This window comes from Roseateles noduli (assembly GCF_050626985.1).
GTDB classification, from domain to species: Bacteria; Pseudomonadota; Gammaproteobacteria; order Burkholderiales; family Burkholderiaceae_C; genus Roseateles; species Roseateles noduli_A.
This window is the reverse complement of record NZ_CP192463.1, coordinates 6,164,808-6,220,114: the sequence shown is the minus strand read 5'-3', so window position 1 is coordinate 6,220,114 and position 55,307 is coordinate 6,164,808. Positions and strand designations below refer to the sequence as shown.

At 67.6% G+C, this 55,307-nt stretch carries 54 protein-coding genes (1 of these 54 only partly in view); 19 read left to right on the top strand and 35 right to left on the bottom strand.

Features of this window, described 5'->3' with window-relative positions:
- From ACQ4L4_RS27145 to ACQ4L4_RS27135, 3 genes are all read left to right on the top strand, one after another.
- Positions 1 to 2,639, top strand: partial view of an Rne/Rng family ribonuclease gene (locus ACQ4L4_RS27145; RefSeq protein ID WP_431101895.1) — the 3' portion only. Its footprint begins 511 nt before the window's first position; the window shows 2,639 of its 3,150 coding nt (coding positions 512–3,150); its start codon lies off the left edge, out of view; the stop codon is at positions 2,637 to 2,639.
- A 234-nt stretch (positions 2,640 to 2,873) separates the two neighbouring features.
- On the top strand, positions 2,874 to 4,397 hold the full coding sequence (locus ACQ4L4_RS27140) for an oligopeptide:H+ symporter (protein WP_431105023.1): 1,524 nt from the start codon (positions 2,874 to 2,876) through the stop codon (positions 4,395 to 4,397).
- 67 nt (positions 4,398 to 4,464) lie between these two features.
- A complete protein-coding gene (locus tag ACQ4L4_RS27135) occupies positions 4,465 to 5,424 on the top strand; it encodes a hypothetical protein (RefSeq protein ID WP_431101894.1) in 960 nt (319 codons plus the stop codon).
- Between the two features lie 83 nt (positions 5,425 to 5,507).
- Here ACQ4L4_RS27135 and ACQ4L4_RS27130 read toward each other — a convergent pair whose 3' ends face one another.
- Together ACQ4L4_RS27130 and ACQ4L4_RS27125 are read right to left on the bottom strand one after the other, a co-directional pair.
- Positions 5,508 to 5,771 (bottom strand): hypothetical protein, encoded by a 264-nt coding sequence (locus ACQ4L4_RS27130; protein WP_431101893.1) that lies wholly within the window; start codon positions 5,769 to 5,771, stop codon positions 5,508 to 5,510.
- A 156-nt stretch (positions 5,772 to 5,927) separates the two neighbouring features.
- A complete protein-coding gene (locus ACQ4L4_RS27125; protein ID WP_431101892.1) occupies positions 5,928 to 6,899 on the bottom strand; it encodes a LysR family transcriptional regulator in 972 nt (323 codons plus the stop codon).
- Positions 6,900 to 7,051: 152 nt separating this feature from the next.
- Between ACQ4L4_RS27125 and ACQ4L4_RS27120 the strand changes: the two genes are divergently transcribed.
- Positions 7,052 to 8,269, top strand: coding sequence for an MFS transporter (locus ACQ4L4_RS27120; RefSeq protein ID WP_431101891.1), 1,218 nt, complete (start codon positions 7,052 to 7,054; stop codon positions 8,267 to 8,269).
- A gap of 21 nt (positions 8,270 to 8,290) precedes the next feature.
- On the opposite strand, the gene ACQ4L4_RS27115 is transcribed toward ACQ4L4_RS27120, so the two are convergent.
- The 4 genes from ACQ4L4_RS27115 to ACQ4L4_RS27100 are packed head-to-tail and all read right to left on the bottom strand — an operon-like array spanning position 8,291 to position 10,316.
- Positions 8,291 to 8,629: a nuclear transport factor 2 family protein gene (locus ACQ4L4_RS27115; RefSeq protein WP_431101890.1), complete on the bottom strand. Its 339-nt coding sequence runs from the start codon at positions 8,627 to 8,629 to the stop codon at positions 8,291 to 8,293.
- A gap of 50 nt (positions 8,630 to 8,679) precedes the next feature.
- Positions 8,680 to 9,258 carry a putative glycolipid-binding domain-containing protein gene (locus ACQ4L4_RS27110; RefSeq protein ID WP_431101889.1) on the bottom strand — a complete coding sequence of 193 codons (579 nt, stop codon included), beginning with the start codon at positions 9,256 to 9,258 and terminating at the stop codon, positions 8,680 to 8,682.
- 1 nt (position 9,259) lies between these two features.
- Positions 9,260 to 9,658, bottom strand: coding sequence for a VOC family protein (locus tag ACQ4L4_RS27105; RefSeq protein ID WP_431101888.1), 399 nt, complete (start codon positions 9,656 to 9,658; stop codon positions 9,260 to 9,262).
- Between the two features lie 13 nt (positions 9,659 to 9,671).
- Positions 9,672 to 10,316, bottom strand: a complete 645-nt coding sequence (locus ACQ4L4_RS27100; RefSeq protein WP_431101887.1) for a LysE family translocator — start codon at positions 10,314 to 10,316, stop codon at positions 9,672 to 9,674.
- Between the two features lie 99 nt (positions 10,317 to 10,415).
- Between ACQ4L4_RS27100 and ACQ4L4_RS27095 the strand changes: the two genes are divergently transcribed.
- Entirely contained in the window at positions 10,416 to 10,829 is a 414-nt protein-coding gene (locus ACQ4L4_RS27095) for a VOC family protein (protein WP_431101886.1), read from the top strand.
- 50 nt (positions 10,830 to 10,879) lie between these two features.
- Complete coding sequence (locus tag ACQ4L4_RS27090; protein ID WP_431101885.1) at positions 10,880 to 11,683, top strand: redoxin family protein; 804 nt, start codon at positions 10,880 to 10,882, stop codon at positions 11,681 to 11,683.
- A gap of 39 nt (positions 11,684 to 11,722) precedes the next feature.
- Here the strand turns inward: ACQ4L4_RS27090 and ACQ4L4_RS27085 are convergent, their stop codons facing one another.
- On the bottom strand, positions 11,723 to 12,337 hold the full coding sequence (locus ACQ4L4_RS27085) for a demethoxyubiquinone hydroxylase family protein (protein WP_431101884.1): 615 nt from the start codon (positions 12,335 to 12,337) through the stop codon (positions 11,723 to 11,725).
- A 21-nt stretch (positions 12,338 to 12,358) separates the two neighbouring features.
- On the opposite strand from ACQ4L4_RS27085, the gene ACQ4L4_RS27080 reads away from it, so the two are divergent.
- Positions 12,359 to 13,003, top strand: a complete 645-nt coding sequence (locus ACQ4L4_RS27080; protein ID WP_431101883.1) for a DJ-1/PfpI family protein — start codon at positions 12,359 to 12,361, stop codon at positions 13,001 to 13,003.
- A 94-nt stretch (positions 13,004 to 13,097) separates the two neighbouring features.
- On the opposite strand, the gene ACQ4L4_RS27075 is transcribed toward ACQ4L4_RS27080, so the two are convergent.
- From ACQ4L4_RS27075 to ACQ4L4_RS27055, 5 genes are read right to left on the bottom strand one after another with little or no spacing between them, the layout of a single operon-like run.
- Positions 13,098 to 14,321, bottom strand: a complete 1,224-nt coding sequence (locus tag ACQ4L4_RS27075) for a VWA domain-containing protein (protein ID WP_431101882.1) — start codon at positions 14,319 to 14,321, stop codon at positions 13,098 to 13,100.
- Positions 14,318 to 16,852 (bottom strand): DUF5682 family protein, encoded by a 2,535-nt coding sequence (locus ACQ4L4_RS27070; RefSeq protein ID WP_431101881.1) that lies wholly within the window; start codon positions 16,850 to 16,852, stop codon positions 14,318 to 14,320. Before ACQ4L4_RS27070 ends, ACQ4L4_RS27075 begins: the two co-directional genes overlap by 4 nt.
- A 33-nt stretch (positions 16,853 to 16,885) precedes the next feature.
- A complete protein-coding gene (locus tag ACQ4L4_RS27065; RefSeq protein WP_431101880.1) occupies positions 16,886 to 17,992 on the bottom strand; it encodes an ATP-binding protein in 1,107 nt (368 codons plus the stop codon).
- A complete protein-coding gene (locus ACQ4L4_RS27060; RefSeq protein ID WP_431101879.1) occupies positions 17,989 to 19,614 on the bottom strand; it encodes a DUF5691 domain-containing protein in 1,626 nt (541 codons plus the stop codon). Before ACQ4L4_RS27060 ends, ACQ4L4_RS27065 begins: the two co-directional genes overlap by 4 nt.
- Complete coding sequence (locus ACQ4L4_RS27055; protein WP_431101878.1) at positions 19,611 to 21,023, bottom strand: SWIM zinc finger family protein; 1,413 nt, start codon at positions 21,021 to 21,023, stop codon at positions 19,611 to 19,613. Before ACQ4L4_RS27055 ends, ACQ4L4_RS27060 begins: the two co-directional genes overlap by 4 nt.
- A gap of 148 nt (positions 21,024 to 21,171) precedes the next feature.
- Here ACQ4L4_RS27055 and ACQ4L4_RS27050 point away from each other — a divergent pair, with 148 nt between their 5' ends.
- The 3 genes from ACQ4L4_RS27050 (at position 21,172) to ACQ4L4_RS27040 (ending at position 23,849) form a co-directional block, all read left to right on the top strand.
- Positions 21,172 to 22,992, top strand: coding sequence for an AAA family ATPase (locus tag ACQ4L4_RS27050; protein ID WP_431101877.1), 1,821 nt, complete (start codon positions 21,172 to 21,174; stop codon positions 22,990 to 22,992).
- Between the two features lie 8 nt (positions 22,993 to 23,000).
- Positions 23,001 to 23,471: a hypothetical protein gene (locus ACQ4L4_RS27045; RefSeq protein WP_431101876.1), complete on the top strand. Its 471-nt coding sequence runs from the start codon at positions 23,001 to 23,003 to the stop codon at positions 23,469 to 23,471.
- 81 nt (positions 23,472 to 23,552) lie between these two features.
- On the top strand, positions 23,553 to 23,849 hold the full coding sequence (locus ACQ4L4_RS27040) for a hypothetical protein (protein WP_431101875.1): 297 nt from the start codon (positions 23,553 to 23,555) through the stop codon (positions 23,847 to 23,849).
- 45 nt (positions 23,850 to 23,894) lie between these two features.
- On the opposite strand, the gene ACQ4L4_RS27035 is transcribed toward ACQ4L4_RS27040, so the two are convergent.
- From ACQ4L4_RS27035 to ACQ4L4_RS26935, 21 genes are all read right to left on the bottom strand, one after another.
- Positions 23,895 to 24,314 carry a lysozyme inhibitor LprI family protein gene (locus tag ACQ4L4_RS27035; RefSeq protein ID WP_431101874.1) on the bottom strand — a complete coding sequence of 140 codons (420 nt, stop codon included), beginning with the start codon at positions 24,312 to 24,314 and terminating at the stop codon, positions 23,895 to 23,897.
- On the bottom strand, positions 24,311 to 24,805 hold the full coding sequence (locus tag ACQ4L4_RS27030) for a DUF7684 family protein (RefSeq protein WP_431101873.1): 495 nt from the start codon (positions 24,803 to 24,805) through the stop codon (positions 24,311 to 24,313). The genes ACQ4L4_RS27035 and ACQ4L4_RS27030 overlap by 4 nt, the downstream gene beginning before the upstream one ends.
- Positions 24,806 to 24,912: 107 nt before the next feature.
- Entirely contained in the window at positions 24,913 to 25,998 is a 1,086-nt protein-coding gene (gene nagZ, locus ACQ4L4_RS27025; protein WP_431101872.1) for a beta-N-acetylhexosaminidase, read from the bottom strand.
- Between the two features lie 73 nt (positions 25,999 to 26,071).
- Positions 26,072 to 26,467 carry a holo-ACP synthase gene (acpS, locus tag ACQ4L4_RS27020; protein WP_088406275.1) on the bottom strand — a complete coding sequence of 132 codons (396 nt, stop codon included), beginning with the start codon at positions 26,465 to 26,467 and terminating at the stop codon, positions 26,072 to 26,074.
- A gap of 92 nt (positions 26,468 to 26,559) precedes the next feature.
- Complete coding sequence (locus tag ACQ4L4_RS27015) at positions 26,560 to 27,342, bottom strand: pyridoxine 5'-phosphate synthase (protein ID WP_431101871.1); 783 nt, start codon at positions 27,340 to 27,342, stop codon at positions 26,560 to 26,562.
- Entirely contained in the window at positions 27,339 to 28,124 is a 786-nt protein-coding gene (gene recO, locus ACQ4L4_RS27010; protein ID WP_431101870.1) for a DNA repair protein RecO, read from the bottom strand. The genes ACQ4L4_RS27015 and recO overlap by 4 nt, the downstream gene beginning before the upstream one ends.
- Before the next feature lie 5 nt (positions 28,125 to 28,129).
- A complete protein-coding gene (era, locus tag ACQ4L4_RS27005) occupies positions 28,130 to 29,023 on the bottom strand; it encodes a GTPase Era (RefSeq protein ID WP_377161555.1) in 894 nt (297 codons plus the stop codon).
- Between the two features lie 274 nt (positions 29,024 to 29,297).
- A complete protein-coding gene (gene rnc, locus ACQ4L4_RS27000; RefSeq protein ID WP_377157381.1) occupies positions 29,298 to 30,005 on the bottom strand; it encodes a ribonuclease III in 708 nt (235 codons plus the stop codon).
- A gap of 33 nt (positions 30,006 to 30,038) precedes the next feature.
- Entirely contained in the window at positions 30,039 to 30,395 is a 357-nt protein-coding gene (locus tag ACQ4L4_RS26995) for a DUF4845 domain-containing protein (protein ID WP_431101869.1), read from the bottom strand.
- 94 nt (positions 30,396 to 30,489) lie between these two features.
- Positions 30,490 to 31,461, bottom strand: a complete 972-nt coding sequence (gene lepB / locus ACQ4L4_RS26990; protein WP_377157385.1) for a signal peptidase I — start codon at positions 31,459 to 31,461, stop codon at positions 30,490 to 30,492.
- 17 nt (positions 31,462 to 31,478) lie between these two features.
- Positions 31,479 to 33,287 (bottom strand): translation elongation factor 4, encoded by a 1,809-nt coding sequence (lepA, locus tag ACQ4L4_RS26985; RefSeq protein ID WP_377157387.1) that lies wholly within the window; start codon positions 33,285 to 33,287, stop codon positions 31,479 to 31,481.
- A 553-nt stretch (positions 33,288 to 33,840) separates the two neighbouring features.
- Positions 33,841 to 35,385, bottom strand: a complete 1,545-nt coding sequence (locus tag ACQ4L4_RS26980) for a DegQ family serine endoprotease (protein ID WP_431101868.1) — start codon at positions 35,383 to 35,385, stop codon at positions 33,841 to 33,843.
- 70 nt (positions 35,386 to 35,455) lie between these two features.
- On the bottom strand, positions 35,456 to 35,923 hold the full coding sequence (locus ACQ4L4_RS26975; RefSeq protein WP_431101867.1) for a hypothetical protein: 468 nt from the start codon (positions 35,921 to 35,923) through the stop codon (positions 35,456 to 35,458).
- A gap of 60 nt (positions 35,924 to 35,983) precedes the next feature.
- Positions 35,984 to 37,231, bottom strand: coding sequence for a beta-ketoacyl-ACP synthase II (fabF, locus tag ACQ4L4_RS26970; RefSeq protein WP_431101866.1), 1,248 nt, complete (start codon positions 37,229 to 37,231; stop codon positions 35,984 to 35,986).
- A gap of 9 nt (positions 37,232 to 37,240) precedes the next feature.
- Positions 37,241 to 37,480, bottom strand: coding sequence for an acyl carrier protein (gene acpP, locus ACQ4L4_RS26965; protein WP_058936430.1), 240 nt, complete (start codon positions 37,478 to 37,480; stop codon positions 37,241 to 37,243).
- Positions 37,481 to 37,666: 186 nt separating this feature from the next.
- On the bottom strand, positions 37,667 to 38,416 hold the full coding sequence (fabG, locus tag ACQ4L4_RS26960; protein WP_431101865.1) for a 3-oxoacyl-ACP reductase FabG: 750 nt from the start codon (positions 38,414 to 38,416) through the stop codon (positions 37,667 to 37,669).
- A gap of 41 nt (positions 38,417 to 38,457) precedes the next feature.
- Positions 38,458 to 39,399, bottom strand: a complete 942-nt coding sequence (fabD, locus tag ACQ4L4_RS26955) for an ACP S-malonyltransferase (protein ID WP_431101864.1) — start codon at positions 39,397 to 39,399, stop codon at positions 38,458 to 38,460.
- 125 nt (positions 39,400 to 39,524) lie between these two features.
- On the bottom strand, positions 39,525 to 40,514 hold the full coding sequence (locus tag ACQ4L4_RS26950; protein WP_431101863.1) for a beta-ketoacyl-ACP synthase III: 990 nt from the start codon (positions 40,512 to 40,514) through the stop codon (positions 39,525 to 39,527).
- Positions 40,511 to 41,644: a phosphate acyltransferase PlsX gene (gene plsX, locus ACQ4L4_RS26945; RefSeq protein WP_431101862.1), complete on the bottom strand. Its 1,134-nt coding sequence runs from the start codon at positions 41,642 to 41,644 to the stop codon at positions 40,511 to 40,513. The genes ACQ4L4_RS26950 and plsX overlap by 4 nt, the downstream gene beginning before the upstream one ends.
- Before the next feature lie 196 nt (positions 41,645 to 41,840).
- Positions 41,841 to 42,026, bottom strand: coding sequence for a 50S ribosomal protein L32 (gene rpmF, locus ACQ4L4_RS26940; RefSeq protein ID WP_067065736.1), 186 nt, complete (start codon positions 42,024 to 42,026; stop codon positions 41,841 to 41,843).
- A gap of 287 nt (positions 42,027 to 42,313) precedes the next feature.
- A complete protein-coding gene (locus ACQ4L4_RS26935) occupies positions 42,314 to 42,877 on the bottom strand; it encodes a YceD family protein (protein ID WP_431101861.1) in 564 nt (187 codons plus the stop codon).
- Positions 42,878 to 42,927: 50 nt separating this feature from the next.
- On the opposite strand from ACQ4L4_RS26935, the gene ACQ4L4_RS26930 reads away from it, so the two are divergent.
- Both ACQ4L4_RS26930 and ACQ4L4_RS26925 read left to right on the top strand, forming a co-directional pair.
- Positions 42,928 to 43,539, top strand: a complete 612-nt coding sequence (locus ACQ4L4_RS26930) for a Maf family nucleotide pyrophosphatase (RefSeq protein ID WP_431101860.1) — start codon at positions 42,928 to 42,930, stop codon at positions 43,537 to 43,539.
- A 48-nt stretch (positions 43,540 to 43,587) separates the two neighbouring features.
- A complete protein-coding gene (locus tag ACQ4L4_RS26925) occupies positions 43,588 to 44,379 on the top strand; it encodes an SAM-dependent methyltransferase (protein WP_431101859.1) in 792 nt (263 codons plus the stop codon).
- Between the two features lie 56 nt (positions 44,380 to 44,435).
- Here ACQ4L4_RS26925 and ACQ4L4_RS26920 read toward each other — a convergent pair whose 3' ends face one another.
- Together ACQ4L4_RS26920 and ACQ4L4_RS26915 are read right to left on the bottom strand one after the other, a co-directional pair.
- Positions 44,436 to 46,004 (bottom strand): DEAD/DEAH box helicase, encoded by a 1,569-nt coding sequence (locus ACQ4L4_RS26920; RefSeq protein ID WP_431101858.1) that lies wholly within the window; start codon positions 46,002 to 46,004, stop codon positions 44,436 to 44,438.
- 74 nt (positions 46,005 to 46,078) lie between these two features.
- The gene (locus ACQ4L4_RS26915; RefSeq protein WP_431101857.1) at positions 46,079 to 47,203 is read right to left on the bottom strand and encodes an MraY family glycosyltransferase; all 1,125 of its coding nucleotides are present in this window, start codon (positions 47,201 to 47,203) and stop codon (positions 46,079 to 46,081) included.
- Between the two features lie 142 nt (positions 47,204 to 47,345).
- On the opposite strand from ACQ4L4_RS26915, the gene ACQ4L4_RS26910 reads away from it, so the two are divergent.
- The 7 genes from ACQ4L4_RS26910 (at position 47,346) to rfbH (ending at position 55,302) form a co-directional block, all read left to right on the top strand.
- Complete coding sequence (locus tag ACQ4L4_RS26910; protein ID WP_431101856.1) at positions 47,346 to 49,391, top strand: SLBB domain-containing protein; 2,046 nt, start codon at positions 47,346 to 47,348, stop codon at positions 49,389 to 49,391.
- 64 nt (positions 49,392 to 49,455) lie between these two features.
- The gene (locus ACQ4L4_RS26905; protein WP_431101855.1) at positions 49,456 to 50,574 is read left to right on the top strand and encodes a Wzz/FepE/Etk N-terminal domain-containing protein; all 1,119 of its coding nucleotides are present in this window, start codon (positions 49,456 to 49,458) and stop codon (positions 50,572 to 50,574) included.
- 102 nt (positions 50,575 to 50,676) lie between these two features.
- The gene (locus ACQ4L4_RS26900; RefSeq protein WP_431101854.1) at positions 50,677 to 51,033 is read left to right on the top strand and encodes a MarR family EPS-associated transcriptional regulator; all 357 of its coding nucleotides are present in this window, start codon (positions 50,677 to 50,679) and stop codon (positions 51,031 to 51,033) included.
- 21 nt (positions 51,034 to 51,054) lie between these two features.
- Positions 51,055 to 52,056, top strand: a complete 1,002-nt coding sequence (locus tag ACQ4L4_RS26895) for an FAD-binding oxidoreductase (protein ID WP_431101853.1) — start codon at positions 51,055 to 51,057, stop codon at positions 52,054 to 52,056.
- A gap of 51 nt (positions 52,057 to 52,107) precedes the next feature.
- Entirely contained in the window at positions 52,108 to 52,881 is a 774-nt protein-coding gene (gene rfbF, locus ACQ4L4_RS26890; protein WP_431101852.1) for a glucose-1-phosphate cytidylyltransferase, read from the top strand.
- Positions 52,882 to 52,888: 7 nt separating this feature from the next.
- A complete protein-coding gene (gene rfbG, locus ACQ4L4_RS26885; protein ID WP_431101851.1) occupies positions 52,889 to 53,953 on the top strand; it encodes a CDP-glucose 4,6-dehydratase in 1,065 nt (354 codons plus the stop codon).
- Positions 53,950 to 55,302, top strand: a complete 1,353-nt coding sequence (gene rfbH, locus ACQ4L4_RS26880) for a lipopolysaccharide biosynthesis protein RfbH (RefSeq protein ID WP_431101850.1) — start codon at positions 53,950 to 53,952, stop codon at positions 55,300 to 55,302. Before rfbG ends, rfbH begins: the two co-directional genes overlap by 4 nt.
- Positions 55,303 to 55,307: the final 5 nt, after the last annotated feature.

Genomic DNA, 55,307 nt, shown 5'->3' with positions numbered 1-55,307 from the left:
GCATCGGCCGTTCCGCCGCCGAGCTGCAGTGGGACCTGAACTACATGCTCAAGCTCTGGACCGCCATCGACGAAGCGTCGGGCGGCAAGGGCGCCTTCCTGATCTATCAGGAGTCGTCGCTGGTGATCCGCGCGATCCGCGACTACTTCACCGCCGACATCGGCGAGATCCTGATCGACACGGACGACATCTTCGAACAGGCCCACCAGTTCATGTCGCACGTGATGCCGGAGACGGCACACAAGGTCAAGCGCTACCGTGACGACGCGCCGCTGTTCAGCCGCTTCCAGATCGAGCACCAGATCGAGACGGCCTTCAGCCGCACGGTGAACCTGCCCTCGGGCGGCGCCATCGTGATCGACCACACCGAGGCGCTGGTCTCGGTGGACGTGAACTCCGCGCGCGCCACCCGCGGCGGCGACATCGAGGAAACCGCCACCCGCACCAACCTGGAAGCCGCCGACGAGATCGCGCGCCAGATGCGTCTGCGGGACCTGGGCGGCCTGATCGTCGTGGACTTCATCGACATGGAGGAGTCCAAGAACCGCCGCGAGGTCGAACAGCGCCTGCGCGACGCGCTGCGCCAGGACCGGGCCCGCGTGCAATTCAGCTCGATCAGCAAGTTCGGCCTGCTGGAACTGAGCCGCCAGCGCCTGCGCCCGGCGCTGAGCGAAGGCAGCCACATCACCTGCCCGCGCTGCAACGGCACCGGCCACATCCGCGACACGGAATCTTCCGCGCTGCAGATCCTGCGCATGGTCCAGGAAGAGTCCATGAAGGACAACACCGCCGCCGTGCACGTGCAGGTGCCGGTGGAAGTGACCTCGTTCCTGCTCAACGAGAAGCGCACCGAGATCACCAAGATCGAGCTGAAGCAGCGCGTGACCGTGCTGCTGGTGCCCAACCGTCACCTCGACACGCCGAACTACAAGCTCGAGCGCCTGCGCCACGACGATCCCCGCCTGGAGAACCTGCAGGCGAGCTACACGATGATCGAGGAGCAGCAGGAAGAGGAAAGCATCACCCGCCGCGGCGCCGAGAAGAAGAACAAGCAGGAGCCGCTGATCAAGGGCATCCTGCCGGAGCAGCCGGCCCCGATGCCGGTCGCGCCCGCGCCCAAGGCCGTCGAGCCGGTGGCTGCCGCCCCGGTGGCGGCGCCTGCCGCCGCAGCCGCGCCCGTGGTCGCCGGTGGTGGCTTCTTCGGCTGGATCAAGAGCCTGTTCGGTGGCGAGCCTGCGCCCGCACCGGCGCCGGCCCCCGCGGCCAAGTCGGCCGAACCCGCCAAGAAGGAACGTGGCGAGCGCGGTGAGCGTGGCGAACGTGGTGGTGATCGCGACCGCAACGGCGGCCGTGGCGGTGATCGCAACCGCCGTGGCGAACGCGGCGAGCGTGGTGAACGCGCTGGCGGTGAACGCGGCGAGCGCGGTGAACAGAAGGCCCGCGACGGCAAGCCGCGCGGCGAAGGCAAGCCGCAGCAGGAAGGTCGCGCCGAGCGTCCGGAACGCGGCGATCGCGCCGAGCGTGGTGATCGCGGCGAGCGTGGTGAACGTGGCGGCGACCGTGGCGAGCGCGGCGGTGACCGTCCGCGCCGCAACGAGCGCGCCGACAAGCCGGAACAGGCCGTCGAAGGCGCGCCGCGTCAGGAACGCACCGAACGCGGTGATCGTCCTGAGCGTGGCGACCGTCCGGAACGCGCCGAGCGCGGTGACCGGGGCGAGCGCGGCGAAGGCCGCCGCCGCCGCGAGGAACGCCCCGCCGACGTGAACCAGGAGCAACTCGCCACGCTGGCCGGCACCGAAGCGGCCAACGTCGAGTCGCCGATCGCCTTCGCCGACACGCAACCGCTGGAGACGCCGCTGGGCGAAGCCGGCGACGAGCGTCAAGGCCGTCGTCGTCGTCGTCGCGGCAACCGTGATCGCGGTGATGGCGTCGAGGGCGCGGAGCAGGTCGAAGGCGCGCTGGTCGAAGGCCAGGCCCCGACCGGCGAGACCTCGTTCGCTGATGGCGCCGAGTCCGCCGCCGCCCCGGTGGTCGAGGGCGACGCCCCGGCCGGCGAGGAAGGCGCGGAAGGCGGCGCGGAAGGCCAGGGCCGCCGTCGTGGCCGTGGTCGCGACCGTTATCGCCGTGACCGCCGCGAAGGCGAAGGTGAAGGCGCGCCGGTCGATGGCGTGAACGCCGCGGGCGACGTCGCTCCGACGCCGGCAGTCGCCGCGCTGGACGGCATCGTGCTGGATGCCGGCGCCGCGCCGCGTCAGCTGGAACTGGGCGACGAGCCGAAGCAGGCACCGGTGCAAGCGCCGGTGGCCGCTGTCGCGCCGACGCCGGCGCCGGTCCAGGCCCCTGCCCCGACGCCGGTCGCTGCGCCTGCCATCGCGGCAGCCGCGCCGGCCCCGGCCTCGGTGCCTCGTTTCGAGCTGCCGATGACCGAGCTCAGCGCTGTCGCCGAAGGCGCCGGCCTGGTCTGGGTCAACAGCGACGCCGACAAGATCGCCGCCGCGAAGGCTGCGATGGCTGCCGAGCCGGCCGCCGCGCCGCTGGGCCGCGAGCCCGCGCCGGTGGTGGTGGTCGACGAAGGCCCGCTGGTGCTGGTCGAGACCCGCAAGGATCTGAACCAGATCAAGCTGCCTTTCGAAGCGTAAAGCAACGACGATCGCGCCTGATGAAGGCCGGTTGATCGACTGAAGATCGCGGCGGGCACCCACCGGTGTTCGCCGCCAAGCCGCCGAGGCCCTGCCCGGCGGCTTTCCTTTTGGGGCGTCACGAGCGCCTCGCGACATGACGGAGACAGACTCTTGAACACCTCCTCCACCATCGCCGCCCCTGGGGGCGACACGGCAGGCGCGGCAGACTCGGCGGCGAAGGCCAAGCCGAAGATGCCGCCGCAGATCCCGTACATCATCGCCAACGAGGGCTGCGAGCGCTTCAGCTTCTACGGGATGCGCAACATCCTGACGGTGTTCCTGATGACCAGCCTGCTGCTGGCGATCCCGGAGCCGCTGCGCAAGGGTGAGGCCAAGGAGGTGTTCCACACCTTCGTCATCGGCGTCTATTTCTTCCCGCTGCTGGGCGGCTGGCTGTCGGACCGCTTCTTCGGCAAGTACAACACCATCTTCTGGCTGAGCCTGGTGTACTGCGCCGGCCATGCCTGTCTGGCGATCTTCGAGAACAACCTGCGCGGCTTCTACTTCGGCCTGTTCCTGATCGCGCTGGGCTCGGGCGGCATCAAGCCGCTGGTGAGCTCGTTCATCGGCGACCAGTTCGACAAGAGCAACCGCACGCTGGCGCAGAAGGTCTTCGACGCCTTCTACTGGATCATCAACTTCGGCTCGTTCTTCGCGTCGCTGCTGATGCCGATCTTCCTGGACAAGTTCGGCGCGAGCGTCGCGTTCGGCATTCCGGGCGCGCTGATGTTCCTCGCGACGGTGATCTTCTGGAGCGGCCGCCGCAAGTACACGCACGTGCCGGCCGGCGAGTCGCACCGCGACCCGCACGGCTTCCTGAAGGTCGTGCGCACGGCGCTGCTGTCGCAGGCGCCCGGCCAGGGCCGCGGCGGGCTGTTCGTCGCGGGGCTGGGCGTGGTGCTGGCCATCGGCGCGCTGGTGCTGACGCCCAACCTCGGCTTCGTGATCGCGTTCTGCTCGGCGCTGGTGCTGGTGATGGGCTTCGGCGGCGTCGGCGCGTGGATGCAGCTGGAGCGCGCCCGCGCGGTGCACCCGGCCGAGGCCGTCGAGGGCGTGCGCACCGTGCTGCGCCTGCTGGTGCTGTTCGCGCTGGTCACGCCGTTCTGGTCCCTGTTCGACCAGAAGGCCTCGACCTGGGTGCTGCAGGCCGACCAGATGGCCAAGCCCGAATGGTTCAAGTCCTCGATGATGCAGGCGCTGAATCCGGCGCTGGTCATGATCCTGATCCCGTTCAACAACCTGGTGCTGTATCCGCTGCTGTCGAAGCTGGGCCTGAAGGTCACCGCGCTGCGCCGCATGGGCGCGGGCATCGCGTTCGCGGGCCTCGCCTGGATCGTGGTCGGCGGCCTGCAGCTGTGGATCGACGGCGGCCACGCGGTCGACATCACCTGGCAGGTGCTGCCCTACGCGCTGCTCACGCTGGGCGAGGTGCTGGTGTCGGCGACCGGTCTGGAGTTCGCCTACAGTCAGGCGCCGCTGGCGATGAAGGGCGTGATCACGAGCTTCTGGAACCTGTCGGTGACGATCGGCAACCTGTGGGTGCTGCTGGCCAACTCCAGCGTCAAGGGCGCGGCGGTGACGGCCTACATCCAGTCGACGGGCACCAGCGTCACGGCCTTCCAGATGTTCTTCTTCGCCGGCTTCGCGCTGCTCGCGGCGCTGCTCTTCGCGCTGTATGCGCGCGGGTACCGGATGCAGGACAACTACCGGGGCTGACGGTCCACCGCCCCGGCAGATTCACGACGATTCAAGCAGACTCAAGCAGATCCAGGGAGACACGCACATGGCTCGAATCCTTTCCCTCGTCGCCGCGCTGGCGGTGCAGGCCGCGGTGGCGGTGCCCGCCGCGATGGCGCAGGACAGCGTCAAGCTCAACATGGTGCCGCTGCCGTCGTCGCGGCAGCAGGTCGACATCGCCATGGACATGAAGATGAACATGTCGATGCAGTTGCCGCCGAACGCGACCGAGCAGCAGCGCGCGCAGATGGCGCAGATGAAGGCCTCGATGCCCATCACGATGAAGATGGGCATGCGCCAGGACCTGTCGACGACGGCGAAGGGCCCTGACGGCGCCTACACGCTCAACGCCGAGGTCACCACGCTCCAGAGCGAGATGCGCGACGGCACCGGTCAGGCGCGGCCGATGCCGCCGCAGGGCCCGATGCGTTTCAGCGCGCAGCTGAAGGACGACCAGTTCGAGAAGATCGATCTGCAGCTGTCCAACGCCGGGCAGGCGCAGGCGCTGAGCAAGGAGATGCAGGAGAAGATCTTCAACCAGAGCTTCGACTGGATGCGCAAGTTCAACGGCAAGTCGCTGAAGGTCGGCGAGACCCTCGAGATGCCGATCGACATGAACCTGCCGATGGCGTCGACGAAGGCGGGCAAGCTGCTGGGCCGGTACACGCTGACGTCGGTGAACAAGGGCATCGCGTCGTTCGACGTGGACGTGCGGATGGACATGAGCTTCGCCGCGCCGACACCGACGGCCTCGGGCGCGTCGGCGCCGGCGGGTCCGGTGGAGGGCGCGATGACCGGCTCGGGCCGCGGCAAGATGGACCTGCGGCTCGCCGATCGCCTGATGGTGCGCAGCACGATGGCGATGACGATGGGCGTGGACATGGCCGGCCCGCAGGGCAACAAGATGCGCATGGACATGGAGATGGCCATGACCGGCACCGGCAAGGCGCTGCCGCCGGGAGCGAAGAAGCCGGCCGCGCCGGCGAAGCCCGCGACGAAGGGCTGATCGCTCGCTCGTCGTTGATCGGAAGATTCAACGGCACCATGAAGAAGACCGCCCGAGGGCGGTCTTCTTCTTTCTTCGGCAGGTCATGGAAGCAACCGGTACAGGTTGAGCACGATCCCCAGAATTTCAAAACCTCCGCCGATGGTCACGATGGTCCAGCACAAATGGGCGCCGAATCGCCGCTCCATCACCGACAGGATTTCCGTCTTGGCCTTGTCCACATCCTTCTTGGATGCCAGTTCGTCCTTCACGTCCTGAAACCTCGCCTTGATCTCGTCGCCCACGGCATCAGTGGCGGCGTGCGCGTCGCTCTCGGACACGCCGGCACGGCGCAGTGCGATGAACATTTTGATTTGCATAAGCCCTCTCATCTCAAGTTGCACAGCCAGAGCCATCAATCTACGCCTCGCGGCAAGCCCTGGCACTAGCTGGTTCTGAGGCTCTTGGTCGATATGTGCGACGGATGAGTCGTCGTGATCCTCAACTTGTGGAGGTGGAAGCACTCACGTCCTGGCGCGGCGGCGGACTTCTCGCATGCCGCGCATGGTTGGAATGACCTCGCGCATCACCTGCAGGAACGCGCGCAGCCGGGCGGGCTGGAGTCGGCGCGAGGGATAGACCAGCGAGATCGGCAGCGGCGTCGCGCACCACTCGGGCAGCACGCGCACGAGACGCCCTTCGGCCATGTCGTCGAAGACGGCCCACTGCGACACCAGCGCGAGGCCCAATCCGCGACGTGCCGATTCGATCAGCGCGAAGAGGCTGTCCGTCCCCAGGCGCGGACGGAACGCGATGTGCATCCGCGCCTCGCCGTCCGCGGCGCGCAGATCCACGCCGTCGCGATAGAACGCCAGCAGCGCCAGCCACGGCTGCGCGCCGAGCAGTTCGGCGATCTCCTCCGGCGGCCGCTTGCCCAGGCCCTTGGGCAGCTTCTTCGCGAGCTGCGGCGTGGCGACCAGCACGCGGGGGATCTCGGCCAGTTGCGTGGCGACCAGGTTGGGCTGGCTGATCTCGCCGACCAGCAGCGAGCAGTCGACGTTCTCGCGGCTGAAGTCCGGCAACTGGTCCTGCAGCATCCACTCCACCGACACCCTCGGGTGCTTGGTGAGGAAAGCCGCGAGCGGCTCGATCAGCTGACTCTGCCCGAAGGCATGCGGCACGCGCAGCCGAAGGGTCCCGGAGAGCTCCTCGCCGCCTTCGAGTTCTTCCGCCAGGGACTGCCAGCCGTCGATCAGGTCCTGCGCCTGCGCGGCGCAGCGTTCGCCCTCCTCGGTCAACCGGAGTCCGCGCGTGGAGCGCTCGACGAGCCGGGCGCCCAGCAGCGACTCCAGCATCTGCACGCGGCGGCTGACGGTCGGTTGCGTGGTCGCGAGCTGCAGCGCGGCGGCGGAGAAGCTGCCCGCCTCCGCCACGCGGAGGAAGGTCTGCAGCAGTGCGAGGCGGTCCTGGCCGCTGTCCCGGTTGGCGTCGTTCATGGCTCGCTTTATACGCCGTGCGTATGGGCGCTGTGCAAGCCGGACCGGTTCCCGCCAAGGCCCTGAATCCGAAGAATGCGGGTCATCGGGTGCTCACCCACCCTCGCCTCCTTCCTCTTCACGCCATCTTGACCCATCCTCCGGGAGTCGCCATGTCCAGTCTTCCCATGCCTTCAAACGCCGCCGCCGCCGCGCCGCGCGACCCCGCCACCCCGTCCACGCCGCTGATCGTGCTGCTGGCGGCGTCGGCGGGCCTCGGCGCCGCGTCGCTGTACTACAGCCAGCCGATCCTGGCGCCACTCGCCGAGGACCTGCACGCCTCGACCGCCGGCATCGGCGCGGTGCCGATGCTGACGCAGCTGGGCTACGCGGCCGGCATCCTGCTGCTGACGCCGCTCGGCGACCGCTTCGATCGCCGCAAGGTCATCCTGACCAAGTTCGTGCTGCTGATCGCCACGCTGCTCCTGTGCGGCTTCGCGCCGGGCTTCGCGCCTTTCCTGGTCGCGAGCGCGGTGCTCGGACTGACAGCGACGCTGGCACAGGACGTCGTGCCGATGGCCGCCTCGCTGAGCCCGGCGGAACATCGCGGCCGCATCGTCGGCCAGGTGATGACCGGACTGCTGCTCGGCATCCTGCTGTCGCGCGTGATGAGCGGCGTGATCGCGCAGGCGCTGGGCTGGCGCTGGGTCTACGGCCTGGCGGCGCTGGCGCTGACAGTCGCGGGCCTGGCCAGCTGGCGCTGGCTGCCGTCCTCGCCGCCGGTGATGCGCACGACGTATGGTGCGCTGCTGAGCTCGCTCGGCGGCCTGTGGCGGACGCTGCCGACGCTGCGTCGCGCCGCGATCGCGCAGGCGCTGCTGGCCGTGGCGTTCAGCGCGTTCTGGTCGACGCTGGCGGTAATGCTGCACGAGCGCTTCGGCCTGGGCAGCGCGGTGTCGGGCGCGTTCGGTCTGGCCGGTGCTGCGGGCGCCTTGGCCGCGCCGCTGGCGGGTCGTTTCGCCGACAAGCGCGGCCCCGGCCTGGTGACCAAGCTGGGCTCGCTGCTGGTGGCGCTGTCCTTCGCGGTGATGTCGGTGACGGCCTGGCTGGACCGCGGCGCGGCGATCGTCGTGCTGGTGGTGCTCGCGATCGTCTTCGACTTTGGCGTGCAGGCCGCGCTGGTGGCGCACCAGACGATCGTCTACAGCTTGGACCCGGCCGCGCGCAGCCGCCTCAACGCACTGCTGTTCACGGGCATGTTCATCGGCATGGCCACCGGCGCGGCGCTGGGCAGCGTGCTGCTCACGCACTGGGGATGGATTGGCGTGACGGGCCTGGCGACGGTGGCGAGCGTCGGCGCCTTGCTCGTGCGGCTCACCGCCGACGAATGACGCCGCGCGCGCGGGGCACGCTCAGTCGCCCCGCCCGAGGAAGGCCCGGATCGCCGTGATCCGGCCTTCCGCGTCGAAGTCCAGCACATCGACGACGAACAGCTCGATGTGCCCGTCGACGAGGATGCGCAGTTCGCCGGCCACCGAGCTCGCGTTCTCCAGCACTCGAAGCACCTCGATGTGGATCGAGGCGGCGGACTCGAAGTTCTTGCGCGTCTCCGCGATCGCGGCATCGCGCCCCTTCACCGAGAGATTCCAATCACGCAGCGTGACGTCCTCCGAGAACATCGCGGCGATGCCGTCGAGGTCCTTGGCGGCGTAGCGGTGGAGGTAGTCGAGGAACGTGGCTTGGAAACTCATGGTGTGGAGGCAACGGTCGGCGGGGTCGCGCAGTATCGCGACCTTACGCATCAGTCACGATGACGCTTGAACAGACCGGGGTAGTCCAGGACCAGCAGGTCTTCATCCACCGGCAACTCCGCCTCGAAGCCTGAGCCGTTGAGCGACTCGAAGCGATAGAGCCGCTCGTCGAGCCGCGTATAGGCCTGCGCCTGCGGGCGCACGTTCAGCGCGGTGCCGTCGACCCAGGCCGTGCGGAACTCGCGTCGTTCCCCGACGGCCAACGGCACGCGCCGGATCGGAAAGCTGTTGGTGAACGGCGTGGGCCAGATGTCGATGTCGAGGCATCCGTCGAGTTCGGCGAGGACACGCCCCGCACCGTCCCGCCAATGGCCACTGCCGTCGGTCTTCAGCTGCATCGCACGGAGGGCACCGCCCTCGTCATCGATGAAGGACAAGGTCGCCTCGCGCAACCGCCACGACTCATCCCAGTCCAGCCGATAGGCGAGACGGAACGGTCCGACCTCTTCATCGATCGCGATCACGACGCCATCGGCACGCCCGTCGGAGAGCAGCAGGTGCTCGATGCCGACGCCGGGCTGCGCGGCGTTCCAGAGGGGGATCCAGCAGACGGTGCGCGGCAGCGGCATGTCAGACCGGCTGCGCCGCATGACACACCACGCACAGCTTGTTCCCATCCGGATCGCGGAAGTAGGCGCCGTAGTAGTGCTCATGATAGTCGGGGCGCAGACCGGGCGGTCCTTCGCAAGTGCCGCCGTGCGCGAGGGCCGCGGCATGTGCCGCGTCGACCATCGCGCGCGTGTCGGCCATGAACGCGGTCATGTGACCATTGCCGGCGGCGGGCGCGAGTTCGTCGAATGGCCTGCCGATGAGAAACAGAGGACGCGGCCCGGGCACCGACTGCCATCCCGCCCACGGTCGGCTGTCATCGCGGAAGCGCTGCGGCAGATTGAGCACGGCCATCAGCGGCGCGTAGAAGCCGATGGCGCGATCGAAGTCGGCGACGCCGATGAACACATGCGAGAACATGGCCGCGCCGCGCTCACTGCGTCCGGCCGCGCCAGCCGAGCAGGCTGACGCCCAGCGCGACGAAGCACGCGCCGAAGGTCCGGTTCATCAGCTTCACCCGCGTCGGCGACGCCAGCCCGCGCCGCAGCGCCCGCGCGAGCAGCACGTAGAACGCGTGCGCCAGCACCGCGCAGGACGAGAAGGTCACCGTCAGCACGACGAAATCGCGCAGCGCCGTCTCCGGGTGGTTCATGAACTGCGGGAACAGCGCGGTGAAGAACAGGATGGCCTTGGGATTGGTCAGCGCGACCATGATGCCGCGCAGGAAGAGCGCCTGGCGCGACAGGCCGGCGACCTCCGCCGCGGCGGCATCGCCCGTGGCCATCGACATCCGCGCGCCTTGGCGCCACTGCTTGATGCCCAGCCAGATCAGGTAGCAGGCGCCGAGCAGCTTCACGACCAGGAAGGCCTGGGCCGACGTGCTCAGCAGGACGCCGAGGCCCGCCGTCGTCGCCGCGGACACGGCCAGCAGGCCGATCGCATTGCCCAGCGATCCGACCATCGCGCGCCGCGGCCCGACGCTGAGCGAATTCGAGATCGCCATCAGCACCGCCGGCCCCGGCGTGAACGTGACGAACAGCGCCACACTGACAAAGCCCAACCAGCTGGTCACATCCACACCGATCTCCCAAGCGCACGACACAGAGGAGTCCGATGTTAGCGGGCACGGCTTCGGGGCTAGGATCGTCCGATCGATCACCCCTGCCCGGGAGTCCCCATGCGATCCGTGTTCCACCTGGCCTATCACGTGCGCGACCTCGACGACGCCCGCGCCTTCTACGGCGGCGTGCTCGGCTGCGAGGAGGGCCGCAGCACAGACACCTGGGTCGATTTCGATTTCTTCGGCCACCAGATCTCGCTGCACCTCGGCGAGCCGTTCAAGACCGGCAACACGGGCAAGGTCGGCGATCACCTGGTCCCGATGCCGCACCTCGGCGTGATCCTGGCGATGCCGGACTGGCGCGCGCTCGCGGACCGGCTGGAGACGCGCGGCATCGAGTTCGTGCTCAAGCCCAGCATCCGCTTCGCCGGCCAGCCCGGCGAGCAGGCGACGATGTTCTTCCTCGACCCTTCGGGCAATCCGATCGAGGTCAAGGGCTTCGCGTCCACGGACGGGATCTTCGCGACCTGATCCGTCCCGGTGACCGACCGCGCGTCCGCCCGCTCACCCGACTGCCCGCGATGAACGAGGCCGTCGCCATCGGCCCGCTCGTACTGCCATGGGCCTTCCTGCACCTGTGCGCGGCGGTCGCCGCGTCGCTGGCCGTCGCGACCTTCCTCAAGCGCAAGCGCGGGCAGGACGCGGGACCGCTGCTGTGGCGCAGCCTGTGGGTCGCCCTCGTGTTCGCGCGGCTCGGCTTCCTCTACCAGTACAAGGAGCTGTACGCCGAGCACCCGCTCAGCATCCTCAACCTGCGCGACGGCGGCTGGTCGCCCGAGGTCGGCATCGTCGCGATGTGGATGTACGCGACCTTCAAGTTGAGGAACGTGCCGGCGATGCGGCTCTCGGCGACCGTGCCGCTGGCGCTGGGCACCGCGATCGTGATCGCGGGGCAGATCCAGCTCGCCATGCGGCCTGCCGCCGAACCGCTGCCGGCCTTGCGCTTCGAGCAGTTGAACGGCGAGGCGATCGATCTCGCCGCGTTGCGCGGGAAGCCCGTGCTGATCAACTTGTGGGCGACCTGGTGCGGGCCGTGCATCCGCGAGATGCCGATGCTTGCGCAGGCGCAGCGCGACCGACCGGACGTGCGCTTCGTCTTCATCAACCAGGGCGAGGACGCGGCCCACGTCGCGAAGTGGCTGGGCCAGCAGCGCCTGACCATGAGCAATGTCGCCATCGACGAACGCCGGCAGGCCAGTGCTGTGTTCAAGCAGGCGGGTTATCCCACCACGCTGCTCTTCGATGCCTCGGGGAAGCTCGTCGGGAAACGCACCGGCGAGCTGTCGCAGCCGGCGCTGGAGGCGATGTTGGCGCGGCTGCGTTGACGCTGGCGGTCACAGGGTGCGCCGGCGCGTGGGTCCGCCTCACAAGCGCAAGCCGAGCCAGATGACCGTCTTCGTCGACGCGGCCACGATCGGCGTGAGCAGCGTCACCCACAACGAGCCTTCGCCGAGCTCGTCAGCGAAGGCATCGCAATGCTCACGCTCCTCGGCCACGATCGCGGCAATGGCGTCGACCGCCGCTGCGTCTTTCCCTTGCAGGCAGGCGACCTGGGCGTCGAGATGGGCCAGCACGACGCGCTCGACGGCGACCGTGGTCGCCGCGATGGCCCGGCGGCCGAGCAGGCCGGTCACGAGGCCCAGCCCGAAGCCGCCGAGGGCGCATGGCCAGTAGCTGCGGCACCGCGGCCGACCTCGGCGCTGCAGCTCGCGCCAGAAGATCGCCCGATGACCTTCCTCATGCGCCTTGAACTCGCGCAGCGCGGGAAGCATCGAGCGTGCCCGGATGCGCGCCATCAGGATCTGCCCCGCGTAGATATGCACGGCGCCGTGCTCGCCCGCATGGTTGACCTTCAGGAAGCGATCGCCGAGCGTTTCGCCGTCGCGCAAGGAGACAACAGTGAGATCCATCCGGCGAGTGTCGCCCACGCCTTGTGACGCCGTCATGCGCGGTTTCTCCAGGGTCTGGCCGGCGGGCACGCACCTTGCCGCCATGTCGGCATGAGCACCACCGCCCCCACCCGCACCGTCCACCTCTACCTCTTCGAGGGCTTCGCCGACTGGGAGGCCGCCTACGCGGTCGCGGGCATCAACACGCCCGAATTCCAGAAGACGCCGGGCGACTGGCAGGTGAAGACCGTCGCCGCCGTCGGCGCCAACCTGGCGCGGTCGATGGGCGGCCTGTCGGTGATGCCCGACATCCGCCTGTCGACACTGTTCCCCGACGACAGCGAGCTGCTGATCCTTCCCGGCGGCGCCGGCTGGGACAAGGGCGAGCACATGGAGGCGGCGAAGAGGGCCAAGGAGTTCCTCGACGCCGGCAAGCGCGTCGCCGCGATCTGTGGCGCGACGGCGGGCCTCGCGCGGCTCGGCGTGCTCGACGATCGGCAGCACACGAGCAACGCGCTGTCCTACCTGAAGGGCGTCGACGAGTACGCCGGCAGTGACCGCTACGTCGACGAACCCGTCGTGATCGACCGCGGCTTGATCACCGCGGGCGGCATGTCGGCGCTGGACTTCGCGCGAGCGATCTTCGACACACTCGACATCTACGAGCCCGAGACGCTCGAGGCCTGGTACCAGCTCAACAAGACCGGCCAGTCGGCGTACTTCGCGAAGATGGCGCAGGGCGCGGGCGGACGCTGAGTCCGAGTCCGAGTCTGAGTCTGAGTCTGAGTCTGAGTCTGAGACGAGCCGGCAGGCCGATCGTCCGTCCGGCACCGACGCCCAGGGGCGCGGGTCAGGCGCCCTTGGCCGCCGTGACGATGCCCTGCCCCGCCGCCCATGCGCCGATGTCGTCGCGGCGGATCGCCGCGGCCATCAAGCCCGGGAAGGCATCCGGCGTGCACGCGAACGACGGCACGCCCAGCGCCGCCAGCTTGGCCGCGAGCGCACGGTCGTAGGCCGGAGCGCCCTCGTCGCTCAGCGCCAGCAGGGCCACGCACTGCACGCCGCTCTCGACGAGGGACGCAGCGCGGCGCAGCAGCTGCGGCTCGACGCCGCCTTCGTACAGGTCGGAGATCAGCACGAAGATCGTGTTGCGCGGCTCGCGGATCAGCGACTGGCAATAGGCCACCGCGCCGTTGATGTCGGTCCCGCCGCCCAGTTGGACGCCGAACAGCAGATCGACCGGATCGTCGAGCTGCTCGGTCATGTCGACGACCGCCGTGTCGAAGACGACCAGCTTCGTGCTCACCGCCGGCAGCGACGCGAGCACCGCGCCGAAGATGCTCGAGTACACGACCGAGTTCGCCATCGACCCGCTCTGGTCGATGCACAACACCACCTCGCGCTGCGGACGTCGCGCCTTGCGACCGTAGCCGTGCAGCGTTTCGGGGATCACGGTGCGGAGTTCCGGCTGCCAGTGGCGCAGGTTGGCGCGGATCGTGCGATGCCAGTCGATCTCCGACAGCCGCGGCCGGCGGTTGCGCTGGCTACGGTCGAGCGCGCCGGTCACGGCCGCCCGCATCGGCTCCTCGAGCCGCTTCATCAGCTCATCGACGACCTGCCGCACGACACGACGCGCCGTCTCCTTCGTCCCCGCCGGGATCACCCGCGACAGGGCCATCAGGTTGGCGACCAGGTGCACGTCCGGCTGCACGCCTTGCAGCATCTCCGGCTGCAGCAGCATGTCACGCAGGTGCAGACGCTCCAGCGCGTCCTTCTGCATCACCTGCACCACCGTGCTGGGGAAGTACTTGCGGATGTCGCCGAGCCAGCGCGCCACGCGCGGCGCCGAGTTGCCGCGACCGCCACGGCGGTCGTCGCCCAGGCCACCACCGTCGTCGTAGAGCGCGCTCAGCGCCTGGTCCATCTCCACCGCGTCGCCGTTCAGGCCGCCGCAGCTGTCCTCGGCTTCGCCGCCGAGCACCAGGCGCCATCGGCGCAGGCGATCCGCATCGGTCGTCGTCACGGGGCCGGTCACGACGGGCGTCGGGTCCTTCAAGTCGTCAGGCGCGCTCATGCATCCACTCCCAGCATCACTCGCAGCAACGGCAGGGGCAGCGCCGCGCGCGCTTCGTCCCACTCCGCCGCTGCCATCACGGCGCCGGCACCACCGCCCTTGCGCGCCGCGCGCTGACCGAGGTCGCGTCGCTCGCCCGCGTCGAAGTGCGCGAAGGTGCGACGCACCAGCGGCAGCACGCGGATGAAGTGCTCGTCGTCGAGTCCGCTCAGCCACGCATCGACCAGCGGCCAGACGCCGTCGTGATGCAGCAGCACGACAGCATTGCGATTGAGGAACCCATCGAGCCACGCAGCGGCCCTGGCCGGTTCCGCCGCGCGCGACAGCTGCAGGGACATCGCCGTGCCGGCGTCGTCCGCCGTGATCAGGCCGTCGTCCAGCAGCAGTCGCGTGCAGAGGCCGCGCAGCAGCGCATGTGCGCCCTCGCGGCCGGCCAGTTGCGCGATGGCGGCCCGCCACTGCGTCGACGGCTCGGACTGGCGACCCGGATCGCGCAGCCGCACCGCCGCCTGCGCGCCAAGAAGCCGATCGCGGATCTGTTCCGCCGCGGCCTCGTCCAGCGAGTCGCCCATCAGCGGCAGGCTGATCGCCGCGCGCGTCACGAGGCCGTCGAAGACCTGCCCCACCATCTGCGCATCGGTCTGCCGCACATTGCCGTAGCGGAAGACGTTGGCCAGCGGCGGCAACGCGCCCAGCAACTGGTCGGCATCGCCGGTGACGGCGGCATGGTCCTGCAGCGCGCGGGACGCGATCGTCACCGCCTCCGGCAGGTCGGCCAGCAGCACGCGATCGACCAGCTCGGCCAACGCGGCGAGCGTGGGGCCCTTGCCGGCACTTAGCGCGCTCACCGCACTGCCGGCACCACCGGCGCCACCGCTGCCGCTGGGGCCGTTGGCGCGGTTGGCGTTTCCGAACGTCGCGGCACGCCCGCAGCGCTCGGCCACCGCGGTCGTGGCCGCCCGCGCGACGGACTGCCCCCAGCGGCTCGCCTCGATCACGCGCAGCGCGAACTCCGGCTGCCACTGCAGCGTCCAGATCTCGTGGAAGGTGCCGCGCGAGGACTTGCCCGTGCGCGCGATCTCGCCCCACGGCAGATCGATCAGCCGCAACCGGTGCAGCAGATGGCTGCGCGCCAGATCGTTGGGCTGGCGCAGGTCGAGGTCGAGCGTCTTCTGCGTCGCCTCGGGCTTCATGCGCAGCGACTTCTGCAGCTGCTCCAGATCGCGCTGCAGCGGCACGGTGGGCACGTCGGACGGCACGCTCCCGAGGCGATCGCCGATGACCAGCTCGTCGCGGATGAAACCGAGCACCGCCTCGTCGCCCAGCGTCATGACGGTGCGCGTCGCCTCGTGCAACTCGTCCAGGCCCGGCGCGGGTCGCTGCCGCAACGCGGCCAGCGTGTCGGCGAGCCGGGCGGCCTCGATCAGATGGGCGGAGGAGCAATCGAGATCACGCTCGCGCATCAGCCGCGCCACGCGCGCCAGCCAGCCGATCGCACGGGGACGGCGCTCGCCGTCGAGTCCGCTGAGCCACAGGTGTTCGTACCAGCCGGGCGAGTGGATGCCGGCGCCGTAGCCGCTTTCGCGCGCCAGGTGCCGGTAGGTCCACGGCACCCAGGTGCTCGTGACCTTGAGCTTGGGCTGGCCCTTGAGCAGCGCCTGGTCAGCCTTCGCGGTGACCTCGGCCCGCAAGCCCCCCAGGTGCCACGCGCCGCAGACGACCGCGATGCGCGCGAAGCCCTCCTTGCGCGCCGCGCGGATGCACTGGCGCATGTGGGCCTCGCGCAGTGCCTCGCGATGCGCATGCGGCGTCCGGGGATCGAGCGTCTCGTCGTCGCCGGACTCGGCGCGCAAGGTCGTCATCGCCTCCGAAATCGCGGCGAACAGGTCCTCGCCGTCGCCGCGCTCCTCAACCATGTGGTTCCACCAGGTCTCGCCATCGGCGTAGCCGGCCGCGCGCGCGAGCCAGTCCAGCGGATCGCCGCGGCGCGTCGAGCGTTCCATGGGCTCTTCCGTCGCGGCATCCGCCTGGGCCTCGTCCGCATCGGGCGTGTCGGCCGTCCCCGCGGACCTGGGCTCCACGGACTTGGACTCTGCGGACTCGGCCTCGTCGGATTCGGACACCGCGGATTCGGACTCCGCGGATTCAGACTCGGCGGACTCGGGCTCCGCAGGCGCCTGCCCGGTCGCTTCTTCCCTCGCCTTCTCCAGCGCGAGCGAGACAGCGACCGGCAGATCGATGAACCGCACCGGCACGCCGGCGACGCCCGCCCAGCGCAAGGCCTGCCACTCCGGCGAGAAGCTCGCGAACGGGTGATAGACGGCGCGGCCGGATTCCTCCACGCCGTGCGTCAGCAGCGCGACTGGCGGCGCCATCGCGGGATCGAGCACGGCAGCGACGAGGCCGTCCGCCTCGGGCGGACCCTCGATCAGCACGCAGTCGGGCTTCAGCGCCTCGAACGCGGCAAGCAGGCTGCGCGCGCAGCCGGGGCCGTGGTGCCGCACGCCGAAGTAATGGACCGGATCGCTCATGACCGCTCAGGACATCTCGGGAGACTCGTCGGCTCAGGACTGCTCGCGGCAGGCGCGGTACAGGTCCTTCCACTCGGTGCGTTCCTTGACGACCGTCTCGAGGTATTCGTTCCAGACGACCTGGTCCTGCACGGGATCCTTGACGATCGCGCCGAGCAGGCCCGACGCCACGTCGCGCGGACGCAGCACACCGTCGCCGAAGTGTCCGGCCAGCGCCATGCCGCTGTTGATCACGGAGATCGCCTCCGCCGTCGACAGCGTGCCGCTGGGCGACTTCAGCTGCGTCTTGCCGTCCTCGGTGCGGCCGTTGCGCAGCTCGCGGAAGATCTGCACGATGCGCCGCACTTCCTTGAGCGCCGGCGGCTCCGCGGGCAGTTGCAGCGCGACGCCCAGTTCGGCCACGCGCTTGACGACGATGGACACCTCGGCCTCCTCGCTCGCCGGCACCGGCAGCACGACGGTGTTGAAGCGGCGCTTCAGCGCGGCGGACAGCTCGTTGACGCCCTTGTCGCGGTTGTTGGCCGTGGCAATCACGCTGAAGCCGCGCGTGGCCTGCACCTCGGATCCAAGCTCCGGCACCGGCAGCGTCTTCTCCGACAGCACGGTGATCAGGCTGTCCTGCACGTCGGCGGGGATGCGCGTCAGTTCCTCGATGCGCGCGATCTTGCCGGCGCGCATCGCCTTCATCATCGGGCTGGGCACCAGCGCCGCCTCGCTGGGTCCGTTGGCCAGCAGCTGCGCGTAGTTCCAGCCGTAGCGCAGCTGTTCCTCGCCGGTGCCGGCGGTGCCCTGGATCAGCAGCGTCGAATCGCCGCTGACCGCCGCCGACAGGTGCTCCGACACCCACGACTTCGCCGTGCCCGGCACGCCGTACAGCAGCAGCGCACGATCGGTCGCGAGCGTGGCGATGGCGATCTCCATCAGCCGCTCGTCGCCGATGTACTTGGCGCTGACCTCGAAGCCGTTCTCCAGCGTCCCGCCCATCAGGTAGCGCAGGACGGCCCACGGCGACATCGCCCAGTTCTCCGGACGCGTGCGGGTGTCCTGGCGCTTCAGCTCGGCGAGCTCCTCGGCGAACTGGTGCTCCGCATGACGGCGCAGGAGCTGCGAGGCGGCGGAGGTCTCGGTGGAAGTCGTCATGAGGTCCTCGGGGTCGGATCGGGTGAGAGGGCGAGCAGGGCGCGGCGTAGCGCTGCCGTCTGCGCGACGGCCTGCAGCTGCTCCGCGTGGGCGGCGGTTTCGTCGGCGGCGCGGATGTCGGCCAGCGAGGCGTAGGCGGAGAGGCTGTCGGCATGCACGACCGCGCCGAAGTCGACCAGCATCGCGCGGACGGCGTAGTCGTCCTTCAGCGTCCCGGCGCGGGCGCGCGACAGCAGTTGGCCGGTCATCGCCTGCGAGAGCTCCGCGCCGAGCATCTCGCCGCCGCTCGCCGCGGCGACGAGCGCCGACAGCGGCAAGGCGCCCTGTTGCAGGTGTCGCAGCCAGTGGCGTTCGCGACGGACCTGCGGCAGCCATTGGAGCGACTGCGCCGCCTGATGCGTCTGCAGCGGGGTCTGCGTCTCGAGGAAGGCTTCGCACCAGTCGATCTCGCGCGTCGCGGAGAGAACGTCGAACCAGCCGCGCATCACGGCGTCGGCCCAATCGGTCTTGATCGCCCATGCGAGCAACTCGACGGGCGTCATCCCTGTCGTGGTGGTCCACCAGTCCAGCGGCACCTGGCGCACCAGTTGACAGAGCCACCAGGCGCGTTCGCCGAGCTTCTCGGTGGACGAGCGCGCGATGACGATCTGATCGGACACCCAGTCGGCACTCGCCGCTTCGGGCGCATCGATGACCCAGTGCTGGCGCAGCAGCGCGCGCTCGCGGCGCAGCATCGGCGAGAGCCGCTCGACGGCGCGTCGTGGATGGGCCGCATCGGGCAGCCGCAGCAGCAGATCGAGCGCGACATCACGGACTTCTCGACTGCGGTCGGCGCGCAGCCGATCGAGGAGCGCCTCGTCGTCGATGCCGAGCCCGACCGCCAGTTGCGCCACCAGATCGGCGCGTTCCTTCGCGGAGAGTTCCGGCAGCGAGGCCTCCAGGCGTCGGCGACCCGCGGCGGGGTCGGCGGCGCGCTCGCGGGCAAGGAAGGCGCGACGCTGCTCCAGCGTACCGTCGGTCCATTGGGTCTCGCCGGGGGCGTCACCGGCTGCGCCCGCGGCGTAGTGCCAGTCCTCGCGCTGCCGCGCCAGCCACAGCCCGCGCTCGCCGAGCACCGGCAGCAACGGCGCGCGCAGTGCGACGGCGCGTCGTCCGGCGTCCAGCGCCAGCGGCAGCAGCATCTCGGGCAGGCGCAGATTCGCCTCGGCCAGTGCCACGAACGCCAACTGCTGAAGTCGCGTGGGCGCTTCGGTCAGCGCCCAGCGCAACAGCGTGCGCGGCGAGCCGGCGACGCCCTCGATCCCATCGAGGCGCTCGGGAACGACCGCGAGACGGTCGACGGCCGCGGGCTCCGCGGGCGGGGCGGTCCAGATGCGGTCCTGCGTGCCCGCGGCATCGCAAGTCGCGATGACGGCCATCGTGCGCAAGACCTGACCCGCCGGTCCCTCGACGATACTGGCGGGCGGCGCGGCCTGCGTGCCAGGCGCAGCCTGTCCGGGCGACGTGACCTGACCGACTTGTGCAACGAGCGCGCCGATCTCACCGGGCCATTCGGGCAGAGGACCGGACTGTCGGTCCGTCCCCACCATCGCCACGGGCAGCAGCGGCTTCCAGGCGCTCATGCGGCACTCCTCGACCACGCGGGGCCCTTCGTTCCAGACTGCCAGGCGGTGAGCGGACGCAGCGCACGGCCGTCCCACTCGCCCATGACGGCGAGCGGATGACCGCCGGCGACGGCAATCAACGACCACCAGTCGGCATCGCCGACCAGCAGCGGAACGGCGCGGCCGTCAGCCGTCAGATGGGGACCGGCATCGGCGGCGACCGGCGTCGCGTTCGCGAGCACGACCGGATGCAGCATCGCGAAGGGGTGGGCAGCCACGCGTTCAGCGACGCGTTGCCATTCGTCCTGCCAGGACTCGGATCCGGCGAGGCGCACCGTCCCGACGGCCCCCTCGGGCTCCAGCGTCGGCGACGCGTCGGCGATCAGTGCGCGCAGCGGCGCGTTGCCGGGATAGAAGGCGAGCGTCAGATCCGCGGCGATGCCGGGCAGCCACATGCCTTCGAAACCACGGCCGCCGTGCGCGTGATCGAGCAGCCACGCGCGCCGGCGCGAGCGCTCGCCGTGCAGCCAGACGCGGCGCTCATTCAGACGGCCTTCGCGCTCCTCGACGATCACGCCGAGGACCGCCCAGCGATCGGTGACGCGCTCCCCGGCCGCGAGCACCTCGGCCTGGTCGAGCGGCCAGCCGCAGACGGTGCGCAGATCGGCTTGAACGGGCTCCGGCAGCGTCTCGCGACGGGCGAGGCCCTCGCAGGCGAGCTGCAGCAGACCGAGGCGTGAGAGCGTGCGTTCCGGCCAGTCGGCGCCGACGCGCCAGCCGTCCGCGGCGGCGGCGATGCGCTGGCCGAGGCCGGGCGCCTGGGCATCCACCATGCGCGCCGCCATCGTGCGCCAGCCGCGGATCGCCGCGTCGTCGAGCGCGCCGAGTCCGCGACCGATCTGATCGCCGAGCCAGCGCTGCAGTTCAGCGGACGCTTCCTCGATGCGACGCCACCGGTGCGACTCGCGCTTGAGCGCGTTGTCGGGATCGGCAAGCGCCGACGCCGCCTGCGCGGGATCGACGCCGTCGGCGATCTGCGCGGCGCGCTCGGTCGCGCGCTCGACGGCCTTCTGGTCGCGCTCTTCCTTCTTCTGCGCGCGCTCGCCGCGGGAAGCGATCCATTCGGCGACCCAGGCGGGGGGCTCCGCGGCGGCGAAGCGGGAGGCGTCCTGCGCCCTCAGCATCAGCAACGCGAGGCCGTGCTTGCAGGGGAACTTGCGACTGGGACACGAACAGCGAAAGGCGGGACCGCTGAGGTCGACCTGCGTCTGGTAAGGCTTGGAGCCGCTGCCCTGGCATTCGCCCCAGACGGCGGCGTCATCGGCGCCGAGCAACGGCCATTTGGCCGGCGAGGTCAGCCCTCGCGCGGCCTTCGCCGATGCCTCGTCCGGCGCCAGCGCCAGCACGCCCTCCATGGTCAGCGTCATGCTGGCCCGCTCCCTGGTCGAATCGTTGTGGGTGAGTTCGAGCTGGAGTCTAGCCGGAGCGAGCCACTGATCGAACAGACAAGCCCAGTCGGCATCCGCTCAGCCCATAGACTGCACGTTCAAGAATAGAAATGAAAAGGGAGTCGACATGGACATTGCACTCAATCTCGCTCGCCACGGCAGAAGCTTCAATCCCGATGAACCGTCCGTCACATTGACGCCCACGGACATCAACTGGAACGATTTCAGCCACAACTACCACGCGCTGCTGACCATTCAGCTACCGAATCAACGTGAACCGTTTGTCCGTCGCGCATTGGTCATGCCGATCGACTGGACCAAGATTGCTCCATCCGGACACAGCTTTGAATCATGGCTGAACGCCATGATTCCCCCCACCGCACCAGCCGCCTCGATCTCCCCCCTCGACGAGGCGGGGCGTCCTCGCTTCATCACTCTGCTTCAGGGCGCGGATGCCTATCGCGACTTGGCCGCCCTTGTCACGGACCAGGGAGAACGTCGACAGCTCCTGGCAGTCTTCAATGAACTTCTTAGCCTGATGGAAACGGCTCGTCTCGACAAGGTCCATTCGGCCCAACTGATGAGGTCCGACGGCTTCTCTCTGGGTTTCATGCGGCGAGGATCCGCGTACCAGGCGCTCCACCGCGGCGGACGCTATCTTCTGGCCAATCCACCCGAATTGCTGTCGGACGCAAAACGAGACTTCCGCTTCTCCTGCAGCCTCAATGGCTTCAAAGGCGATCCGCACACCTTCACTGGCACGTTCCTGGATGAGTCCTCAGTCATCGATGATCGCATCCACTGTCTGATTGGCAAGAACGGTTGCGGAAAGACACGGCTCCTGCGAGAACTGGTTCTGGAGCTCGGACGCAAGTCGGAGAAGCCCGGCGCCGGATCCAGCTTCGTCACTGACGCCCAATCGTCGACAAGGGACGATTCAATCTTTGAAGGGCCGGACTTCCGAAGAGTCCTCTGCTTCTCGTTCGATGGCGGATCGAGTTTCCCGACTACGACACGACCGGATGCCTCCTTCGAATACGTCTTCGCAAACCTCAACGATCGAAATGTCGACGCCTCGAGATCAAGTCCCGAGGTGGCTTCGGGCCTGCCGACCCAATCTGCGAACACGACCCGCTTGCTGGTTGACATTCTCAGGAGCACGGACAGGTTGGGCCCCGACCAGAAGAGTCGCTTCACATTGCTGATGAATGCGCTGCGTGCTCATATCGACGCGCGGGTCATGATCCCTCTCACGGTGACTGGAAAGTCGATCCACGGCGCCATCGTTGGAGAAGATGGGCAGGCCTGGATCTCTCTTCAGCAGATCAACACACTCGGGGAGAAGCAGCAACTGACAGCGCTCGCCGCGGCGAACTTTGAGCACGAGGTTCGGTTCCGGTCGGGCTCCGAATGGATCGAACTCAGCTCCGGACATAGAGTCTTCTTCCGTTTCGCCATCAATTTCCTGAGCTACATCGACGAGGGCACGCTGGTCATCCTCGACGAACCGGAGACCCACCTGCACCCCAATCTGGTGTGCGATTTCATGACCTTGCTGTACGGCGTTCTGACTGCCACGAAGTCCATAGCACTCATTGCGACGCACTCCGCCTATGTCGTTCGCGAGGTCCCGACACATTGCGCTCATGTGTACATCGTCGACGAAGATGGTCCCGTGGAGAGTGAGGTCTATCTGCGCACGCTGGGAGCGAGCGTCGACAACATTTCTCAGGCGGTCTTTGGGGACGCCACTGCCAAGAAATTCCATCTCTCACTTGCCAAACAAGTGGCGGAGGGAACGCTACCTATCGAGGCGGTGATCAAGAAGTACGCCGAGGTCTTGAGTCCGGAAATGCTCTCTCGCATTGCGTCCCTGATGGAAGATGGCACCGAGGATGACCAGGACGTCATCGACTCGACGCGGTATCCAAACGGTCCGAAGGAGTAATGCGCCACATGCGTACCATCAGACCGCCCTCGAAGGCCAACAACGCGAAGGTACTCCGGCTCCTCGCTTCAGGAAGCACCGTGGTTAGCAGCCATGTAGCCAGTTTGAGAAAGGCATGCGTGACCTATCTTGAGACCGGGGGCGACCCGAGCAGGAACAAGCCCCTCCAGCTTCCAACTTCGGTGGCTGCGGAATTGGATGAACTCTATAAAGCCAAACGCGTACGCGACGGACTTCAGTGGATCAAAACCTATCGGTCGGCCAAAGGTCTCAGCCACTGCCCACTCTGCGGAAACAACGGGCCCACCACCCTGGAGCACTACTTGCCGAGGGCCCATTTTTCCGAGTTCACCATCTTCAGCTGGAATCTGATTCCTTCCTGCGGCACCTGCAATTCCAAACGCAACAAGTATGCGAGCACACCGACAACATCAACCCCGCTGATTCACCCCTATCTGGATGACGCGGCATATGACTAGGCGCTGGTGACTGCAACGCTAAAGCCTCCCTATGAAGGAGTCCAGTTCAGCCCTGCCGCGCTTGGCCATCTAAGTGGCACCATGCTGGCCCGCGTCGAACATCAGATTGACAGGTGCATCAACACGACACGATTCCACGAAACGCTCGTGAGCAAATGGAACGTGTGGCGCGGAAAGGCGTCTGGCTACAAGACCCTCAGAGGGCTGCGAAATGGTCTGCAGCGGGAACTCGCGGCGACGGTTGGGCCCATGGGGGAGAATTCTTGGGACGCTGTCTTTCTGAGGGCAGTGCTTGCCGACCCCGAGGCCTTGGCCTGGATGCACACCAATCCGATCCAGACCTCCGCAGTACGTCGTTACCGCGGCGTTGCACGCTGACGGCGCCCGGATGATTGGATAGGTCTACGTCAGTCGCCGGCTGTTTCAAGGTTGCAGCCTGAACGCCTCAAGCTGCTTGATGCGCACCTGCGCGTGATCGCGCATGCACCCAAGGTACTGCAGGTTGCGGATCGAGCCTTCAGACCACAGGTCGAGCACCGCCTTGCAATCGGCCTCGCGGAACTTCACCCACAGGCGCTGAGCGGCGACGAGGCTGTCCTTCGGCTTCGCCGGCTTGGCTCCGCCGACCTTGGCGGGCGTTTCCGCCAGCACGCGGCGATAGATTTCGTTGAGCTGCTTCTCGACCTGCTGCTGCTCCTGTGTGGCGCAGTCGTTCATGTCGACGGTGCTCACGGCGTTGGCGCAGTCCAGCGCATGCGCAGAGGAGGCGGCGAACATGACCAGCGCCGCGAAGGCCAATCGTCGCGCGATGGCGCGGTCGAAACGGAAACCATTGCTCTTCATGGATGCTCCTTGTGATCACGAGGACGTACAGCTCGATAGGCGGATTGGATGCGCCCGGGATCGGCGGAGCCGGCCACATGCACAACGATCAATTCGTCCAACGCTTCGGTGGGATGAATTGCGCAGCGGACTGCGTAGTCGAACACCTCGCTCAGCGTCTCATCGTCATGCCAGGTGGTCATGACGAAGCCACTCTCCGGCACAGCGGTGCCGCTGAACTTTGCGATGTTGGCCCAATCGATGGCATCGTCCCAACTGCTTGCGGCCACGCCCCACGCCATGGCGTAGAGGCAGCCTTCGGCGACGAGCCAGTCGCTGATGCGATTCTGCTGAGCGGGCGTCACTGGGACTTCGGCCACGACGACTGCGCGGAATGGCGCACGCGCCGCGAGCGTGCGCAGCGCCCCGTCGGGATCGACGTGACGGTAGATCGGCAGCGGGATATCAATCGGACCTTCGCGCATGTGCATCCCCGTTTCGGGCTGTTTCATTTCTGCTGAGCACGAAATGACCTTCGACTTCCATCATGCGCAAGGAACCCGGCGCCGTGATGACCATCCGCTCGGTCAACTGCCGCTGAGCGGCACGTCGACGCGAATCAAGGCAAGCGCGCCAGCGCCTCGAGATACCGCGGCGCCAGCATCAGCTCATCCCACGTCAGCGGGGCCGACTGCGGCACCAGCGCCGCGCGGCGGGCCTCGCTGTCGATCGCCGGGGCCCACGAGCCCTTCGCCTGCGCGTCGGTCAGGCCGTCGAGCAGCTCGTCGATCGCGCGGCCGCCCTGCTCCTGGCTCTGGTTGCACAGCAGCACCAGATCGCAGCCCGCGCCCAGCGCCGCGAGCGCCGCCTCCGCGTAACCCACCGGGCGGCCTTCGATCACGCGCGCCGCGGCCATGCCGAGGTCGTCGCTGAACACCGCGCCGGCGAAGCCCAGGCGGTCGCGCAGGATGTCCTGCAGCCAGCGCTGGCTGAAACCCGCCGGCCGGCTGTCCACCTTGCGGTAGATCACGTGCGCCGGCATCACCGCCGACAGGCTCAGGCTCAGCCATTCGAAGGGCCGCACGTCCTCCGCCAGGATCGCCTTCAACGACCGCGTGTCCACCGGCACGCCCACGTGCGAATCGACGCTCACCGCCCCATGTCCCGGGAAGTGCTTGCCGCAGCTCGCCATGCCCGCCAGTGCCAGGCCTTGCATCAGGCTCTGCGCCAGCAGGCTCACCACGCGCGGATCGCTGTGGAAGCTGCGCGATCCGATCACCGGGCTGATCGACTGCCGACCCGCGTCCTGATGGTCCAGGTCCAGCACCGGCGCGAAGCTCATGTCGACGCCGCAGGCCCGCAGCTCCAGCGCGAGCACGAGGCCCGTCGCCGTCGCCGCCTGGATCGCCCGCATCGCGTCATCCATCCACAGCTCGCCGAGCGCGCGCATCGCCGGCAGCGCCGTGAAGCCGTCCGTGCGGAAGCGCTGGACGCGGCCGCCTTCCTGGTCCACCGCGATCAGCAGATCGGGGCGGATCGCCTTCGCCTCCGCGCACAGCGCGGTCAGCTGCGCGCGGTTCTCGAAGTGGCGCGCGAACAGGATCATCCCGCCCGTCAGCGGATGGGCCAGCCGGCGGCGGTCGTCCGCGGTCAGCGTCGTGCCGGCGATGTCCAGGATCACGGGCGAATGCAAGTGCTCGGTCATTGACTGTCTCTTTCGTTGTCTCTCGTTGGTCACGCGTCGTCGCGTGTTCAGGCGCGTTCAGATATCGCCGGCATCAATCCCGGGTCTCGACGACGACGAACGCCGTCGCATAGTCGGTCTCGTCGCTCACGCTGACGTGCGCGCTCAGCCCCTTGGCCTCGAACCACTCGGCCAGCGCGCCGTGCAGCTGGATGCCCGGCTTGCCGCTGCGCGCCTTGACGATCTCGCAGGCGCGCCACGTCATCGGCATCCGCATGCCCATGCCGATCGCCTTCGAGAACGCCTCCTTGGCCGAGAACCGCGTCGCCAGGTAGGCGATGCCCCGCGCCTCGACCTTGGCGTACCGCTCGCGGAACACCTCGATCTCGTGCGGACCCAGCACCTTCTCGGCGAAACGCACGCCGCGCCGTTGGAAGGTCTCCCGGATGCGCCGGATGTCGCAGACGTCCGTGCCGATGCCGTAGATCATCGCGAGCCTTTCATGCGCAGCGCGTACGCGCTTCGTGCCCGCTGTGTGGGCGTTGTATGGGCGTTGTGTGGGCGTCTGGTGCGGAAGTGCAATCAGACGTACGCGCGCTGGATGCAGCGCTGGTAGTCGCGCACCGCCTCGGTGTAGCCAAGCTCCAGCGCGTCCGCGATCAGCGCGTGGCCGATCGAGACCTCCGCCACGCCCGGCACCTCGCGCAGGAAGCGCGTCAGGTTGTCGCGGTTCAGGTCATGGCCGGCGTTGATGCCCACCCCTTGCGCCAGCGCCGCGCGCGCCGCGGCGGCGAAGGCCGCGACCACCTCGGCCTCGCGCGGCGTGCCGAAGGCGCTCGCCCAGGTCTCGGTGTAGAGCTCGATGCGGTCCGCGCCCAGCGCGGCCACGTGCGCCATCGCCTCCGGCAGCGGGTCCATGAACAGGCTCACCCGCACGCCCAGCGACTTGCATTCCGCGATCATCGGACGCAGGCGTTCGGCGTCGGCCGGCAGGTTCCAGCCGTGGTCCGAGGTGAACTGGTCCTCGCTGTCCGGCACGAAGGTCGCCTGATGCGGCCTCAGCTCGCGGATGAAGTCCATCAGGTTCTGCGTCGGGTTGCCCTCGATGTTGTACTCGGCCTGCGGCCAGGCCTTCATCAGCGTGGCGAGCTCACGCACGTCCTCGGCGCGGATGTGCCGCGCGTCGGGTCGCGGATGCACCGTGATGCCCTGCGCTCCAGCCTCCAGGCACAGCCGCGCCGCGCGCGTCACGCTGGGGATGCCCAGGTGGCGGGTGTTGCGCAGCAGCGCGACCTTGTTGACGTTGACCGACAGCGCGCATCGCGCGTCGTGTCGGCCGGATTCGGGAGCGATCAGCGGATTCATGTGAGCAGCTTCTGGACGTCGAGCAGCACTTGCCGCGTCCTCAATGGACGATGCCCGAGATGATAGTGAAGCAATGCGCGCGACAGCGGCTTCAGCGCCGGCCCCGCGAGTTCGCAGGCCTGCTGCAGCGCCGCCTGGCTGCCGTGCAGCAGCGCCGCCTGGAGCTGGATGAAGGCCTGCCCGGTGAGACTGGCCTGAGGCGTCGCGTCATGCGTGGGAACGATCACGCCGGATTCCGGTGCGAGCAAGTAGAGCCGTTCCGGATCGAGCGACGCCTGCGTCGTGGACAGCACGCTCAGGTCGGGCAGCAGGCCGCAGATGGACAGCATCTTCAGTTCGAAGGCCCGCAGCGCGGCATGCGCATCGTCCACCGACCGAAGTTGCGGCAGCAGCGCCGCGTAGGCGTCGAAGAGCTCCGGCTGCGCGTCCTGCCGCGGCAGGAACTTCATCAGCAGCTCGTTCACGTAATAGCCGCTGAACAACGCGGCCCCGCTGGGCAGCGTCTGCCCGCCGACCCACTCCGCGCCGCGCAGCGACTGGACCTCGGCCGCGCCGTCCTCGTTCATCTTCGACGGCTTGGACAGCGTCACCTGCAGCCGCAGGAAGGGCAGCAGCACCGATCTCAGCTGCGAGTACGGCCGCTTCGCGCCCTTCGCGACCACCGCCAGCCGGCCGTGCTCGCGGCTGAACAGGTCCAGCACGAGGCTGGTCTCGCTCCAGTCGTAATGGTGCAAAACAAAAGCCGCCTGCGTCGCGGGCGGCTTGGTGGCGCGGGTGGCCATGGGCCTCACTCGTAGCCGTAGCTTCTCAAGTGTTCTTCGGAATCGGCCCAGCCGGACCGGACCTTCACCCAGAGCTCGAGGAACACGCGCGCGTCCCACAGCTTCTCGAGCTCCTGACGGGTCTCGGAGCCGATGCGCTTCAGGCGCTCGCCGCCCTGGCCGATGATCATGCCCTTCTGGGCGTCGCGCTCGACCACGATGGTCGCGGCGATGCGGCGCAGGTTGCCCTCCTCTTCCCAGCGATCGATGATCACCGTCGCTTCGTAGGGCAGTTCGTCGCCGGTCAGGCGGAAGAGCTTCTCGCGGATCATCTCCGCGGCCATGAACTTCTCGCTGCGGTCGGTCAGCGCGTCTTCCTCGTAGAACCATTCCTGGTTCGGCAGGTAGGGCTTGAGGATCTGGAACAGGCGCTGCACGTCCGAGTCCTTCTTCGCCGACAGGGGCACGAACTCGGTGAAGTTGCGGCGCTCCTGCATGCTCTTGAGCCAGGGCATCATCTCGGCGCGGCGCGTCACCGCGTCCAGCTTGTTGGCGACCAGCACGACCGGCTTGTTCTGCGGCAGCAGCGACAGCACCTTCGCGTCGTCCAGGCCGAAGCGGCCAGCCTCGACGACGAACAGCACCAGGTCCACGTCCGCCAGCACGCCCTGCACCGTGCGGTTCAGGTTGCGGTTCAGCGCGCTGCTGTGTTTCGTCTGGAAGCCGGGCGTGTCGACGAAGACGAACTGCGCCTCGTCGACGGTGCGCACGCCGGTGATGCGGTGGCGGGTGGTCTGCGCCTTCTTCGAGGTGATCGAGACCTTCTGCCCGACCAGCGCGTTCAGCAGCGTCGACTTGCCGACGTTGGGCCGGCCGACGATCGCGATCAGGCCGCAGCGCAGGTCGCCCTCGTACGGCATCGCGCCGATGCCGCCCTGGACCGGGGACAGCTCGCCGCCTTCATCGTCCTCGTGCTCGTCGTGCACGTCGCCATCGTCGTCGGGGGCGATGGCGTCGGCGTCGTGGCCCAGCGGGGTCTCGGGGTCGTGCGGCGTGGCGGGGTCGTGCGGGGCGTTCAGATCAGGGTCCTCGGAAACAGGGGAATCGGAAAGGGAAGAAGCAGAAACGGAATCAGACGAGGACGTCGGCTTCGGCGTCCTCGGAGTGGTCGGTGCGTTCATCGCGGGCTCCGCGTCAGTCGCGCAGGCCGGTACCGGGCCGATCGCCGGCGAGCAGTTCGTCCAGCACCTGCCGGGCCGCCTCCTGCTCTGCGATCCGGCGCGAGCGGCCCTCGCCGCGGCGCGACAGCGTCAGCGCGGCCACTTCGCATTCGACGGTGAAAGTCTGCGCGTGGGCCTGGCCCCGCGTCTCGGCGATGCGGTAGGACGGCACCGGCAGCTTGCGCGCCTGCAGCCATTCCTGCAGCGCCGTCTTCGAATCCTTCGCCCACTGCTCGATGCCGCTCGCGGCGATCGTCTCGCCCAGCAGCCCGCGCACGATCTCGCGCGCGGCCTCGTAGCCGCCGTCCAGGAACGCGGCGCCGATCACGGCCTCCAGCGCGTCCGCCAGGATGGACGGCCGCTGGCCGCCGCCGCCACGGGCCTCGCCCTCGCTCATCCGCAGCGCTTCCGGCATCTGCAGCAGCAGCGCGAGCCGATGCAGGCTGTCCTCGCGCACCAGGTGCGCGCGGATGCGGGTCAGGTCGCCTTCGTCGGAGCCGGCGAAGCGGTCGAACAGCAGCGAAGACACCGTCAGGTTGAGCACCGCATCGCCCAGGAATTCCAGCCGCTCGTTGTGCTGCTGGCCGAAGCTGCGATGCGTCAGCGCGCGCTGCAGCAGGCCCGGCTGCTTGAAGCGGTAGCCGAGGCGTTGCTGGAGGGCGTCAAGCGCTTGCGGTGTCATGGACGGTGGTCAGGGAAGCGGTGGGCCGTGCGGTCAGCGTGACTCGCCTTTGTACTTGATCACCAGGAACACCGGGCCGAACAAGGGCACTTCCTTGTCGTAGGCGAAGCTGATCTTCACCTTGTCGTCGACCTTGGTGATGATCAGGTCCTTGGGCTCGATGCTGACGATCGAATACTCGATCTGCTTGGTGCGCTCGAACGAATCGCGCGCCGCGGGCACGGTCGACGGGCCGTCCTTGGCGATCTTGTCGATCGCGCGCTGGATCGTGTAGTACTCCATCACCGTCGGTACGACGCGCAGCAGGATCACCGACCCGCCGCCGATGATGACCGCCCAGAACAGCAGTCCCAGCAGGCTGATGCCCCGTTGAATCTTCCGTGCCCTCATCACGTGTCACTCCGGTGGTTGTTGTTGGAACAGCGTAGTCGATCGTTGGCCGTCAATCCGTGAATCGATGTGTCAGCCGGTGTGTCGGCGGGTCTTACTGGATGCCGCCGATGCGCTTCAGGCTGCCGAAGTTCATCCAGACCACGAAGGCGCGGCCCACGATGTTCTCATCCGGCACGAACCCCCAGAAGCGCGAATCCTGCGAGTTGTCGCGGTTGTCGCCCATCATGAAGTAGTGGCCGGCCGGCACCTTGCAGGTCACGCCTTCCAGCGTGTACTTGCAGTTCTCGTTGTAGGGGAAGTCGTACAGCTTCCCGATGCGTCCCTGCGGCTGCGCGTCCACCAGGATCTGGTGCTCGACCTCGCCCAGCTTCTCGGTATAGCGCGAACGGAAGCGCATCGAGTTCGGATCCTCGTCGAAGAACTCGCCCTGCGCGACCGTCTCGACCTGCTTGCCGTTCACGTACAGCTTCTGGTTCAGGTAGGCGATCTCGTCGCCCGGCAGGCCGACCGCCCGCTTGATGTAGTCGATGCTGGGGTTCTGCGGGTAGCGGAACACGACCACGTCGCCGCGCTTCACGTCGTTGTTGCTGATGATCTTCTTGTTGATCACCGGCAGTCTCACGCCGTAGTGGAACTTGTTCACCAGGATCAGGTCGCCGATCAGCAGCGTCGGCACCATCGAGCCGGACGGGATCTTGAACGGCTCGAACATGAACGAGCGCAGCAGGAAGACGATCAGGATCACCGGGAACAGGCCGGCGGTCCAGTCCAGCCACCAGGGCTGGCGCAGGATCTCCTCGCGGGCGCCTTCGACGTCGCCGTCGACGCGCTGGATGCCCTGCGCGGCCAGCGAGGCGCGGCGCTGTTCGTCGTTCTTGGCCAGCCGCTCCGCCGCGCGTTCCCGCGAGGGCTGGAAGTGGAAGCGCTCGGCCAGCCAGTACGCCAGCGTCACCGTGGTCAGGATCAGCAGCAGCAGGGAGAAGTTGCCGTTCCAGTAGCCCTGGTACCAGCCGCCCAGGTAGGCGATCAGGGTCACGTACAGCAACCCGGTCAGTGCGCTCATGGCTTTCATGCGGAGACTTATTCTTCGACTTGGAGGATGGCCAGGAAGGCTTCTTGCGGCACCTCCACCGAACCGATTTGCTTCATGCGCTTCTTGCCGGCCTTCTGCTTCTCCAGCAGCTTGCGCTTGCGGCTGATGTCACCGCCATAGCATTTTGCCAGCACGTTCTTGCGCAGGGCCTTGATGTTCTCGCGCGAGATGATGTTGGCGCCGATGGCCGCCTGGATGGCCACGTCGTACATCTGGCGCGGGATGATCTCGCGCATCTTGGCGGCCACCTGGCGACCGCGGTACTGGGACTGGGCCCGGTGCACGATCAGCGACAGCGCGTCGATGCGGTCGCCGTTGATCAGCATGTCCACCTTCACGACGTCGGACGCGCGGTATTCCTTGAACTCGTAGTCCATCGACGCATAACCGCGCGAGACCGACTTCAGCTTGTCGAAGAAGTCCAGCACGATCTCCGCCAGCGGGATCTCGTAGGTCAGCATCACCTGCCGGCCGTGGTAGGCCATGTTCAGCTGCACGCCGCGCTTCTGGTTGGCCAGCGTCATCACCGCGCCGACGTACTCCTGCGGCATGTACAGGTGGACCGTCACGATCGGCTCGCGGATCTCGGCGATCTTGCTCTGCTCCGGCATCTTCGAGGGGTTCTCCACCTCGATCACCGTGCCGTCGCCCAGTTGGACCTCGTACACCACGCTGGGCGCGGTCGTGATCAGGTCCTGGTCGAACTCGCGCTCCAGGCGCTCCTGCACGATCTCCATGTGCAGCAGGCCGAGGAAGCCGCAGCGGAAGCCGAAGCCCAGCGCCTGGGACACTTCCGGCTCGAAGCGCAGCGACGCGTCGTTGAGCTTGAGCTTCTCCAGCGCGTCGCGCAGCTGGTCGTACTCGCTGGCTTCGGTCGGATACAGGCCCGCGAAGACCTGGGGCTGGATCTCCTTGAAACCGGGCAGCGCCTCGGTGGCCGGACCCAGGTTGTTGGGGAGCTTCTTTTCCAGCGTGATGGTGTCGCCCACCTTCGCCGCGGACAGCTCCTTGATGCCGGCGATGATGAAGCCGACCTCGCCCGCGTTGAGCTGGTCGCGGTTCTCCGACTTGGGCGTGAACACGCCCAGGTGCTCGGCCGGATAGATGGCGTTCGTCGCCATCATGCGGATGCGTTCGTTCTTCTTCAGCGTGCCGTCCACCACGCGGACCAGCATCACCACGCCGACGTAGTTGTCGAACCAGGAGTCGATGATCATCGCGCGCAGCGGCGCCTCGACCGTGCCCTGGGGCGGCGGCATGCGGGTGATGACCGCCTCCAGGATCTCGTCGATGCCCATGCCGGTCTTGGCCGAGCACGGGATCGCATCGGTGGCGTCGATGCCGATGACTTCCTCGATCTCCGCCTTCGCGCCGTCCGGGTTGGCCGACGGCAGGTCCATCTTGTTCAGCACCGGGACGACTTCGACGCCGAGCTCCAGCGCGGTGTAGCAGTTGGCCACGGTCTGCGCCTCGACGCCCTGGCTGGCGTCGACCACCAGCAGCGCGCCTTCGCACGCCGACAGCGATCTGCTCACTTCATACGAGAAGTCGACGTGGCCCGGGGTGTCGATCAGGTTCAGGTTGTAGACCTGACCGTCGCGCGCCTTGTACTGCAGCGCGGCGGTCTGCGCCTTGATCGTGATGCCGCGCTCGCGCTCGATGTCCATCGAGTCCAGCACCTGCGCTTCCATCTCCCGATCCGACAGCCCGCCGCAGCGTTGGATGATCCGGTCGGCCAACGTGCTCTTGCCGTGGTCGATGTGGGCAATGATGGAGAAATTGCGGATGTGGTTCATGGACTCGGACGGAGACCGCGCGGTTCGTCCGCCACTTCTCAGCGACGCTCGAGCGGCGCACGCTGATGCATGCTGAACATGCTGGGACGGTCGATCGAGGCGGTGATGCAGGGCCCTTCGCAGGACCTGAACGGGACATAAAAAAAAGGCACGTCTAAACGGTGACGCGCCTTCCAACAAAACGTATGGCAACTGCTTGTTGGGCTTTCATTGTAGCCAAAAGCACCGCCCTGGAAACCGCATGGATGCGAGCTTCTCGCGCGTTGCCCTTCGCCAACAGCGATTTTGTACACAGGTTATCCACAAAACTTGAGGACATCCTGTGGATCGCTGAGCCCATCAAAATGATGCCTTCCGATTCACCGTCGGAACAGCGACAAAGCTGGCCGAACGCGGCTCGATTGTAGCGGAGCGGGGCACCAATACCCCGCCTTGGTCACATCCGTTAGCAAGCACCAACCGACGTCCAGTTGTGCACCGGATCACCGGCCGCCGGCTGGATTTTCCGTATTGTGGAAAGCCCCATGCCGGCGGTGGGTTGACGGCAAGCGCCTCAGCCCTTGCCCGGCTTCAGCACGACGTAGGTGGCGACCTCGCCCCGGCGCACCAGCATCTGGAGCGACTTGCCCTTCTCGAGCTTCGCCAGCGCCGCCTGGAACTGCTTGACCGTCTTCACCTCGGCGTTGTTGGCCGAGAGGATGACGTCGCCGGTCTTCAGGCCTGCCCGTGCGGCGGGACCGTCGACGGTGTCGATGCGCAGGCCGCCATCGACCTTGAGCTCCTTGCGCTGCGCGTCGGTCAACTCGCTCACCGTCAGACCCCAGGCCGACGCGCCGGTCGCGGCGGGCGCCTCCGCCTCCGGGGTCGTGGCCGCGCGGTCGTCGGGCAACGCATCGAGCGTCGCGCTCAGGTCCTTGTAGGCGCCCCGGCGGAACACCTGCAGCGGCACCTTGGTGCCCGGCTTGGTCGCCGCGGCCAGACGGCGCAGGTCGACCGCCTTCTCCACGGTCTTGCCGTCGAACTTCGTGATCACATCGCCGAGCTGGAGGCCGGCCTTCTCGCCAGGGCCCGCCGGCGTGATGCGGCTGATCAACGCGCCTTGCGGCTTGCCCAGGCCGATGGCCTCGGCGACTTCCTTGCTGACGTCGTCCGGATAGACCCCCAGCATGCCGCGCGTCACGCGGCCGCCGGCGCGCAGTTGGTCGGCCACGCGCATCGCCTCGTCGATCGGGATCGCGAACGAGATGCCCATGAATCCGCCCGACTGGCTGTAGATCTGCGAGTTGATGCCCACCACCTCGCCGCGCAGGTTCAGCAGCGGACCGCCGGAGTTGCCCGGGTTGATCGCGACGTCGGTCTGGATCAGCGGCAGCAGGTCGCCGGTGTCGCGCGCCTTGGCGCTGACGATGCCGGCCGTCACCGTGTTGTCGAAGCCGAACGGTGAACCGATGGCCATCACCCACTCGCCGACCTTGAGCTTGCCGACGTCGCCCATGCGCAGCATCGGCAGGTTGCTGGCCTCGATCTTGAGCACGGCCACGTCCGTGCGGCGGTCCAGGCCGATCACCTTGGCCTTGAACTCGCGCTTGTCCGTCAGCGTGACCGTCACCTCGTCGGCATCGTCGACGACGTGCGCGTTGGTCATCACGAAGCCGTCAGCGCCGATCACGAAACCGGAACCCAGCCCGCGACGTTGCGGCGCGTCGTCATCATCGTCGTCGTCCGGGGTCGGCGCGGGCGCGGGAGCGGCTCCCGGCGGCGTGCGACGCTGCGGCGGCACGGGGATCCCGAAGCGGCGCAGCAGTTCGCGCATCTGCTCGTCGATCTGCGCGTTGGCGACCTTGACCTTCTCCGACGTCCGGATGTTGACGACGGCAGGACCGGCCTGTTCGACCAGGGCGCTGAAGTCCGGCAGCGCACGCGCCAGCTCGGGCGCGGCGACCGGCACCGAACCGGCGACAGGGGCCACCGGCGTCGCGGGCGCGGCGGGCTTGGCCGCCGTCTGCGCGGCCGCGCCGAGCGAGGCGCTCAGGAGGGCGGCACCGGCGAGCGCCAGGGCAAGACGTCGAGGAGAACAGGTGCGGTCGGAATTGAGCATGAACACTCGCAGGTGGCGATGCAAAAACGAAAGGCCCACATCATGCCCGGATTTCAACAAGGACATGGTGTCAGCCTGCAGCGAGGAACAGGTGGAGGCGCAGCGGCGCCCATTGCGCTTCGTGCGCGCTGCGCGACAGTGCGATCCAGCGCTCCGGCGGCTTGCGACCGCGAACGCCTTCAGCGTCGATCGCGGCATTCAGCCGCAGCAGCATCCACTGTTCGAAGTCGATGACGACGTCCGGCGTGATGGCAAGCGGCTCTCCCGTACGTTGCCACCACCATTGCGCGCCGTCCCAGCGCAACACGGCCCGGCTCGGCACGCGGACCGGCAGTGCGGCGCCCGCCAGGCTCGCGAGCAGAAGCCCGAGCCACGGCCCGATGCCGTCGGCGACGCCCGCGTGAAGCGCCACCGCGACAAGCGCCGCGGCCACGCCGCCGCACAGCGTCGCGCGCTGCACGCGCACCCAGCGCGGATCGTCCGCCAATGAAAAACGCCGGGCAGTTGCCCGGCGTGATGTCGATCGGTCCGGCGTCATGGGTCGCCGTCCTTCTCGTGTTTGTGCTTGAGCGCTCGAGGCGATCAGCAGCGCAGGCGATCAGACCCGCTTGAAGATCAGCGTCCCGTTCGTACCGCCGAAACCGAAGTTGTTCTTCGCGGCGTACTCGATCGGCATCTTCCGCGCCTCGTTGGCGCAGTAGTCCAGGTCGCACTCGGGATCCTGGTTGAAGATGTTGATCGTCGGCGGAGCGACCTGATCGTGCAGCGCCTTGACGGTGAAGACGGACTCGATGCCGCCCGCGCCGCCCAGCAGGTGACCGGTCATCGACTTGGTCGACGACACCACCAGGCCGTTCTTCGCATGCGCGCCGAAGGCCTGCTTGATCGCGTTGGTCTCGTTCGCGTCGCCCAGCGGCGTGGACGTGCCGTGCGCGTTCATGTACTGGATCTGGTCCGCGTTCAGCCCGGCATTGCGCAGCGCGTTGCGCATCGAGCGCGTCGGGCCGTCCACGTCGGGCGCGGTCATGTGATACGCGTCCGCGCTCATGCCGAAGCCGACCAGCTCCGCATAGATCTTGGCGCCGCGCTTCTTGGCGTGTTCGTACTCTTCGAGCACCAGCACGCCGGCCCCCTCACCCAGCACGAAGCCGTCGCGATCCTTGTCCCAGGGACGGGACGCGGTCTTGGGGTCGTCGTTGCGGGTGGACAGCGCGCGGGCCGCGGCGAAACCGCCGACGCCCAGCGGCGACACCGTCGACTCCGAACCGCCCGCGACCATGACGTCGGCGTCGCCCGCCTCGATCATGCGACCGGCCGTGCCGATGCTGTGCAGACCCGTCGTGCACGCCGTCACGATGGCCAGGTTCGGGCCCTTGAAGCCGCACTGGATCGAGACGTGGCCCGAGATCATGTTGATGATCGAGGCTGGCACGAAGAACGGACTGATGCGGCGCGGGCCGCGATTGGTCAGTTCCGCGTGGGTCTCCTCGATCATCGGCAGACCACCGATGCCCGAGCCGACGAGCACGCCGATGCGCTCCGCCAGTTCCGGGCTCAGCGCGTCGCCGGTGGGCAGACCCGCGTCGCGGACCGCCTGCAGCGAGGCGGCCAGCCCGTAATGGATGAACGTGTCCATGTGCCGGGCTTCCTTCGCGGGGATGTACTCATCCACCTTGAAGTCCTTGACCTCGCCCGCGAAGTGGCAAGACAAGACGCTGGCATCGAAACGGGTGATGGTGTCGATGCCGGACCGACCGGCCACGATGTTGGCCCAGCCCTGCTCGACCGTGTTGCCCACGGGCGAGATCAGGCCGAGTCCGGTGACGACGACGCGACGACGGCTCATGCTGCTTGCTTACGCCTTCTGGTGCTTGACCGCGTAGTCGATGGCCAGCTGCACGGTGGTGATCTTCTCGGCCTCTTCGTCCGGGATCTCGATGCCGAACTCGTCTTCGAGGGCCATCACCAGTTCCACGGTGTCCAGAGAATCAGCGCCCAGATCGGCGACGAAGGCCTTTTCATTGGTCACATCGGCTTCGGGCACGCCGAGCTGCTCGGCGATGATTTTCTTGACACGTGCTTCGATATCGCTCATGACTCCTCCAGGAGGGGGTGGTTTGCTAGAACAACCCGGGATTCTAAGGCCTTAGAGTGGCGCCCCTAGTCGGACCTCCCGAGGCGCGTCTTCCACGATGGATACGGCGCGCGCTCGCACTCTATCAGCCCTACACCGGCCGGGTGAATCCGGTGGGTGGCCCGCCCACTGGGGGCGGCGTCCACCTCAATTCATGTACATGCCGCCGTTGACGTGCAGCTCCACGCCCGTGATGTAGCCGGCCTCCGGGGAAGCCAGGAACGCCACGGCATGGGCGATCTCGGCCGGATCGCCCAGGCGGCCGGCCGGGATCTGGGCCAGCAGCGCGGTCTTCTGCGCCTCGGGCAGCACCTCGGTCATGTCCGTGGCGATGAAGCCGGGAGCCACGCAGTTGACGGTGACCGAGCGGCTGCCGAGCTCACGGGCCAGGGCACGCGTCATGCCCGCGACGCCGGCCTTGGCGGCCGCGTAGTTGGCCTGGCCGGCATTGCCGGACGCGCCCACCACCGAGGTGATGTTGATGATGCGGCCGTAGCGCTGCTTCATCATCGGGCGCATCACGGCGCGGCTGGCGCGGAACACGGCCTTCAGGTTGGTGTCCAGGACGGCGTCCCAGTCCTCGTCCTTCATGCGCATGGACAGCATGTCCTTCGTGATGCCGGCGTTGTTGACCAGCACCTGGATGCCGCCGTCCTGCTTGACGATCGAATCGATCAGCGCGTCGAGCGCCGCGCCGTCGTTGACGTTCAGGACCGCGCCACGACCGCCGTGCGGCGCCAGCGCTTCAGTGATGGCCTGGGCGCCGGAGTCGCTGGTCGCGGTGCCAATCACGACGAAGCCCTTCTGGGCCAGCGTCAGCGCGATCGCGCGGCCGATGCCACGGCTGGCGCCGGTCACCAGCGCCACGTGCTTGTTGTCGGGCTTGTTGTCGGACATGGGAAACCTCGGAAGGGATTCGGAAAGAGGAAGACGCCGGCTCAGGCCAGCAGCGCCTTGGCTTCGGCCAGCGAAGCCGGGTCCAGCACCGTGGCGCTGACCAGGTCGGCATCGATGCGCTTGGCCATGCCGGCCAGCACCTTGCCGGGGCCGCATTCGATGACGGTCGTCAGGCCGCGCGCCTTGAGCGCCTGCACGACCTCGACCCAGCGCACCGGGCCGAAGGCCTGGCGGAACAGCGCATCGCGCAGCGCCTGGGCGTCGTCGGTCACGGCGACGTCGATGTTGTTGATCACGGGGAAGGCGGCGGACTGGAACGGCACCGCCGCGAGCTTCTCGCGCAGGCGCTCGGCGGCCGGCTTCATCAGGCTGGAATGGAACGGCGCCGACACCGGCAGCGGCAGCGCGCGCTTCGCGCCGGCGGCCTTGAGGGCCTCGTTGGCCTTCTCCACGCCGGCCTTCGAGCCGGCGATCACCGTCTGCTTCGGGTCGTTGAAGTTGACGGCCTCGACGACCTCGCCCGATTCGGCGGCGATCTTCTGGCAGACCTCGCGGACCACCGCGGCGTCCAGGCCCAGGATGGCCGACATGGCGCCGGTCCCCACGGGCACGGCCTCCTGCATCGCCTGGGCGCGGAAGCGCACCAGCGGCAACGCGTCGGCCAGGCTCAGCGCGCCCGCGGCGACCAGCGCCGTGTACTCGCCCAGCGAGTGGCCGGCGGCGGCGGCGGGCACCAGGCCGGTCTCGGCCATCCAGGCGCGGTAGCAGGCGATGCCGGCGGTCAGCATCACCGGCTGGGTGTTGGTCGTCAGATCCAGCTGTTCCTTCGGACCGTTCTTGATCAATGCGCCGATGTCTTCGCCCAGCGCGGCCGAAGCCTCCGCCAAGGTGCGGGCGATTTCCGGATGATCGCCCCAGGCGTCCAGCATGCCGACCGACTGCGAGCCCTGGCCGGGAAAGACGATTGCGAAGTTCTTGCTCATGGTTCGAGTCCGAGACTATCTACGAGGAGGGAGAAGCGCGCGTGACAGCAGCGCGGCACCTCGGGTGCCGCCGTTGCGCGAGCGGATCCGGCCACCACGATCCGGCGCCGGAACGGCTTCGGGAATCAGAAGTCCAGCAGCACCGCGCCCCAGGTGAAGCCACCGCCGACGCCTTCCAGCATCACCGTGTCGCCGCGCTTGATCTTGCCGGCGCGCACCGCGACGTCGAAAGCCAGCGGAATCGACGCGGCGGACGTGTTGCCGTGCTCGTCGACGGTCGCGATCAGCTTGTCCAGCGGCATCTTCAGCTTCTTGGCCGTGCCCTGCATGATGCGGATGTTGGCCTGGTGCGGGATCAGCCAGTCGATGTCGGCATCGGTGCGTCCGGCCTTGTCGAGGACCGAGCGAGCGACCTTCTCCAGCACGCCGACCGCCAGCTTGAACACCGCCTGGCCGTCCATCTTCAGCAGCGGATGGCCCAGGACTTCACCGCCGGACACGGTGCCCGGCGTGCAGAGGATGTCGACGTGGCGGCCGTCGGCGTGCAGCTCGCTGGCGAGGATGCCGGGCTCGTCGCTGGCACCGACCACCACGGCGCCGGCGCCGTCGCCGAACAGCACGCAGGTCGTGCGGTCCTTGAAGTCGAGGATGCGCGAGAACACCTCGGCGCCGACCACCAGCGCCTTCGTCGCGGCGCCGGTCTTGATCATCGAATCGGCCACCGTCAGCGCGTAGACGAAGCCCGAGCACACGGCCTGCACGTCGAAGGCGGCGCAGCCGTGGATGCCGAGCTTCTGCTGCAGCAGGCAGGCGGTCGAGGGGAACACCATGTCCGGCGTGGACGTGGCGACGATGATCAGGTCGATCTCCTCGGCGCGCACGCCGGCGGATTCGAGCGCGGCGAGCGAAGCCGGCAGGGCTAAGTCGCTGGAGGTGACGTGCGGATCGGCGAAGTGACGGGCATGGATGCCGGTCCGTTCGACGATCCAGTCATGGGAGGTCTCGATCCCGTCGCGGGCCAGGCGTTCCGCCAGGGCCGAATTGGTGACGCGGTTCGCGGGCAGGTAGCTGCCCGTACCGAGGATGCGGGCGTGGCGCGTGGAAGCAGTGGTCATGCAGCGTGGGCGGCGGCGGCCGCCGTGTCTCCTGCATCGCCGCCCTCCTCATTGGCAGGCACGGGTAGCGCCTGCAGCGTCGCGACGATGCGATCGTGAACCCGGTCTAGGAGCCGGTTGCGGGCCGCATCATACGCCCGGTTCAATGCCTGCTCGAAAGCGAAGGCATCGGCCGAACCGTGGCTCTTGAAGACCAGGCCGCGCAGCCCGAGCAGCGCGGCACCGTTGAAGCGGCGATGGTCGACGCGGTTCTTGAACCGCTGCAGCACCGGCATCGCCAGCAGCGCGATCGCCTTCGTCCACCAGCTGCGGGTGAACTCCGCCTTGATGAAACTGGAGATCATGCTGGCCAGGCCTTCGGCCGTCTTCAGCGCCACGTTCCCGACGAAACCGTCGCACACGACGATGTCCGTCGTGCCCTTGAAGATGTCGTTGCCTTCCACGTTGCCGTGGAAATTCAACTGGTCATGCGAGGCGGCCTCGCGCAGCAGTTCGCCGGCGCGCTTGATCGTCTCGTTGCCCTTGATCATTTCCTCGCCGATGTTCAGCAGGCCGACCGTCGGGTTCTCCTTGCCATCCACCGCCGACACCAGCGCGCTGCCCATCACCGCGAACTGCAGCAGGTGTTCCGGGCCGCAATCGACGTTGGCACCGAGGTCCAGCACCGTGGTGAAGCCGCCGATCTGGTTGGGCATCACGGTGGCGATGGCCGGGCGATCGATGCCCTCGAGCGTCTTCAGCAGGTACTTCGCGACCGCCATCAGCGCGCCGGTATTGCCCGCCGAAACGCAGGCATGGGCCTGCGCGGGTGTGCCGTCCTTGGCCGGCTTGAGCTGCGAGAGCGCCACCCGCATCGACGAATCCTTCTTGCGCCGCAGGGCGACCTCGATGGGATCATCCATGCTGACGACCTCGCTGGCCGCGACGATGCGGGTGCGGGGCCAGGATTCAGCCGCCCTGAGGGCGTCGGGCAGACCGACCAGCACGAGTTCCGCCTGCGGATGCGCAGCGAGGAAGGCCTGGCACGCCGGGAGCGTGACGGCGGGGCCATGATCGCCTCCCATGCAGTCCACCGACAGGCGGAGCGGCTCGGCGGAAGGCGATGAGCGGGTGGCGGGAATTGCGGTCATCGAAACCTGAGAAGAACACCGGTCGAAGGTGCGACTGTAGCGACCTCGCAAGAAGCGTGCGCGACAAGGGAACCCTTCCGGAGGAAGGATCGGAAATGCGAAAGCCCGGCAACGCGTGATGCGGAACCGGGCTTGTCTTGCTTGTGCGACCAGGCGGAGGCCCGCGAGAGCCCTCCGGACCGGCTGATCGAATCGATCAGGCGGCGTCGGCCTTGGTCTTCAGCACCTTGCGGCCACGATAGAAGCCGTTGGGGCTGATGTGGTGACGCAGATGCACTTCACCGGTGGTCGGCTCGATCGCGGTGCCCGGGGTGACCAGGGCGTTGTGCGAGCGGTGCATGCCACGCTTCGACGGGGACTTCTTGTTTTGCTGAACGGCCATGATGGATTCTCCTAAAGGCTTCGGCTGGCTGGTGATTCGAGGTTGCTCGGGCTCTCGAGAGAACTCGAGCTGTGCCGCGGATCCGACGGGGATGCTCCCCGACGAGGACGCTCCGCTACCGACGCCTCGGTCCCGGTGACGCGCGCCCACGTTGGTTCACATGGACGCACTTCTATCCGGGAAAGCCGGAAACTATAGCACAGCCCCCGATGAGCTCGCAATTCCGGCGTACCGAAAATGCTTGCGGGAGCGATGACGCCCAGGCGGCGCCTGCGTCGCCGGGCGCCTCAAGCCTTGCCGCCGGAGCCCTTCTTCAAAGCCGCCAGCGCCGCGAACGGATTCGGCCGCTCCTCCGCCGGCACCTCGTCTTCCTCGACGTTCGCGTGCGGCAGCGGCTCCGGGCACACCTCGTGGCGCGGCACGACCGGCAGGGTCAGCAGCAGCTCGTCCTCGATCAGCTCGCGCAGGTCCAGGTGGCGCGGCAGGGCCAGGACGTCGTCGTCCGAATCCATGTCCATTTCCGCCGCCATGTCCTCGTCCTTGACGAAGCGGAACCAGCGCGACACCGCCAGATCTTCGCGCACCGGCTGAAGGCAGCGCTGGCAGGTCACCGCGACCTGCGCCTCGGCGGTCAGCTCCAGCCACGCCTGCGGCTCGCCGCCTTTGGGCGTGCGCAACTCGCCATGGGTGGACCAGGACACGGGCGGCCATTGGGCCGGATCGGACTCGGGCGCGGCAGCTTCTGCCAGGCGCGTCAGGCTGGTCGCGGGCCACTCGCCCTCCAGCGTGCCGCCCTCGCGGGCAAAGACTCCGACATCGAGCTTCAAGGGATCGAACGAACGCGGTTTCATGGGGCGCAAGTGTACGAGCGGCCTCCGCCCCGATGGGACAATCCCGGCCCATGACCGCCGCTTCCCCGCCTGCTCGTCCGCTCGTCCTGGGCTCGACCTCCCGCTACCGGCGCGAGTTGCTGGAGCGCCTGCGGCTGCCGTTCGAGACGGCAGCGCCCGACGTCGACGAGACCCCGCGGTCGGGCGAAACGCCGGAGGCCCTCGCGCGCCGCCTGGCCCTGGCCAAGGCTCGGGCGGTGGCGGCGCGTTTCCCGCAGGCGCTGGTGATCGGCTCGGACCAGGTCGCGGACCTGGACGGCCAGCCGCTCGGCAAGCCGGGCACGCATGAGCGCGCCGTCGAGCAGTTGCGCGCGATGCGCGGTCGCACCGTCGTGTTCCAGACGGCACTGGCCGTGGTCTGTGAGGCGACGGGCTTTGTCGCGGAAGACCTCGCGCCAGTGCGCGTGCGCTTTCGCGACCTGAGCGACGCCGACATCGAGCGCTACCTCCGCGCCGAACAACCCTACGACTGCGCCGGCAGCGCCAAGGCCGAAGGCCTGGGCATCGCACTGCTCGATGCGATCGACTCCGACGACCCGACCGCTCTGATCGGCCTGCCCCTCATCCGCACCGCGACACTGCTGCGTCGGGGCGGACTGGACGTGCTGAGCCTGCTGCCCTGAACCCGTTTTCTTGAATCAGCTTTTCCGAGAACAACACCGAGAACAACAATGACCCGCGGCCGCCTCTTCCTCGTCCCCAACACCCTCGACTTCGGCATGAACGGCCAGGAGGTCGACCTGCGCGAGGTCCTTCCGGATGCGGTGCTCGTGCGCGCCGCCTCGATCACGCACTGGGCCGCCGAGAACGCCAAGACAACGCGCGCCTTCCTCAAGCGCGTCGGCGCGATCCATCCGCTGGCGGTGCCGCTGCAGGAGCAGCACATCGAGGAACTGCCGCGCCCGCCCAAGGGCCGCGGCCCAGCGGCAGGCGCCGCGACGAGCTCGTCCAGCGAAGAGAAGCTCTGGCTGGCGCTGCTGGAACCGGCGATGTCCGGTCACGACATCGGCCTGATCTCCGAGGCGGGCATGCCCGCCGTGGCGGATCCGGGCGCGAAGCTGGTCGCGGCGGCCCACGCCGCGAAGGTGCAGGTCGTGCCGCTGACCGGGCCAAGCTCGTTGCTGATGGCGCTCGCCGCCAGCGGACTGAACGGCCAGAGCTTCGCCTTCGTCGGTTATCTCCCGCTGGACGGGGCCGAACGCACCGCGCGCATCAAGGCGCTGGACAGCTTCTCGGCGCGCGAGCAGCAGACGCAGTTGATGATCGAGACGCCTTATCGCAACGGCGCGCTGCTGCAGGCGCTGCTGGCGGCACTGAAGCCGGGCTCGCTGCTGTCGGTCAGTTGCGGATTGAGCCTGAAGGACGCGTGGACGCATACGGCCACGGTCGAACAATGGCGTCAGGCGCCGAAGGCGCTGCCGGAAAAGGTGCCGGCAGTGTTCGCGATCCTCGGCGCACGCTGATCGGAACGGACCGATCAGGATTCGCCGATCACGGCTCGCTGATCAGGACTCGCCGATCAGGACTCGCTGTCGGCCGTGACCTGCGGCGGCTTGGCGCCGAACAGCGCCGCCACCCGCTTCTTCGGCTTGATGTTGGAGGACAGGGCGCCGCGCGGCCCATTGGCCGGGCCGTTTTCCCAGGCCGGCACATCGGTGCCCTGGGTGGCCTCGTAAGGCTTGTCGAACAGCGGGTCGTACGCCTGACGCGGCGCACGCGCCGGTGCATGCGCGTGCGAGCCATGCGATCCGTAGGCCTCGTCTCGCCGATCTTCGCGCTCGCGGCGGAAGTCGCGACGCTCCCCGCCGCCCTCGCCTTGCGGGCTTCGTTCCGTCCGCTCGCCTTGCGGCGGGCGTTCGGTGCGCTCGCCGCGCGGGGCGCGGTCACCACGCTCGCCGCGATCACCGTCGAAGCGACGGCGCTCGCCCTCGAGCTCGATCGGCTCCAGATCCAGCTTGCGCTTGATGAGCTTCTCGATCTCGCCGACCAGGCGCGCGTCGCCCTTGGTCACCAGCGTGAAGGCAAGGCCCGATGCGCCCGCGCGGCCGGTACGACCGATGCGATGCACATAGTCCTCGGCATTGAACGGGACGTCGAAGTTGAAGACGGCCGGCAGATCGGCGATGTCCAGGCCGCGGGCGGCCACATCGGTCGCGACCAGCAGGTCCACCTCGCCGCGCTTGAACGCGTCCAGCGACTTCAGGCGCTCGTCCTGCGACTTGTCACCGTGCAGGGCAGCGGTCCTCAGGCCGTCGCGCTCGAAGGAACGCGCCAGGCGCGCCGCGCCGAGCTTGGAGTTCACGAACACGATCGCCTGCCGGATCTCGCGCTGGCGCAGCAGCTGCTTGACGGCGGCGCGCTTGTCGTCGTCGTCGACGCTGAAGAAGCGCTGTTCGACGGTCGAGGCCGTCGCGTTCGGGCGGGCGACCTCCACCAGTTCCGGATCCTGCAGGTAGCTCTGCGCCAGCCGCTTGATCTCGGGCGAGAACGTTGCCGAGAACAGCAGCGTCTGCCGCGCCTTGGGCAGGTAGCTCAGGATGCGCTGCAGATCGGGCAGGAAGCCGATGTCCAGCATCCGGTCGGCCTCGTCGAGCACCACGTACTCGACGTGGTTCAGCACGGCGTTCTTGGCCTCGATGTGGTCGAGCAGGCGGCCCGGCGTGGCGATCAGGACCTCGACGCCGCCCTTCAGCTGCAGCGTCTGGGGCTTCATGTCGATGCCGCCGAAGACGCAGGCCACGCGCAGTTGCGTGTGCTTGGCGTAGGCCTTGACGTTGTTGGCGACCTGGTCGGCCAGTTCGCGGGTCGGCGCCAGCACCAGCGCGCGCACCGGGTGGCGGGCGGGCGACATCGAGGCGTTCTCGTGCTTGAGCATGCGCTGCAGCAGCGGGATCGAGAACGCGGCGGTCTTGCCGGTGCCGGTCTGCGCGGCGCCCATCACATCGCGGCCGGCGAGGACGATCGGGATCGCCTTGGCCTGGATGGGCGTCATCGTCGCGTAGCCCTGATCGGACACGGCGCGCAACAGCTTGGGGTCCAGCGGCAGCGTGTCGAAAAGAGGGTTTGGCGTCGGGGTGGTTTCTGTCATATGCGGCTGATTATCCTCCAAGCCCTTGAAAGCCCCGGGAAACCACCGATCTGCGCGCTCGGATCATTGTGGAATCACCGCGCGGAGCGATCAGTGAGCTTGCGCTGGTCGCCGCGGAAGACCATCCACTTCGGCGTCCGGAATCGTACGATGCGCCAGTACAGCGCGACGTACGCGACCCCGAACAGCACCATGCACGCGGCGATCATCGGCGTCGAATCCCAGAACAGCAGCGCCGGCGCCAGCGACGAGAGGCACAGCGTCCAGAGATAGGGCGCCGTCATCGAATTGCGGCGCGTCATCAGGCGCGCGTCGCGTGCGCCAATCGCCCAGCGCATCAGGCGGCGGTAGATCAGCGAGTGCAGGTGGATCCCGTCCGGATCGCCCGGGCTGGTGTTGCGCAGGAAGCGGCGGCGATAGATGGAGAAGACGGTCTCGAACACCGGATAGATGCACACCATCAGCGCGAACAACGGCGACACCTGCGGGTGGCGGTGGATCAGCAGGATGGCGATCTCCGCCAGATAGAAGCCCATGAAGTACGCGCCGCCGTCGCCCAGGAAGATCAGGCCGGCGGGATAGTTCCAGACAAAGAAGCCGAGGATGGCGCCGACGCCCGCGAGCGCCCAGAGCGCGAGTTCGGTGTCGCCGACCTGGTAGGCCACGTAGGCGAGGGTCAGCAGCATCAGGCTGACGCACATCGAGGACAGGCCGTTGAAACCGTCGATGATGTTGACCGAGTTGGCCACGCCGGCGACGACGAAGATGGTGATGATCACCGCGCCGACGGTGGTCCCGACGATGAAGTCGAGGCCGGGGATGTCGGTGCGCGAGATCATGGCCTGGAGCAGCCAGCAACCCAAGCCGGCGGAGATCGCGGTGGCGATCAGGCGCTCGCGCGGGGAGACCTTCTTGGTGAAGTCCTCGATCAGGCCGGCGGCGAAGGCGGGCAGGCCGCAGATCAGCAACAGCAGACCGGTCTTCGCCTGTGGATGCTTCAGCACATAGGCCAGCGCGACCATGCCGGCCAGGCCCACGAAGATCCCGAGCCCGCCGATGCGCGGCACGGGTCGGGCGTGGAACTTCTGCGGACCGGACAGGTCGTGGTCCGCGGACAGGTGGCCATGCACCGTCGACGAGTGCACCACGTAGAGCGTGATCGCCGCCGCCAGCGCGAACGGGATGAGCAAATACAACATGGGCGGCAGTGTAACGAGCGGCTTCGGGCGCAAGGCGGTTTTGGCACAACAGCGCTGCCATAGAATGCGCCGCTGGTCGCTCCGACACCCTGGTCATCAGGTCCGTCGCGGGCGACCACGTTCATCTGAGACGAGATCACGCATGGAACTACGCGCCCAACGCGCCCTTTCGCCGGTGTCGACGACTCGCGCGCGCCCTTCCTTCCACAAGTCCGCGCTGGCGGTGCTGGCGGCCTGCTTGATGGCGGCTCCGGCGTTCGCGCAGATGACGACGAGCGGCAGCCAGACCAATGCGGACCAGGGCACCGATCTGTCCGGCCCTGTCCGGCTGAACTCGACGAATCGCACCGCGCAGGACACGACTCAGCAGCAACAGCAGCAGCAGGGTCAGGCTTCGCAGAGCCGGTCGCCGAAGTATGTGCCCGGCGAGTTCGAGATCTACGTCAACAAGCTGCTGGGCATCGACCTGGCAGATCCGCAGACGCTGGAGCAGCTGCGGCGCTCCGACGCCGGGTTGGCGGACATCGGCACCGTCACGCAGTCGCAGATGGGCGGCATCGGCAAGGTCTCGACGATCTCCACCGACAGCATCGTGCGCCGGCTCGGCGCTGACCTGATGCTGGACGACCGGTCCTCTCGCGGACAGTCGTCGGAGATCGACGGCCCGCGTCAGGCGCCAGCCGACTACCTGATCGGCATCGGTGACGAGATCCAGGTCACCGCCTGGGGCTCGGTGGATGCCGACCTGCGCCTGACGGTGGACCGCGCCGGCCGCATCACCATTCCGCGCGTGGGCCCGGTGCTGGTAGCGGGCGTGCGCAACGGCGACCTGAACGAGGTCATCCGCGCCCGCATCGCGCAGGTGTTCAAGAATTTCCAGGTCAGCACGTCGCTGGGCAAGCTGCGCACGATCCGCATCTACGTCACCGGCTTCACCGCGAAGCCCGGCGCCTACTCGGTCAGCAGCCTCGCCACGATCGTCAACGGCCTGATCCGTGCCGGCGGCCCGTCGGCGGCTGGCAGCTTCCGTCAGATCGAACTGCGCCGCAACGGTCAGGTCGTCGCCAACTTCGACGCCTACGACCTGCTGCTCAAGGGCGACAAGGCCAGCGACCGCGCGCTGCAGGCCGAAGACGTGATCCACATCGGCCCGATCGGTCCGCAGGTGGCGGTGCTGGGCAGCGTGAACAAGCAGTCGATCGTCGAGCTCAAGCCGGGCGAGACGGTGGACGACGTGCTGGCGATGGCTGGCGGCTTCAGTGCCGTGGCGGACCGCTCGCGCGTGTCGATCGAGCAGTTGAGCGACCGCAACGACCGCCGCGTGCGGGAGCTGCAGTTCCCCGCGCAACTCAAGACCTCCGCCGCCAACGGCGACGTGATCCGAGTGTTCAGCAGCGTCAACACGGCGCTGCCGTTGGGCAAGCAGTTCAAGCGCGTGATCGTGGAGGGCGAGGTCGCCCGCCCCGGCGAGTACGTGCTGCCGCCGACGAGCACGCTGCAGGACGCCATCGCGGCAGCCGGCGGATTGACGTCGCAGGCTTACGTGTTTGGCACCGACTTCTCGCGCGAGAGCGTGCGCCAGTCGCAGCAGGAGAACTACGACCGCGCCCTGCGGGACCTGGAGACCGAGTTCACCAAGTACAGCAGCACGCAGCGCGCCACAACGGCCGATGAAGCCGCAGGCAATGCGCAGCGAGCCGCCGGCACCGAACGTCTCGTGGCTCGTCTGCGCGCCGTGCGCCCCACCGGCCGCGTGGTGCTGCAGCTCGAGCCCGATGCGCGGCTGCTACCCACGTTGACTGTGGAGGACGGTGACCGGCTGCTGGTTCCGGCGAGGCCCTCGACGGTGGGAGTGTTCGGAAGCGTGTTCAACGCCGGCAGCTTCCTGCTGCAGAGCAGTGCGACGGTCGACGACGTGATGAAGCTGGCCGGCGGCCCGACCCGCGGCGCGGATGCGCGCGGTGCGTTCGTGATCCGCGCCAACGGGACGGTTGTCAGCGCGCGCCAGACGAGCAGTGGCTGGTTTGGCGGCACCAGCCTGGCCAGCCTCCAGGCACTGCCCGGCGACACAGTCTTCGTGCCCGAAGAGATGAACAAGTCGACGTTCATCCAGGACGCCAAGGACTGGACGCAGATCCTGGCCAACTTCGGCCTGGGCATCGCGGCGTTGCAGACGATCAAGAACTGATGGTTGACACCATCGGAGCCATCCAGTGAGTCAAACCTCTCCTTCCTTCTCTGAGCCACGTCACGTGGATGCCACACCCGGTGGCCAGGAAATCCAACTGCGCGACCTTGTCAGCCTGTTCTCCAGCCGCTGGCGTCTCTTGGCGGGCGGGTCGATCCTGGCCGGTGCGCTCGGTTACGGCCTCAGCTTTGTAGTCGCTCCGACCTTCACCGCAAGAACACTTTTCCTCCCCCCGCAGCCTCAACAGCAGAGCGCAGCTGCCAGCGCGCTGGCCTCTCTCGGAGCACTGGCGGGCCTTGCCGGCGGAGGAACCAAAACAACAGCGGATCAGTATGTCGCGTTGATGCAGAGTGTGAATGTTGAAGATCGGATCATCGATCGATTCAAGTTGCTCGACGTTTACGAGGTCAAATTTCGAGAACTGGCTCGCAAACGGCTGGAATCCAGCGTCCGCATCACGGTTGGCAAGAAGGATGGCTTGATTGCCCTGGAAGCCGATGCTCCGAGCGCGGAGATGGCAGCGGCAATGGCCAATCAATACGTTGACGAGTTGCGGCGACTCACCGGCGAACTGGCGCTGTCGGAAGCAAAACAGCGTCGAATGTTCTTCGAGACCGAACTTGCCCGTACAAGGACCCACCTTAACGACGCTCAGTTGGCACTACAACGTAGCGGCTTCAATCCTGGAGCGCTTCGAACAGAGCCGAAGGCGGCGGCCGATGCATATGCGCGTCTGAAAGCGGAACTGACAGCCGCAGAGGTTCGCCTTCAAACGATGCGGCGGTCACTGTCCGACGGCTCATCGGAGTTGCTCCAGCAGGACGCACTCGTTGGCGCTCTTCGCGGTCAGTTGCGCCAGTTGGAAGTCAGCGGACAGGACGGGCAGAACAACGTTGACTACGTCAGTAGCTATCGCGAGTTCAAATATCAGGAAGCGTTGTTCGAACTCTTCTCGAAGCAATACGAGTTGGCACGTCTCGACGAAAGCAAGGAAGGCACGCTGATTCAAGTAGTGGATGTTGCTTCGCCTCCAGAGCGTCGCAGCAGCCCCCGACGTTCCGTCTTCACGTTGGTTGGAGCGCTGTCCACCCTGTTCTTGTTGGCCGTCGGCATCTTCGCGCGCGATCAATGGCTTCGAGCGCAAAGGGAAAGCGGCCAGGCAATCCGTCAGCAGCGAGACTAGCGGTCCGGATCGAGGTCGACAGTCTCCAGACATCTTCTGGCTCGATTCGGCATGCTAAAGTGAGGTCCGTTCACCGATTGAACAGGTGCAGGGATGGGGCATTTGCCTGACCAGAATGACAGCCGTAGCGAATTGGATTTCAGGCTACTGCGGCAATTGGAAGCACGCGACGCAGGCAACCAACGCGATCTTGCTCAACGCCTTGGCGTCAGTGTCGGCAAGGTCAATTACTGTATGAAGGCACTGGTCGGCCGCGGCTGGGTCAAGGTCAACAACTTCCGGCGCGCCGACAACAAGCTTGCCTACGCGTATCTGCTCACGCCGAGCGGCGTCCACGCAAAGATGCAGATGACCCGCGCGTTTCTGGCGCGCAAGGAGCTGGAGTTCGAGCAACTCCAACGCGAGATCGATGTGCTCCGGCATGAAGTCTCGGAAGACGGCGGCAACAAGACCGCCTGAGAAAACCATCAGGGAACTGAGATGCACGCCGTCACTATCAGCAGTGGCAAGACGTTTCATGCAAAGGCCGGCGAAGCGCTGCTCGACGCCGCACTCCGCCAGGGCGTCGTGCTCGACTACAGCTGCCGCACCGGTCGCTGCAGCTCGTGCAAGGGTCGCGTGCGCGCAGGCGACACGGTAGCGCTGCATGACGAAACCGGACTGAGCGCCGAGGACAAGGTCCAAGGCTTCATCCTGACGTGCGTGCGCGAGGCCTGCAGTCCGGTCGAACTCGAGATCGAGGACCTCGGCGACATCGTCCTGCCCGAAGCCAAGACCTTGCCCTGTCGCATCCATTCGATCGAGCGGCTGTCTCATGATGTGGTGCGCGTGACGTTGCGCCTGCCTCCGACCTCCCCGCTGGACTTCCTGCCGGGACAGTACATCGACGTCATCGGCGCCGAAGGTCTGCGCCGCAGCTATTCGGTCGCCAATGCGCCGCGTGCCGACAAGCAGATCGAACTCCACATCCGCGAGGTTCCGGACGGTGCGATGAGCCGCTACTGGTTCCAGCAAGCCAAGGTCAACGACTTGCTGCGTCTGCGCGGTCCGCTGGGCACCTTCTTCCTGCGCGGCCAAGCCGGCAAGACTCTGGTGCTGCTGGCCACGGGCACCGGCATCGCGCCCGTCAAGGCGATCCTCGAAGGCCTGGCGGCGCAGCCCGCCGAGGCGCGACCGCGCAGCGTGACCGTCTACTGGGGCGGCCGCCATCGCGAGGACCTGTACTGGCAGCCCGAGGGCTTCGACGCCCTGCCCGCCTTCCGCTTCGTGCAGGTGCTCTCACGCGCTGGCGACGACTGGACCGGTGAGCGCGGCCATGTGCAGGACGCGCTGCTGCGCGATCACGCCTATCTCGCCGACACGCTGGTCTACGCCTGCGGGTCGGACGCCATGATCCATGGCGCCCAGGCCAAGCTTCATGCCGCGGGACTGCCCGACCGCCAGTTCCACTCCGACGCCTTCGTGTGCTCGGCCGCGACCTGAGCGTCGACCCCGTTGATCCCACGATCCCTTCAGATCCCATAGGACCTTTCCATGAAAGCAGTGATCCTGGCCGGCGGCCTCGGCACCCGACTGAGCGAAGAGACCTCCACCCGTCCGAAGCCGATGGTCGAAATCGGCGGCAAGCCGATCCTGTGGCACATCCTGAAGATGTATTCGCACCACGGCGTGAACGACTTCGTGATCTGCTGCGGCTACAAGGGCTACGTGATCAAGGAGTACTTCGCCAACTACTTCCTGCACATGTCCGACGTCACCTTCGACATGCGCAGCAACCGCATGGAAGTGCATCACAAGCGCGCCGAGCCCTGGAACGTCACGCTGGTGGACACCGGCGACGAGTCCATGACCGGCGGCCGGCTGCGCCGTGTCGCGGATTACGTGCGCAATGAAGAATCCTTCTGCTTCACCTACGGCGATGGCGTGGGCGACGTGGACATCGGCGCCACCATCGACTTCCACAAGCGTCACGGCAAGGCCGCCACGCTGACCGCCACCTACCCGCCGGGCCGATTCGGCGCGCTGGACATCCAGGGCGGGCAGGTCCGCAGCTTCAAGGAGAAGCCCAAAGGCGATGGCGCCATGATCAACGGCGGGTTCTTCGTGCTGTCGCCGCGCGTGCTGGACTACGTCAAGGACGACGCCAGCGTCTGGGAGCAGGAGCCGCTGATGGGTCTCGCCGAGGACAACCAGCTGATGGCCTACGAGCATCACGGCTTCTGGCAGCCGATGGACACGCTGCGCGACAAGCACCTGCTCGAGGAGCTGTGGGCCTCGGGCAAGGCGCCGTGGAAGAAGTGGGACTGATCCGGCCATGCAGCAGACCAATCCCGAGTTCTGGCGCGGCAAGCGCGTCCTGCTGACCGGTCACACCGGCTTCAAGGGCAGCTGGCTGAGCCTGTGGCTGCAGTCGATGGGCGCGACGCTGCGCGGCCTGTCGCTGACGCCGCCCACCGAGCCGGCGCTCTTCGACGTCGCCCGCGTGGCCGAAGGCATGGAACACCGCATCGCCGACATCCGCGACTTCGCCGCGGTGAAGGCCGAGATGGACGACTTCAAGCCGGAGATCGTCATCCACATGGCGGCGCAGCCGCTGGTGCGCCTGTCCTATCACCAGCCCATCGAGACCTACGCGACCAATGTGATGGGCACGGTGCACGTGCTCGAGGCCGCGCGCCACGCCGGCTCGGTCAAGGCGATCGTCAACATCACGACGGACAAGTGCTACGAGAACCGCGAGTGGGTCTGGGGCTATCGTGAGGACGAGCCCATGGGCGGCCACGACCCCTACTCCAACAGCAAGGGCTGCGCGGAGCTGGTGAGCTCGTCCTACCGCAAGTCCTTCCTGAAGGACGCCGGCATCGCGATGGCCACGGCCCGCGCGGGCAACGTCATTGGCGGCGGCGACTGGGCGCTCGACCGCTTGATTCCCGACATCCTTCGCGCGCTCCAGGACAAGGAGCCCGTGCTGATCCGCAACCCGCATGCGATCCGTCCGTGGCAGCACGTGCTGGAGCCGCTGTCGGGCTACCTGCTGCTGGCCGAGCGCCTGTACACGCAGGGACAGGCCGATGCCGAAGGCTGGAACTTCGGTCCCCGCGACGAGGACGCCCGTCCCGTGCAATGGATCGTCGAGCACCTGTGCGAGGACTGGGGCGACGGAGCCTCCTGGACCTTGCAGCCGGGGAACCATCCCCATGAGGCCGGTTTCCTGAAGCTGGACATCTCGAAGGCGCGCCAGCGCTTGCAGTGGGCCCCGCGCTGGTCGCTCGAGACCGCGCTGACCCGCATCACCGAATGGCATCAGGCCTGGCTGTCCGGCCAGGACATGCGCGCCGTCTGCCTGAATCAAATCTCCCAATACCGATCGAACGTATGAGCACCACCACCGTCACCTTCCAGCCGCAGCTCGACAAGCTCCGCAGCCAGATCAGCGAGCTGGTCCAGCAATACGCCGACATCGCGTATGCCCCGAAACCCTTCGTCCCTGGCCAGACGCCCGTGCCCGTGTCCGGCAAGGTCATCGGCGCCGGCGAACTCAAGATGATGGTCGACGCCTCGCTGGACGGCTGGCTGACGACTGGCCGCTTCAACGCCATGTTCGAACAGCGCCTGGCGCAGTTCCTGGGCGTGAAGTACCTCATCACGGTGAACTCGGGCTCGTCGGCCAACCTGGTGGCGTTCTCGGCGCTGACCAGCCCGAAGCTGGGTGACCGTGCGATCAAGCAGGGCGATGAAGTCATCGGCGTGGCCGCGGGCTTCCCGACGACCGTCAATCCGATCGTGCAATTCGGCGCGGTGCCGGTCTTCGTCGACGTCGACCTGGCCACGCACAACATCGACGCCTCGAAAATCGAAGCGGCGATCTCGCCCAAGACCAAGGCCATCATGCTGGCCCACAGCTTGGGCAACCCGTTCAATCTCGAAGTCGTCACCGCGCTGTGCAAGAAGCACAACCTGTGGCTGGTCGAGGACTGCTGCGACGCGCTGGGCGCGACATACAACGGCCAGATGGTCGGCACCTTCGGCGACATCGGCACGCTGAGCTTCTACCCGGCGCACCACATCACAATGGGCGAAGGCGGCGCGGTGTTCACCAACAACGCCGAGCTGAAGCTGATCGCCGAGTCCTTCCGCGACTGGGGCCGCGACTGCTACTGCCCGCCCGGCAAGGACAACACCTGCGACAAGCGCTTCTGCTGGACGAAGGAACAGCTGGGCGGCGACCTGCCGGACGGCTACGACCACAAGTACACGTACAGCCACCTGGGCTACAACCTGAAGATCTCCGACATGCAGGCCGCCTGCGCGCTGGCGCAGATGGACCGGGTCGAGGAGTTCATCGCCAAGCGTCGCGCGAACTTTGCCTACCTGAAGGCCAAGCTCGCGAGCGTGGCCGACTTCCTGCACCTGCCCGAAGCGACGCCGAACTCGGAGCCGTCGTGGTTCGGCTTCCCGCTGATCGTGAAGGACAGCGCCGGCGTGAAGCGCGCCGACCTGATCAACTTCCTGGAAGAGAACAAGATCGCCACGCGACTGCTGTTCGCCGGCAACCTGACGAAGCAGCCCTACATGGCCGGTCGCAACTACCGCGTCAGCGGCGAGCTGACCAACACCGACGTGGTGATGAACCAGACCTTCTGGCTGGGCACCTTCCCGGCGCTCGGCGAGGAGCAGCTGGACTACATCGCCGGCAAGCTCGAAGAGTTCTTTGGCGTGAACTTCTGAGCGGA

Excerpts from the sequence above, each read along its gene's own strand:
- plsX (WP_431101862.1), bottom strand. The coding sequence starts at position 41,644 with ATGACCGCAATTCCCGCCACCCGCTCATCGCCTTCCGCCGAGCCGCTC.
- ACQ4L4_RS26980 (WP_431101868.1), bottom strand. The coding sequence starts at position 35,385 with ATGCTCAATTCCGACCGCACCTGTTCTCCTCGACGTCTTGCCCTGGCG.
- rfbG (WP_431101851.1), top strand. The coding sequence starts at position 52,889 with ATGCAGCAGACCAATCCCGAGTTCTGGCGCGGCAAGCGCGTCCTGCTG.
- rnc (WP_377157381.1), bottom strand. The coding sequence starts at position 30,005 with ATGACACCGCAAGCGCTTGACGCCCTCCAGCAACGCCTCGGCTACCGC.
- acpS (WP_088406275.1), bottom strand. The coding sequence starts at position 26,467 with ATGATCTACGGCATCGGCACGGACGTCTGCGACATCCGGCGCATCCGG.
- ACQ4L4_RS27075 (WP_431101882.1), bottom strand. The coding sequence starts at position 14,321 with ATGAGCGCGCCTGACGACTTGAAGGACCCGACGCCCGTCGTGACCGGC.
- ACQ4L4_RS27050 (WP_431101877.1), top strand. The coding sequence starts at position 21,172 with ATGGACATTGCACTCAATCTCGCTCGCCACGGCAGAAGCTTCAATCCC.
- ACQ4L4_RS27140 (WP_431105023.1), top strand. The coding sequence starts at position 2,874 with ATGCCGCCGCAGATCCCGTACATCATCGCCAACGAGGGCTGCGAGCGC.
- ACQ4L4_RS26895 (WP_431101853.1), top strand. The coding sequence starts at position 51,055 with ATGCACGCCGTCACTATCAGCAGTGGCAAGACGTTTCATGCAAAGGCC.
- ACQ4L4_RS26920 (WP_431101858.1), bottom strand. The coding sequence starts at position 46,004 with ATGACAGAAACCACCCCGACGCCAAACCCTCTTTTCGACACGCTGCCG.
- ACQ4L4_RS27045 (WP_431101876.1), top strand. The coding sequence starts at position 23,001 with ATGCGTACCATCAGACCGCCCTCGAAGGCCAACAACGCGAAGGTACTC.
- lepB (WP_377157385.1), bottom strand. The coding sequence starts at position 31,461 with ATGAGCGCACTGACCGGGTTGCTGTACGTGACCCTGATCGCCTACCTG.
- ACQ4L4_RS27135 (WP_431101894.1), top strand. The coding sequence starts at position 4,465 with ATGGCTCGAATCCTTTCCCTCGTCGCCGCGCTGGCGGTGCAGGCCGCG.
- ACQ4L4_RS27105 (WP_431101888.1), bottom strand. The coding sequence starts at position 9,658 with ATGTTCTCGCATGTGTTCATCGGCGTCGCCGACTTCGATCGCGCCATC.
- ACQ4L4_RS27090 (WP_431101885.1), top strand. The coding sequence starts at position 10,880 with ATGAACGAGGCCGTCGCCATCGGCCCGCTCGTACTGCCATGGGCCTTC.
- ACQ4L4_RS26910 (WP_431101856.1), top strand. The coding sequence starts at position 47,346 with ATGGAACTACGCGCCCAACGCGCCCTTTCGCCGGTGTCGACGACTCGC.
- fabD (WP_431101864.1), bottom strand. The coding sequence starts at position 39,399 with ATGAGCAAGAACTTCGCAATCGTCTTTCCCGGCCAGGGCTCGCAGTCG.
- ACQ4L4_RS26950 (WP_431101863.1), bottom strand. The coding sequence starts at position 40,514 with ATGACCACTGCTTCCACGCGCCACGCCCGCATCCTCGGTACGGGCAGC.
- ACQ4L4_RS27035 (WP_431101874.1), bottom strand. The coding sequence starts at position 24,314 with ATGAAGAGCAATGGTTTCCGTTTCGACCGCGCCATCGCGCGACGATTG.
- ACQ4L4_RS27015 (WP_431101871.1), bottom strand. The coding sequence starts at position 27,342 with ATGAATCCGCTGATCGCTCCCGAATCCGGCCGACACGACGCGCGATGC.
- ACQ4L4_RS27120 (WP_431101891.1), top strand. The coding sequence starts at position 7,052 with ATGTCCAGTCTTCCCATGCCTTCAAACGCCGCCGCCGCCGCGCCGCGC.
- acpP (WP_058936430.1), bottom strand. The coding sequence starts at position 37,480 with ATGAGCGATATCGAAGCACGTGTCAAGAAAATCATCGCCGAGCAGCTC.
- era (WP_377161555.1), bottom strand. The coding sequence starts at position 29,023 with ATGCCGTACGAGGGCGACCTGCGCTGCGGCCTGATCGCGATCGTCGGC.
- ACQ4L4_RS27080 (WP_431101883.1), top strand. The coding sequence starts at position 12,359 with ATGAGCACCACCGCCCCCACCCGCACCGTCCACCTCTACCTCTTCGAG.
- ACQ4L4_RS26975 (WP_431101867.1), bottom strand. The coding sequence starts at position 35,923 with ATGACGCCGGACCGATCGACATCACGCCGGGCAACTGCCCGGCGTTTT.
- ACQ4L4_RS27070 (WP_431101881.1), bottom strand. The coding sequence starts at position 16,852 with ATGAGCGATCCGGTCCATTACTTCGGCGTGCGGCACCACGGCCCCGGC.
- fabF (WP_431101866.1), bottom strand. The coding sequence starts at position 37,231 with ATGAGCCGTCGTCGCGTCGTCGTCACCGGACTCGGCCTGATCTCGCCC.
- ACQ4L4_RS27065 (WP_431101880.1), bottom strand. The coding sequence starts at position 17,992 with ATGACGACTTCCACCGAGACCTCCGCCGCCTCGCAGCTCCTGCGCCGT.
- rfbF (WP_431101852.1), top strand. The coding sequence starts at position 52,108 with ATGAAAGCAGTGATCCTGGCCGGCGGCCTCGGCACCCGACTGAGCGAA.
- ACQ4L4_RS27110 (WP_431101889.1), bottom strand. The coding sequence starts at position 9,258 with ATGCCGCTGCCGCGCACCGTCTGCTGGATCCCCCTCTGGAACGCCGCG.
- ACQ4L4_RS26930 (WP_431101860.1), top strand. The coding sequence starts at position 42,928 with ATGACCGCCGCTTCCCCGCCTGCTCGTCCGCTCGTCCTGGGCTCGACC.
- ACQ4L4_RS26915 (WP_431101857.1), bottom strand. The coding sequence starts at position 47,203 with ATGTTGTATTTGCTCATCCCGTTCGCGCTGGCGGCGGCGATCACGCTC.
- rpmF (WP_067065736.1), bottom strand. The coding sequence starts at position 42,026 with ATGGCCGTTCAGCAAAACAAGAAGTCCCCGTCGAAGCGTGGCATGCAC.
- rfbH (WP_431101850.1), top strand. The coding sequence starts at position 53,950 with ATGAGCACCACCACCGTCACCTTCCAGCCGCAGCTCGACAAGCTCCGC.
- ACQ4L4_RS27125 (WP_431101892.1), bottom strand. The coding sequence starts at position 6,899 with ATGAACGACGCCAACCGGGACAGCGGCCAGGACCGCCTCGCACTGCTG.
- recO (WP_431101870.1), bottom strand. The coding sequence starts at position 28,124 with ATGGCCACCCGCGCCACCAAGCCGCCCGCGACGCAGGCGGCTTTTGTT.
- ACQ4L4_RS27115 (WP_431101890.1), bottom strand. The coding sequence starts at position 8,629 with ATGAGTTTCCAAGCCACGTTCCTCGACTACCTCCACCGCTACGCCGCC.
- ACQ4L4_RS27030 (WP_431101873.1), bottom strand. The coding sequence starts at position 24,805 with ATGAAACAGCCCGAAACGGGGATGCACATGCGCGAAGGTCCGATTGAT.
- ACQ4L4_RS26935 (WP_431101861.1), bottom strand. The coding sequence starts at position 42,877 with ATGAAACCGCGTTCGTTCGATCCCTTGAAGCTCGATGTCGGAGTCTTT.
- fabG (WP_431101865.1), bottom strand. The coding sequence starts at position 38,416 with ATGTCCGACAACAAGCCCGACAACAAGCACGTGGCGCTGGTGACCGGC.
- ACQ4L4_RS26925 (WP_431101859.1), top strand. The coding sequence starts at position 43,588 with ATGACCCGCGGCCGCCTCTTCCTCGTCCCCAACACCCTCGACTTCGGC.
- lepA (WP_377157387.1), bottom strand. The coding sequence starts at position 33,287 with ATGAACCACATCCGCAATTTCTCCATCATTGCCCACATCGACCACGGC.
- ACQ4L4_RS27060 (WP_431101879.1), bottom strand. The coding sequence starts at position 19,614 with ATGAGCGCCTGGAAGCCGCTGCTGCCCGTGGCGATGGTGGGGACGGAC.
- ACQ4L4_RS27130 (WP_431101893.1), bottom strand. The coding sequence starts at position 5,771 with ATGTTCATCGCACTGCGCCGTGCCGGCGTGTCCGAGAGCGACGCGCAC.
- ACQ4L4_RS27095 (WP_431101886.1), top strand. The coding sequence starts at position 10,416 with ATGCGATCCGTGTTCCACCTGGCCTATCACGTGCGCGACCTCGACGAC.
- ACQ4L4_RS26995 (WP_431101869.1), bottom strand. The coding sequence starts at position 30,395 with ATGAGGGCACGGAAGATTCAACGGGGCATCAGCCTGCTGGGACTGCTG.
- ACQ4L4_RS27040 (WP_431101875.1), top strand. The coding sequence starts at position 23,553 with ATGCTGGCCCGCGTCGAACATCAGATTGACAGGTGCATCAACACGACA.
- ACQ4L4_RS27055 (WP_431101878.1), bottom strand. The coding sequence starts at position 21,023 with ATGACGCTGACCATGGAGGGCGTGCTGGCGCTGGCGCCGGACGAGGCA.
- nagZ (WP_431101872.1), bottom strand. The coding sequence starts at position 25,998 with ATGACCGAGCACTTGCATTCGCCCGTGATCCTGGACATCGCCGGCACG.